The following is a 57259-nucleotide window of genomic DNA, read 5'->3' on the forward strand; positions in this document are numbered from 1 at the left end:
TTTCATTAAAGCTGATGTGCTGGATGCCATGGTCGTTGCTCTTGTGATTACCATCTTGTTTTCCTTTATTTTCTACCGGCTTCAAGGCATGAAAACGGGCCCGATGCTGGAAGGCTTTATCGCCGGAGGCAATGACTTAATGTCTGTCATCGTGCTGCTCACTGTAGTATGGGGACTGTCATCCGTTACGGACAAGCTCGGGTTTTCGGCTTTCATTACGAGCCATGCCGGATGGATTCCGGCCGCATTTGTCACCCCGGTACTGTTTATTTTCGGTGGTGCTGTTTCTTATTTTATTGGGTCTGCATGGGGGACCTGGGGTATTTTAATGCCGCTAGGCGTATCCATGTCCGAGGCTGCCGGCATTTCTCTTCCGCTCGTCATCGGTGCTGTTTTTGCAAGCGGAACGTTCGGAGCCTTTGCCTCCCCGCTCAGCGACGACACGAACACTATTGCCCGCATCCTTAATCTCCCGGTGATTGAATATGCCAAATACAAATTAAAACCCGCTCTGATCGCAGCGGGCATAACGGCGGTATTATACGGAGTCACGATGTTCCTATTTTAATTCTCCTGCTGTCAGTGACTCCACTGCCTGTTTCACTCCCTCAATTTGCATCTGGTATCGCTCTTTTGTCCAGGAATTATATGACGGATGGGGAACATTTTCAATGAGGCGCCATCTCTCGCCGGACACACCGGTTAGCCTGAATTGTTTTTGTGCGAAACGGCCGCATGGAACGAGCACCAGCGGACGGCTGCTCAGCTTTGACAGCCTCCCTTTAAAATCTTCAAGCATAATCTCCTGAAAAGTATTCCAATCGTCCTGCCTGAAAGTATCTTTATCATTGGTTGTTCGTACTTTTTCTACCACATTCACGAAATCATCATGTTCCTTCACCCATTCACCGGATGGGATAGCCGCACTTTGCATTGGAAACGGACAGACATTCATAATGCCCAGACCGTTGTATGGCGGCTGCTCGCTGTTCTTTTTCAGTAGCCGGCCAAACGGCAAGTTCTCTTGTTCTCCAAACAGCACTTTGCTTACAGAACGGCCAGAAGATCCCGCCAGAGGCGCTCCATGTTTGATTTCTTCACGATGGGGGGATTCGAGTATAAATAAAATATGCAGCTCTGAAGAAAAAAGGTCTGAAACAGTAAATTGCTCTTTTGCCTGCTCAAAGACCTTTCGCATGTCGTATAGCATGCCAAAACATCCTTTCTGTCTTGTAATTAGGGATCCACTTATGGACTATACCCCTTTTGCAGATTGAAGAAAAGTCAGCTCCAGCACAAAATTCTTTTCTTAAAAATTGATCTCGGCTATAGTAGCAGGAGAGTGAAAAGGTGTAATTAAAGACTCTTGCCGAAAAAGAGAGAGGATGAATGGATATGAAAATAACGATTACACAGCCTGCAGCAGACTGGTACCGGAATGAACTCGAATTAAGCGAGGGCGATCATTTGCGATTCTATGTGCGCCTTGGCGGCTGCAGTACGGTGCAGAGTGGATTCTCCCTCGGAGTATCTCAGGAAGCCCCTAAAGAAGCGGGAGCGTCCGTTCAGCAAGACGGTATAACATTTTACGTCGAACAGGAGGACCTGTGGTACTTTGACGGTCACGATTTGACGATTGATTTTAACAAGGAAGATGAAGATGTAGATTTTTCTTATGAATAATAAGGAAGAAAAGGAACCGCAGTTTAGCGGTTCCTTCCTTTTTTCATCAGCTTCTCAAGCTGCTCGATCTTATTTTCCCTGTTCAGGATTTCTTGCTGTCTGGTTCCCATTAAATCAAAATGAGGATAGCCGTTATGGTGGTCAATCCAATCTTTCTTCAGCCCATACCCTCTTCCCCATTTTTCAAGTTTATCAAGATCACTGCATCCGACTTTGGTAACTGTTTTAGCATCAGGAAAACGGGGGTCATACCAAAAGTGGGTCAGAAACGCGATTTCTCCATTCTCCACTGCAGATTTCCAGCGCTGAAGCTCTTCTCTTTGCAATCCGAATGCCATTACAGTTCCTGCTTCTGTTTCTTCTCTTTTTCATACGCAAGATGCCACTCAGGAAAATACTTTTTCATTGAAACAGGCCGGAAGCTGTCTTTTTTTACGCAGACATGTGTGGAACTGCCCGTGATGCACAATTCCCCTTTGCTGTTTCTGATTTCGTACCCGTATTCCACCTTAACCCCGGTGTATTCCTCCACCCATGTTTCCACAATCGCTTCCTGTCCATAAGTCAGCGGCTTTTTGTAGTACGCATGAATTTCGGTTACGGGTGAGAGAATCCCATCCTCTTCCATCTGGGCATAACTGAAGCCCAGGTCTTTAATAAAAGCTGTCCTTCCCAACTCAAACCAGACCAGATAATTGGCATGATAAACAACTCCCATCTGATCAGTTTCAGCATACCTTACTTCTACTTTCGTCTTTGAACGCAACATCGTTTGCTTTCACCTCGAATTTGAGTGTACCACAGGAGAGGCGGACCATAAAATAAAATGCAGTGAGGCTCCTGATTGTGTTACTTTCTGTTCCGGGATGCTCTCTTCGCACCTCCACTCCAAGTAACATATCAATGAAGATGATTATCCACTCCATGATGCCAAATAAAAAGGAGCTGCCGGAAGTCAATTTTTCTGACTTTCTGGACAGCCCCTTGTTTTTTCATTTATTGATTCCTGCGAAAATTCTGCTCATCCTTTATTTCATTTTGGAACGATTGGATGCTTTCTTCTCTTCGCTGGTTTTTTTCTCGGATCTGCTGTTTTTGCTCATCCGTCATATCCGTATTTTGCAGGGAGTCGTTTGCTTCCTGAATGTTTTCTTGTGTATTTTCAACCATTTGCTGCAATCTTTCCGCATTGTTGCTTCTGTCATCTGGTTTAGCCATATTATCTGTCCTCCCAATATTTGATCCATTATAGTTTGTATCAAAAGGGAGAATCTATACGCTATCCTAGCTTATTTAAGATAATGGGCGAGTGATGTTCAATGCTGAGCTCGCATAATTGCTTTAAGGCGCTCCAGCACTCCACAACTTCCTGCTGATCGTGATTTAGCATCGTGATTTCAAGCCAGTTCAATTCTTCAGCCAGGCGGACGGACGAACCAATCCAGATTTTTTTATTTTTTACGGTAATAAAAAAAGGCTCTTCAAAACGAAACGGCAGGTAAAACCCTTCGATGTTCGGATGCATGATAATATGCTGATATACTGTTCCTTTTGTCAGCTTTGCATACAGCAAAAGGACGCCGTCACTTTTTGCGGCAGCTTTCTTTAATCTTGTAATAATGGTTTCTGAACCTATCTCAACCGTTCCGATCTCATTTTCCCAATTGAGTTCTTCACGAAAAGGAACAAGATGGCCAAGGCGTTGCATCTGCAGCTCTAGCTCGCGATATAGCAAATCCTGGTCTTCTTTTTTGGTTGAAACAGGCAGCGGCTTTACTTCAGCAGTAATCAACCCTACCCCTCCTATTTCTCATCTATATACAATTATTCGCTTTTTGTCGATTTATATGGTGGTAGTACACATAACAAGCAGAAAATGGGACAAAAAAGCCACTTTGCTCTATGAGCAAAATGGCATGGTGAGAGTTATCCTTTTGGAGGTACATAATCAGGGTGCTCGTTGCCTTTATTGGCCATTTGCTTCCCTTTGTTTCCTTTTCCTTCACGCGGCTGTGTGCCAAGATGACTTGGAACAAACGCCTGAGGATGTCGCTTTGGGTTGCTCATTGCTTCAACCTCCTTAAAGGGCTTAAGGCTTGCCGGATGGATACAGCCCGCAAGCTCCTTTCTAGCTTTTCCCTCAACTTAAAAAAGAAACAGGAACTTCCTGTCTCTTTTAGGCTCTTTTTGTATGTCTTTCTTCGAGCTTCTTTTCAATTCTTTCGATTTCATCCTGATTGCTCAGCAACTCGCGTTTATTTTCCGTTACTAAATCTTTAAACGATGCATGTCTGCTTTTTCTCATCCTTCATTCCTTCTTCCTGGTTGGTTTGTTATTACTTTTGACAGAATGAAGAATTTTTATTCAAATGTTCAGAAAAATAAGCATACAAAAAAGCCCTCCACGAATGGAGAGCTTCTTTTATTAGTTTTGCGGCTGTTTATTTGCAATTTTGTTGCGGAGTACCATTGGAAGAATTCCTCCATGGCGATAGTAATCGATCTCCACTTCGCTGTCAAAACGGGCAACCACATCAAATTCAGTTTTAGTGCCATCCTCGGATACTGCTGTCACTTTAACAACGTCACGAGGTTTAACATTTTCGTCCACTTGTACAGTGAAGGATTCTTTTCCAGTTAGGCCAAACGTTTCAGCGCTTTCGCCTTCTTTAAACTGCAATGGAAGAACACCCATCAGTACAAGGTTGCTGCGGTGAATACGTTCGAAGCTTTCTGCAAGAACAGTTTGGATTCCAAGAAGGTTTGTACCTTTTGCTGCCCAGTCACGGGAGCTTCCCATTCCATAGTCCTTACCTGCAATGACCATAAGGCCGGTGTTGCTCTCTTTGTATTTCATCGCTGCATCATAAATGCTCATAACTTCTTCTTTCGGCCAGAATGTTGTCCAACCGCCCTCAGTTCCAGGAGCGATCTGGTTACGGATACGGATGTTAGCAAACGTACCGCGCATCATGACTTCATGATTTCCTCGGCGGGAACCGTATGAATTGAACTCACGTGGTTCAACACCATTTTTGATCAAGTATTTTCCTGCAGGAGAATCTTTGGCAATTGCTCCAGCCGGAGAAATATGGTCAGTTGTTACAGAATCACCGAATTTCGCAATCATGCGAAGGTCTTTAAGCGGCTGAATTTCTTTAAGCTCAGCTGTAAGATTTTCGAAGAACGGCGGATTCTGGATGTAAGTGGAATTGTCATCCCAGCCGTAAAGCTTATCGCCAGTTGTTTTTAATGCATTCCAGCGTGCATTCTCATCGAAAACATCTTCGTACTCCTTCTTGAACACTTCAGGAGTTACAGCCAGACGCATTGCTTCTTTAATTTCTGCTGAAGAAGGCCAGATGTCTTTGAAGTATACATCATTGCCTTCGCTGTCTTTTCCAAAGGAATCCGTTTGGAGGTCAATATTAACCGTTCCTGCAAGTGCGTATGCAACAACAAGCGGAGGAGAAGCAAGGTAGTTTGCTTTTACCAACGGGTGGATACGTCCTTCAAAGTTACGGTTACCGGAAAGTACAGAAGTGACAGTCAGGTCATTCTTGGCAATTGCCTTTTCTACTTCAAGGGACAAAGGACCGGAGTTACCGATACAAGTTGTACAGCCGTAACCGACAAGGTTGAAGCCAAGTTGATCAAGGTACGACATTAGTCCTGCATTTTCAAGATATCCTGTAACAACCTTGGATCCAGGAGCAAGTGAAGTTTTCACATATCCCGGTACCTTTAATCCTTTTTCAACTGCTTTCTTCGCCAGGAGACCAGCACCAATCATTACGTAAGGGTTCGATGTATTGGTACAGCTTGTGATCGCCGCAATCGCAACAGCACCGGTTTTCATCACGGATTTTTCGCCGTTTGGATGCTTAATGGCTGCTTCTTTATTGATTTCTTTTTCAGTCAGTCCAAAGCCTGCATTTCCTTGTGGAGATACAAGTGCTTTATTGAAGGCTTCTTTCATTTTGGAAAGCGGAATCAAATCTTGCGGACGTTTTGGTCCGGAAAGGTTGGATTCAATTTCTCCGAGGTTGATTTCCACCATGTCAGTGAAAATAGGGTCTTCAGAAGAACCGGCAGTATAGAACAAGCCGTTCGCTTTGCAATATTCTTCAACAAGCTTGATTTGATCTTCAGTTCTTCCAGTCAGGCGAAGGTAGTTGAGCGCCTCTTCATCAACCGGGAAGAATCCGCATGTTGCGCCATATTCAGGAGCCATGTTGGAGATCGTCGCACGGTCAGCCAATGGCATTTCCGCAAGTCCAGGACCAAAGAATTCAACAAACTTGCCGACAACTTTTTTCTCGCGAAGTACTTGTGTAACTTTAAGAGCAAGGTCGGTTGCGGTAGCTCCGTCAGGAAGTTCACCGACAAGCTTTACACCAATAACTTCAGGTACCGGGAAATAAGACGGCTGTCCGAGCATTCCGGCTTCCGCTTCAATTCCTCCAACACCCCATCCAAGTACACCAAGACCGTTGATCATAGTGGTATGAGAATCCGTTCCAACCAATGAATCAGGGAAGGCTTCCAGCTCTCCGTCGATTTCATGGCTTTGAACCACGGATGCAAGATACTCCAGGTTTACCTGGTGAACGATACCAGTAGCAGGCGGAACCGCACGGTAGTTGTCAAATGCGGATTGAGCCCAGCTAAGCAGCTTGTAACGCTCTTCGTTTCGTTCAAATTCAAGGTTCATGTTTACATTTAATGAGTCATCTGTACCAAATTTATCAACTTGTACAGAGTGGTCAACAACCAGGTCAACCGGAATATCAGGATTGATTTGTGCAGGGTCTCCACCCATATCCTTCATGGCTTTTCTAAGAGAAGCCAAGTCAACCACTGCCGGAACACCTGTAAAGTCCTGCAGGATAACGCGGGACGGCTTGAAAGGAACATCGATATTTTTTACATCTGCTGTTCCCCATTTAGAGAGATTCTCAATATGTTCTTTCAAAATTACTCGGCCGTCATATTGACGCAGGACAGACTCAAGCAAGATTTTAATGGAATATGGCAAGTTGGAAACATTGCCCACACCCGCTTCTTCGAGTGCCTTAAGACGATAATAGTTGTAGGTTTTTCCATTGACGCTGAATGATGAACGCGCCTTGAAAACATCATTTTGTTGTTTACTCATTACTCCACTCTCCTCCTTCAAAAAAACCATCATACCCATCATACACTAATTCAGAGAAAAATTGTCGAAAAATTGCTAAATCCCCTGCAAATTTCGTTGTATCTATACTTCAATCTTTTCCCTTTCTTATCATACGAAAGTGCTTTCAATAAGTAAATTACATAAAAGTTATTAAACAATATAAGTAAATCTTATAATCGGAAGCTATCACCAAACCGCTGTGTCTTCGTATGATAAAGAGACTTCAATTAATATGAAGAGGAAAGGAGTGTCGGCGGCATGGCGATCTTAAAACATTTGGCCACATTGCTTGCGATTATCGGGGCATTGAACTGGGGATTAATCGGATTATTTGATACTAACGTAGTCAGCGCTATTTTTGGAAGCGGTTCCACAGCCGGGGATGTCATTTATGTCCTTGTTGGTTTAAGCGGAATCTGGCTCCTGATCGACTGGTTTAGAAGTAAGTAGCTGCATTTCCACTATTTAAAAAAGCACCCCAGAAATAGGGAGTGCTTTTTTTCGTGGTACTGCGCAGACTAATGTTCAAGGGGGTGGAATAAAAATGTCCAAGCCTAAACGTAAAGCCAATCATGTCCGTCCGGGCATGAACGCAGCTAAAGCACAAGGCGGCGGTGCAGGTTATGAAACGGAGTTCGGAAATGAACAACTGCAAACTCAGAACGAACCGTTGACCGAAGCCCAAAAGCAAAACAATAAAAAGACGAAAAAGCGTCACTAATCAATATTCATTATACTCGTTCATATATCCCTGAAGCTGTGAACGGTATTGCTCCAGCTGCTCTCTTTGGTGCTCGGAAGACACTTCAAGAGCGTTATCAATTTGCTGCAGAGCCTCTTCCGCCTCTTTTCTCAGTTCTTTTACCCTTGTGCCATAATCCGCGGCATCCGACTGAATCAGCTGATGGGCTTCAATGGCCTGCGAGTACCCTTTTTCTGCATCCTGAAACGCTTGTTGCTTGTCTTTATGATACGGCATGGTCGTTCTCCTTTTTAATTGAGATGCCTTTACTATGCCAAAACAAGCGCCAAATTATTCAATTTCGGAGGTCAGCCATGACAGAGCACAACCGGTTTAAAGATATTCGTAAAAATGCCCCTAAAGGTGAAAACCCAGGGCAGCCCGAACCGTTAAGTGGATCAAAAAAAGTTAAAAACAGAAATCATACCCGCCAAAACCATGGCGGAAAAATGTAAGCCAGCCATCAAGCTGGCTTTTTTTAAAGAGAAAGAAAAGCGGAAAGGAGAGCAGCCTCATCCGCTTCGTCCACGGTCCTCGGATCAATATGGCACCGGTCATGTTTAACAGTCACAATGACCGGAACGGGCTGCTCTCTAAGCTTCCTTGAAAGCTCGGCTGCGCCAAAATCAGGATGAGTTGCTTCTATAATATAGGTCGGCAGTGAAACTTCAGGCATCGTACCCCCACCTACCATGGAATGTCCCTCTGTGATATGGCATTCATACATCGGTGAAAGCTTCTCTTTGATCCGTTCCGCCTGATCCCTGATTTCCTCTTTCCGCCTCACGATATCGCGAATAACAGGAATTTCTCTGGCTGCATCCTCCTGATGATACGAAAGAAGCGTAGCCTCTAAGGCCGCCAGGGTTAGTTTGTCGACACGCAGCACCCTTGCCAATTGATGTTTTTTCAGCTGGTTGATCCATTTACTCTTTCCTGCGATGATTCCGGCCTGTGGTCCTCCAATCAATTTGTCCCCCGAGAACGATACCAGGTCAAGCCCAGCCGCCACACTTCTCTGTATTTCTGGCTCGTCTCCAATTCCGTACCGTGTAAAAGGAAACAAAGAACCGCTTCCCAGGTCTTCATATACAATCAGCTCCGGGTTCTGTTCCTTTAAAGTGAGGAGTTCCTGTGAAGAAACCGCTTTTGTAAATCCAGTGATTTTGAAGTTGCTTGTATGAACTTTCATCAGCATTGCCGTTCCCTCATTGATCGTCGCAGTGTAATCATGGAGGTGTGTACGATTGGTTGTCCCCACTTCTTTCAAATAGGCACCGCTCTCTTCCATAATGGAAGAAATGCGAAAGGAACCGCCGATTTCCACCAGTTCTCCTCTTGAAACGATGACTTCTTTTTGTTTGGCCAATGCCGATAAAACCATATAGACGGCAGCGGCATTATTGTTGACCACCATTGCCGCCTCGCAGCCCGTAATGTCGCAAATCTGCTTCTCGATAATGTCATGTCGCGACCCCCGCGTTCCTTGTTCAAGGCTGTATTCCAGGTTGGTATAGGAAGAAGCGGCCTCAAGTACATGCGCTGTTGCTTTTGCACTTAAGCGTGCCCTTCCAAGGTTGGTATGAAGGACAACCCCGGTTGCATTAACGACTTTGCTCAAAGCATAAGCCCCATTGATCTCCAGCTTTTTGCGGACACTGGTGCTGACAGCTTCTAAAAATTGATCCCTTCCCCGCTCTTTTTTATAGCTGTCATTTATTAAGGAAAGACGCAGGGCATCAATTTCTTCTTGCACCCATTTCTTGATTACAGAGACGGGAATACCTTTCTCCCCGCGGTCCCACTCGTTCTGTTGCAAAACAGCATGAACCGAAGGCAGCAATCGTAACTCATCCATAGCGCAATACTTCCTTTCATTAATACATCTCGTAAATTTTCCTGTGTCAAGTTGCCTTTTTCGCACTTTCGCCCAAAAAGAATTATACTAATTCTAAAAGGGGGTGCAGTACATGACAAGCCAGGATAAAATTCGTTTAACCCAGCTTTCCACAAAAGGCGGCTGAGGCTGCAAAATTGGTCCAGAGGACCTGGCACAAGTTTTGTGCCATTTACCAGAAAGAGAACCGGATCCCAACCTGATCGTCGGATTGGAAACATCTGATGATGCCGGGGTTTATAAAGTGAGCGATGAACTCGCACTGATTCAGACGGTGGATTTCTTTACACCAATCGTCGATGATCCTTATATGTTCGGCCAAATTGCGGCCGCCAATTCGTTGAGTGATGTCTATGCGATGGGCGGCACGCCAAAAACCGTATTGAATATTGTCGGGTTTCCTTTAAAAAAACTGGGACATGATGTTTTGGCCAATATATTGAAAGGAGCGGCTGACAAGGTAAAAGAATCAGGAGCCGCCCTCGTCGGCGGGCATTCCATCGACGACCAGGAGCCGAAATTCGGATTGTCGGTTACCGGTTTTGTCCACCCTGACCGCATTTATAAAAATGTCGGCGCCAAGCCCGGTGACATGCTTATTTTAACCAAGCCAATCGGCATCGGTATCCAAACAACGGCCATTAAACAGAACCGCCTGAACGATGAGCAAATACGTGAGGTGTCAGAGATCATGGCCGCACTTAATAAAAAAGCGGCTGAAACCTTGAGTTCTTATCATCCCAATGCCGTAACGGATGTAACAGGATTCGGGCTGCTCGGACATGCAAGTGAAATGGCCAAAGGCAGCGGGAACATTTCAATGAACATCACCTATTCTGACGTTCCGGTCGTAGAGGGAACCAAAGAGCTCGCTCTTGACGGCGTGGTTCCCGGAGGCACTAAAGCAAACCATCGCTGGATACAGGATTTGATTTTCTACCACAGTGATTTGCAGGAAAGTGATCAATGGATATTATGTGATGCTGTGACATCGGGCGGACTTCTGATCAGCCTTCCTGCGGAGGAAGCGGACAAGTGTCTCGCTGATCTCCACAGCGCCGGCGTGCTTCAAGCCGCTATAATTGGATACGTATCCGAACGCAAGGAAAAATTAATAAACGTATATTATTAAAAAAACTCCGTTATTTCGGAGTTTTTTTGTTTTTCCAGCGGCGTCTTCCTTCTTCACGGAGAGTGTAACCGATCCTGTCGAGCAGCTCCAGATACGGTATTAAATACTTTCTTGAAACTTCTAATACCGCTTTGGCTTCCTGAACAGAAAACGATTCAGGGAACGTCTTCTTCAATGCTCCCATTTGCCGGTTCACCACTAAGGCATGAATCAGCCTGTCATCCTCAAGCTGATAGGCTGCACCCGAGGAAATCAAAAACCCTGCATAATCCCTATAAAGATTCTCGGGCAGCTGTCCCTCCCCGTAAAGCTCCGAAAACGGTTGTGCCTCCACACCCTGACGCAGCAAAAGGTTCTCCAGCTGATCAAAGCGTTTCTCCCATTCTTTCGGCACATGCGGGGCGAAAGAATGATTGCGGATAAATTGATTCTCCTGCCCAAGAACCCCTTCAGATAAAAGTGAGTTCAGGCTGTACTGAATCAGATTTCCCTTCTCTTCGCGAAAGCTGTGAAGCAGCTCGGCTTTATCCATTCCCTGGCGCAGAGGATGGTGCCGGTGGTAGCTTTGAATACGGTAAATCAATTCTCCTTTCATTTCATCAACTTTTTCGGTGAGGGCATAAACACCCTTTTGGATCTCAGTGATGAAAGAGGTGGAAAGAAGCTCATGTACTCTATCGGAGGAGTCCTCTTTTCTGCCAAGAACGGTATAAAGTTCTGCTTCAGATAAAGCACCATTGCGCTCCAGCTCCCTCTTTGCCCATTCAAGCGGTGTTCCTTCCCTTTTTTTCTTTAGCTGATCTACCGTAGCCATGCCAAACCGATACGATTCTCCCATTGGATCGATCACTTCACCACCGCCTATTGTTTCTTCGGGAGAAGGCCGCCGGAGAATGAACCGGTCCCCTTTTCTTGCAACTACCGGGTTTGACAATCTCACCTGGCAATAGATGTCCCCCTCTTTTTCCCTGGCTTCATTCCGGTCAAAGAAAACGATCTTCCCCATAACTTCTGACGTTCCTATGTAAAATTTAATATGCTGGCGCTGCTTCAGATTCTTCGCATTATTTCCGAGTATAAGCAAGACATCCAAACAATCGCTTACCGGATACTGCCCCGGCGACACGAGGACATGTCCCCGTGTGACCTCTTCCCTGCTTAAGCCTGCCAGGTTCATGGCGGCACGCTGGCCGGCACCGGCGGTCTCTGCCGCTTCATTATGCACCTGCAGCTGTCTGACCCGCACGTGTTTTTCCCCCGGCATTAAAGCGACCAGATCACCAGTTGAAACACGGCCTTCAACGATCGTTCCGCGAACTACTGTTCCCTGCCCTTTTACGGTAAAAGCCTGATCAACAGGCAGCCGGAAAGGTCCTGAAAGACTTTTTGGCGGAACAGATTGCGCCATCTGCACGAGCTCATTCTTTAAGGATTCGATCCCAGCTCCGCTCAGGCTGTCCACAAAGTGAATAGGAAACTCCTCAAGAGCGGTCCCTTTTATCAGCCCTTGAATCTCATCACTCAGCAACTCCTTCCATTCGGAATCCACGTTATCACTCTTCGTTACGGCACAAACCGTATTTGTGATCCCAAGGAACTGCAGGATTTCAAAGTGCTCAACGGTTTGCGGCATGATACCCTCGTCGGCCGCAATGACAAGGATCACCAAATCGATCCCGGCGACACCGGCAATCATCTGTCGGATAAATTTTTCATGCCCCGGAACATCTATGATGGCGGCTGAGATATTTTCATTTAAGGAGAAAGGAGCGATTCCGGGCTCAATAGTAATACCCCGTTCTTTTTCCTCCTTCAGCGTATCTGTATCCACCTGGCTGAGCGCTTTCGTCAAGGCGGTTTTTCCATGATCAATATGACCGGCAATGCCGATTGTCACATGTTTTGCTGCCAAGATTCCCGCCTCCCTTTTGTTTTCATATAAATTCATTTTATCACGCCAGACAGCCATCATGTTATCAAAGCTATCTATCCTGCACGCATTGTGCTATACTAAATAAAAGTGAGGTGGCGTTTTGAGCAATTATAAGCCGAAGAAAAGCAACCTGAAAACATTGATCGCGAAGAAAAAAATGAAGATTGAAGCTCTTTCCAAAAGCACGAATATTTCAGTGGATCAGCTAAACGATTATCAATCTAAAAAAGTCATGAGCTTGAGCAATGCGATGGCCATCGCTAAAGAACTTGACTGCCAGGTTGAAGACTTATATGACTGGAAAGTAGTAAAAGAGTGAATTCTTCACTCTTTTTTCACGTCAAGAAAAATCATTCTTTATAATGAACAAGGGAGAGAGTGAACCTGAAAACAAACCAGTTTATTGCGGGGGAATCCGTTAAAATTAAAGCTACCGATGAGATGGTTACTGTATTGCGCTGCAAATTCATCAAAAACATGAAACGCTATTCATATGTCGTAAAAGAAAATCCATCCACTTTTTATTTTGAAGAAGAACTGATCAAAAAATAGCGCTGCTGCCACGGGGCCAGAAGCGTAGCTGGTGCTTGCCTGAGTCTTCAAAACTTTTCGGGAGGCGCGTGCCGTCTCCGGTGGGTTCGATTCCCACATGGTCCCGCCAATTTTAGATGATTCGATCTTAATAAAAAGATAAAAAAAGAAGACGGCAGCGCCGCCTTCTTTTTTTATTGTCTCTCATAATCCCCTGCAATCACATCGGCAAAAGCCTTCACATAAGGAGGCAGATCCGGAGGCCGGCGGCTTGAAACGAGATGGCCGTCAACGACCACAGCTTCATCGAGCCACTCGGCACCCGCATTCTCCATGTCATCCTTGATACCAGGAGTGCTTGTTACCTTTTTGCCTTCAAGAATTTTGGCGGAAATCAGCACCCAGCCTGCATGGCAAATTTGTCCGATCGGTTTATGATGTTCCTCCATATGTTTCACAATTTCGATCACCTTCGGAAAACGCCTCAGCTTGTCCGGTGCCCAGCCCCCCGGAACGAGCAGCGCATCATAACCTGACGGATCGACTTCTTCAAACGAAAGATCAGCGGCAGCTGGCACTCCGTATTTTCCTTTATACACTTCTCCTGCTTTTTCCCCGGCAAGATCCACTGATGCTCCTTCTTCCTGTAATCGCAAAATCGGATACCATAATTCCAGGTCTTCAAAATCATGGTGTACAAAACTTAAAATTCGTTTGTTGTTCAACCTCACTTTAGATAGCACCTCCATAAAATGATTGCTTGTACGGACAGCTTACCCTTGCTCCGGAACAGAAGTCAAGCCAAGGACCCGCTATTTCCCGAAGCTCATACACACTAGGGGGGTATCGTTCCCTCTCAACTTTAAACAAACCTACTTTTATGCATGGATGTATATTTCTTTTATGCATAGGTGTATATTTATGCACGCTGAGTTTTCCCCATGTTTATCCACAGCTCGCGTTATTCACACTTATCCACAAGTCTCCCTGTATCATTGTTTATAACCTTCTGTACCAATGCGGAAACTGTTATAGTCCGAAATTCCAAACTGTTATAGTCCGAAAATGGTGTCGTTTACTGTCGTTTAGATTTTTTCCCGAAACTACCCCTCCCCTTTCGCCATTCCAAAACAGATGGATATTGATTTAAAGCGCTTTCCAACTATATAATAAAGGAAGGGTACATAATGTGGTTTCAGACAACCATATTGATCGGGGTGACATATATGACTACAGGTTTTTTTCTGTTCATCGCACTTTGGACGGTTTTTTTAATTTCCATGTTTGCGATCGGCGGATATTTTATGTTTCGAAAGTTTTTAAAACGCCTTCCGAAAGAAGACGGCAAATCCATACTTGATTGGCAGGAGTACTATATCTCCCAAACCAAACATTTATGGACGCCAAAGCAAAAAGAATTTCTGGAAGAACTCGTCTCGCCGGTTCCTGAATTGTTCCGGGATGTAGCCCGCGAAAAGATTGCGGGGAAAATCGGGGAACTCGCTATTTCCGAGAAGGCTTCGATCATGACCCAGGATTTGATTGTTCGCGGGTATATCATCGCAACCCCAAAACGCGACCACAAATGGCTGGTCAAGAAATTGAACGAAAAGCAAATTGACCTCTCCCCTTACCAACGCTTACTGGGATAAAAAAAACTCGATCACCAATGGTGATCGAGTTTTTTATGATTGCAGCACTTTTTTATAGCCATAATACATGGCGACCCTCCAGGGAAGGATCATGCCAAACGCTACGATAAAAAACAGCCCGCTCGTTTCCGGATAAGAGATCTGATGGCCGAGGTACGTTTTCATCGCCATCCTGATCAAAAACAGAATGATCAAAATCGCCGCAAACGCTTTGGACCGGATCAGGTAGACCTCCCCTCCCCTCTTCTCAAACTTGCTCGTTTTGATGAGAAATATGGAAAAAAGACATCCTACCAGAAAAGCCTCCCATGCTTCCATCCATGTAACACGAAACATGGGAACCACGAACATGAGAAAGCCGGTGGACATGAAAAATGGAGGCAGGATGATTTTTTTTAGGGAAGCCGGTTTTTTCGTAGCTTTTAAACGGACAAAAATAACGGTTACAGCCATGACAGCTGCCACAATACTGCTCGCAATGAAGAACAACATTCTTTCCTTCTTTCTTAATCGGATGTATCCCCATCATCCTCTGCGATCGATAAGATAATTGTCATGGTTACGCCAAGCACTGTCAAATAGACACCCAGATCAAACAGCATCGCTGTAGCAAGCTCGGTATCACCAAGGAGCGGCAGGTGAAAGTGTCCAAATGAATGGCTTAAGAATGGAACGCCCAAAACAAACGAGCCCATGCCTGTCAAAAAAGCAATTAAAAGACCCGCTGCCAGCACAATCCGGTAATTGACTGGGATTACGCGGTTGATTGGGCCGATCCCATAAGCCAGATATAATAAAACAATAGCTCCTGCACCCATCAATCCACCAATAAATCCCCCGCCGGGCGCGTTATGTCCGGAAAAGAAAGAATTGACCGAGAATGCAAGGATGATAAACACAATAATATTTGTGGTAGTTTTTAAAATAAGGTCGTTGCTGCTTCGTTCCAATCTGTACCTCCTTATAATCCTTGTAAACCGCCAGACATCCTGGTTACAAGAAGTGAAGTAAATTTCGATATCCATTTAAAAGTATACCATGACAACCATGGCAATCATAAGAAAACCTTCTGATTTCTTGATCTGCACAGTGTACTGTTTACTACTGGATAGTTTACCCCAAAAAAACCTTAAAAAGAAAAACGGAACTGTAAAATCAAGCATCCATCCCCTATATGCAATACCTTAAGTTTATTGGAACCATTCTTCAACAAAAAGAAGCTTAGCTAGCTCACCTCTTCAGTTGGTTTGTCTTTTTGCTGAAGGGTGTACATTTTAAAATAAAGACCTCCAAACTGAATCAATTCCTGATGGGTTCCCCGTTCTACAATTTCGCCTTTGTGGAGAACCAGAATCTGATCTGCATCCTGGATGGTTGACAGTCTGTGAGCAATCGCAATGGTGGTTCTGCCCGATCTCATTTTATGCAGAGCATGCTGAATCGCATCTTCCGTTTGGGTATCGATATTGGCAGTCGCTTCATCGAGAATAAGAATTTTCGGCTCAAAAGCCATCGTACGGGCAAACGAAATGAGCTGGCGCTGACCGGTAGAAAAGGTGGATCCCCTTTCTCCAATCTCCTGATCATAACCGTCTGGCAATTTTTCAATAAACTCTGAGGCCTGGACGAAATCAGAGGCTTCCTTCACCCGTTCCCTCGTTATATCTGTATTGAACAAAGAGATGTTATGGGCGATATTCCCGGCAAAAAGAAACGAATCCTGCAGCACCAGTCCCATTTTGCTTCTAAGTTCATCGTTTCTGTAATGAGACAGCGGTACCGAATCAATCGTGATCTCTCCCTGCTGAAGCTCATAAAATCTCATTAATAAATTGGTGATCGAGCTTTTGCCGCTCCCGGTATGCCCCACAAGTGCGACTGTTTCACCAGGACGGGCATGAAATGAAATGTTTTTTAAGACCGGGTGCTTGCCGTCATACGAAAACGTGACATTTTTAAATTCAATGGCTCCCTCGGTGATGACAGGATCACTGGAGCCCTTTGTTCCGGGTGCTTGATCATCTTCATCCAAGAGTTCAAACACCCTGCTCCCGGCAATAATTGCCTGCTGGAACATGGACAGCCTCATCATCAGCATGTTGACAGGTTCAAAAAAGCGGTCCATATAATTGACAAACGCATAAATGACCCCAATTTCAACAGGGCTCGAAAATGACTTAATGCCAAAAAACGAGAGAACAATCATGATGGCTAGGACATAGACGAGATCTACCGCCGGGCGAAGCAAGAGGCCATTGTATTTAATATTCTTCATCCACGCTTCATTATGTTCTTTGTTTACATCCGCAAACTCTTTTTTCAGACGTCTCTGCTGGTTAAAAACCTGAACAATGCTCATCCCCTGCAGCGACTCATTGAGTTTAGCATTCAGTTCACTGAGCTTTTCACGCATGTGCAAAAAGGACTGGGAGCTGTATTTGCGGTACAAGACCATAATGAAGCCGATTACCGGAAGAAGCACCAGACAGAATAATCCCAATTTCACGTTCAGGTAAAACATCGCGATAAAGATGCCTGCTAAATAGACGATGTTCTGTACAAACGCGGATAGAACACTCACATAAAAGTCCTTGATCGCTTCCGTATCATTTGTAATTTTTGACACGAGGCTGCCAACAGGCGTACGGTCAAAAAAACGAAGCCCCAGGTCATGCACATTCGAAAACACATCAATTCTCATGCTTTGAATAATGTTCATGGCAGCCGTTTGAAACAAAACGAGCTGAACGTAATTCAGGAGGCAGGACAACACAATGATACCGATGTATCCTCCTGCCATAAGGACCATTACAGACGGTTCAAAGCTTCGCGGTGTCAGGTGATCATCGATGAATATCTTAATAATAATTGGACCGAGAAGATCGGTTCCGGTCGCAATGATCAACAACGCAAATGCAGCGATAAGACGTTTTTGATCGCGTTTCAGATAGGAAAGAAGCCGGCTGAACACAGTCCGCTGCTTGATTACTTTCGTATTTGCCTGGTCCATGCTCATCCTCCTTTTGCGATTAATGATTCCAGCGCCTGGCGCTCGTACGTATCCCTGTACCAGCCGGGCACAGCAATCAACTCTTCATGTGTTCCTTTTTGGACCATCCTGCCCTCATCCAGCACCAGGATAAGATCGGCATGGCCCACACTCGACAGCCTGTGAGCGGTAATGATCGTCGTTTTATCTTTTCGTTTCCGTTTCAGGTTTTTCAGGATGTCTTCTTCTGTCCTGGCATCCACTGCCGACAGAGAATCATCGAGAATGAGCAGCTCCGGTTCTGTAAGCAGAGCCCGCGCGATGGAAATCCGCTGCTTTTGCCCGCCGGAGAGGGTTACCCCGCGCTCGCCCACAACGGTTTCAAATCCGTTTTTAAACTGAACGATATCCTCATAAACGGCGGCATCCTTTGCTGCCTGTTTAATGTCTTGAAAAGAAGCGCGATATTTTCCAAAGGCAATATTCTCCGCAACGGTTGCAGAAAAGAGAAAATGATCCTGCGGCACATAGCCAATCGCTTCCCTCACCGCATGAAGGCGATAATCGTTTATATCATGTCCTGCCAGAAAGATCTGATTGTCTTCCACTTCAAACTCCCTTAGTAAAAGCCGGCAAAGTGTCGTTTTTCCGCTGCCTGTTTTACCGACAATCCCCATGGTTTTCCCTTCATTCAGTTCAAAATGGATATCCTGTAAAGCTTTTTGGCCATTTTCCTCAAACGAAAAGGATGTAAGATTTACAACGACCGACCCGGCGGGCGTTTTCTGTATTCCATCCTCTTTTTCAGAAATCACATCATTGACCTTCAACAGTGCCGTCACACGGTCATAGGAAGCTCTTCCTCTTTCTACGATATTAAACAGCCAGCCGAATGCCAGCATTGGCCAGATCAGCAGACCGAGGTAGCTTGTAAAGGACACAAGCTGCCCGATTGTGAGCTCACCGTTTAAAACAAGGAACGAACCGTAAGAAACGGCGAGAAAAAATGAAGCACCAACCACGAGTGAGATCGTCGGATCAAACAATGCATCCACCTTCGCCACCGCAATGTTTTTTTGGACCACGTCCTTCGATAATGCCTTGAAGGCATCCACATCCTCCTCTTCCTGGCCAAATGCTTTAATGACACGTGCTCCAGAAATGCTTTCCTGCACTTTATCGTTCATCTCTGAGAAAGCTTCCTGCGCTTTATGGAAACGCTCGTGCAGCATGGTACCGTACCGGCTGGTTGACCAGGCCATGAACGGAAGCGGCAGAAGACTGATAAGCGTCAGCTTCCAGCTGATTGTTGATGCCATCGTAATCAGGGTAAAACCTCCCATCATGGAAGAATCAACGAGCGTCAGAACCCCGTCCCCTGCGGTTTGCTGAATCGCCTGCAAATCATTGGTGGAGTGGGCCATCAAATCTCCTACTCTTCTTTTTTGATAAAAGCGGGGAGACATATTTGTAAAATGGGTATAGAGCCGGTTCCTAAGCAGCAAAGCCAGCTGAATGGAAGCTCCGTAAATCAGAACTCTCCAGAAAAAACGCAATATGTATACCGTGACCGCGACCGCCGCCAGAATCAGCATGTAACTGCCAAGCTGCCTTTCGGTCAATGAATTATTTTTAATATGGTCCACCGTATAGCCGATGATTTTCGGCGGAACAAGAAGGCAAAGCGACACAAGAGAAAGCAACGCAATTCCGGTCAGGTACCTTCTTTTTTCCTGCTTAAAATACCACATCAAGTCCCAAAACACATTCAAATCCTGCATCCCCTTCCCGCAAAAAACATCCTCTTTATTTTACCAAATAATGAAAATTTTAAAAATCCTTTCTTGCATAAAAAAACCGCCCTACAGTCCAAATGGACCATAAGGCGGCTGATTACAAGATCTAAGAAGAACAAATCCGGTATCAAGGATAAAGATGAATTTAACCAGTGACGTAAGAAATGATCAACTCTTTATCGTTGTTGAAGAAAAAATCAGCTTGAAACTGATTTATTACTTCATTTGTTTGTTCATTGCCTGCATCATTTGGTTAATTTTCTTCTGGGATGGTTTCTGGCCCATTTGCATCATCATGACCCGAAGCATGTTTTCATTAATTGGCGGATTTTTTTGAAGATAACTCATCATGTATTTGCGGGCAATGAAAAAGCCGATAGCGACGCCTGCAAGAAGCGCTAGAATACCCACAAGGATATAATAAAACATAGTAAAACTTCCTCCTTCATGTTGTCTAGCACTAGTTTACTATAAAGTGATAAACATATACAAGATGGATGCCAAAATATTTATGAGCCGTATCCTGTTCTGGCTTTCAACGGATTCAGCCAGCCATATCGATAATATTTAAAATCCATGGCAAAAAAGCAGCGTTCATATTTGCGCATCGTTTCAAAAATGATAGTTTCCGCTTCAAAACCACCTACGCTTTGAAGGATGAGGTAGCGTTCCGAAAAACTGAGCCGGGCAGAACTGCGGTCGCTTTCCAGCAAAAAGGAATGAACTTCGGTGTGAAAACCCTTTTTGGAAAGCAGCATCTGCTTTAAAAAGGCTTGTATGGGATCGATATGGAGCGGAGACGTGATGTATTCGATTTGCTTTTGCAAGACATCCTTCTGTGCGGTAAAGGTTTTGTATTCCTCTAAAAAGAGCTGAAAAAGCTTGGTCTCTTTTCCAAAGTATTGCTCAGCTACCTCATCTTTCAGCTTATAAATGAAATACTCTCTCAAGCCCCCGCCACCTACTCTCGCTTTGCTTTTCCCACAGTATAAAGCATGTCCTTTAAAATAGTTGTCTGATGCTGAAGATTGAAATCACTACTTTTGTCGAATACAAAAAGACCCGGAGGAAATTCCTCCGGGTCTTTGCATTTATTATTTCAACAATGCTTTAACTTTGTTTGAAACATTTTCAACCGTAAAGCCGTACTCTTCGATGATTTTGTTTCCTGGTGCAGAAGCACCGAACTTATCAATCGCTAATACGTCTCCATCAAGACCCACATATTTATGAAGGCCCTGAGAAGCAGCCATTTCAATGCCAAGGCGGGCACGTACGGAAGATGGGAATACACTTTCTTTATATTCTGCGGATTGTTTTTCAAAACGGTCCCAGGCAGGCATGGAAACAACAGAAACGCTGATTCCTTCTTCTTTAAGGGATTTTTGAGCTTCAACCGCAAGGCTTACCTCAGATCCTGAGGCAAGGAGGATCGCCTGTGGAGTTCCTTCTGCTTCGGAAATCACATAAGCACCTTTTTTAACGTTCTCATAGGCGTTCTCTTTTGTTCCAGGCAGGATTGGAAGAGCTTGTCTTGTAAGCACAAGAGCCGTTGGTGTATCTGTGCTTTCAAGTGCCAGTTTCCATGCTGCCACTGATTCATACGCATCCGCAGGGCGGATAACGGACAAGCCAGGCATTGCACGAAGAGACGCAAGCTGTTCAACCGGCTCATGGGTAGGTCCGTCTTCACCGACAGCCACACTGTCATGTGTGAATACAAACGTTACAGGAAGACCCATGATGGACGCAAGGCGAATGGCCGGACGCAAGTAATCGGAGAATACGAAGAATGTTGCTCCAAAGACTTTTAATCCGCCGTGTAGTGCCATACCGTTTACCGCTGCACCCATTGCGAATTCACGAACACCAAACCAGATGTTGCGTCCGCTGTAATCTTCGCGGCTGAAGTTGGTTTCTCCTTTTAGCATTGTGTTATTGGATCCTGCAAGGTCAGCAGAACCGCCAAACAGCCAAGGAATGTTTTGTGCAAAAGCATTTAATGCATTTCCTGATGAAGCCCGTGTAGCGATCGCTTTATCAAATTCAGGAAGGTTAGCATCAAAGTTTTCAGGAAGTTTATTGTCCATTGCCAGCTTTAGTTGAGCAGCTGCTTCGCTGTGCTCTTTTTCGTAGCGGGCGAACAAGTCATTCCATTCTGCTTCTTTCTTTTGGTTTTCTTCTTTCACTGTAGCAAAGTGGTCTCTTACTTCATCAGGAACATAGAAATCTTCTTCAAATACCCAGTCATAAGCTTCTTTAGTCAGTTTAACTTCATCAGTTCCAAGCGGCGCTCCGTGGGAAGCTGATTTACCTGATTTGTTCGGAGAACCGAAGCCAATCACTGTTTTAACTTCAATAAGTGTTGGGTGGTTCGTATCTTTTTTCGCTTCAGCGATCGCATTTTCGATCTCTTTCAGATCAGTGCCGTCTTCCACACGAATCACTTGCCAGCCATAGGCTTTAAAACGATCCTCTACACTTTCAGAGAAGGAAAGATCCAAATCACCATCAAGTGAAATGTCGTTTGAATCATACATTACAACAAGTTTTCCCAGTCCAAGATGACCGGCGAGGGAAGCAGCCTCAGCTGAAACACCTTCCATTAGGTCTCCGTCACCACAAATGGAATACGTATAGTGGTCAACCAGGTCAAAACCGTCCTTGTTGTAGGTTGCAGCCAAGTGGCGTTCAGCCATTGCCATACCAACAGCCATCGCAATACCTTGTCCAAGAGGACCAGTTGTCGCATCTACACCCGCAGTATGACGGTATTCCGGATGTCCAGGCGTCTTGCTTCCCCATTGACGGAACTCTTTAAGGTCGTCCATGGAAAGATCATAGCCGGATAAGTGAAGAAGGCTGTATAAAAGCATGGAACCGTGTCCGGCAGACAGTACAAAACGGTCACGGTTGAACCATTGCGGGTTCTCTGGATTGTGGTTCATGAACTTTGTCCAAAGACTGTACGCCATAGGCGCTGCCCCCATAGGCATCCCCGGGTGACCGGAATTGGCTTTTTCGATGCTATCTATAGCCAAAGTACGAATAGTGTTAATAGATAATTGATCAATTGAAGCAGTAGACATTAATTTCATCATCCCTTCATCTACATATGAATCACGTATGCACATATGTAAAAGATTTGTCGATTCAATCATAAACATTTTGGCCCGTTTATACAAGCACAATGCCCTCCATTAGTTTCCCTTAAACTATTCCCATCATGCAAACAAAAAAGCCTGTATTATAACTTTTGTTATAATACAGACAGTAGTCTCTTATGCAAGTGCAGGAAGGTCACAGAAAAAGACGTCCTCTGTTTCATTATAGTCCAGCTTCATTTCCTTGATAATCCACTCATCGTCCGGTTTAACGAAAAATGTCAGTCCGCTCACTTCATGGATTTGGTCACCATCACCTGGCATTGCCGGAATTACACCTAATGAATATCCGCCATTGCTTGTGCTTCCTGCATACCGTGCGAAAAGGCGAATGGCTTCCCCCTCGTTCAAATTAATTTCACTATACAGTTTTACAACAGAATCGGTTATTGAAAAGGCCACTATGTTCTCCCCTTCCGAAGTTGTTATAGTACAGTATATAGGAAATTCAGAATTTTGCAACAAGAAAAAAGCCTGATTTCAGTGAAATCAGGCATCTGTTAATGCTTAATATTTTTTTGGCTTTTTTTGCTTTCTTTCAGCTTCTCAGGTGTTACATCATTGCCTTCAGGATCAATGATGGTCAATGAATGCAGTCTGTTTTGAAAAGAAGTTCTGACATTCTTCAAATACTCTTCCCGCAGCTTCTTTTGCTCTGCGGCTTCCTCTGTGGATAAGCCCTCTTGTTTCGACTTCTTGGCAAGAACGTTGATCCGTTCCAATTTGTCTGGTGTAAGCATAAACACACCTCTCCTTTATATTCGATAGGCTTATCATAAACGAATATCAGGTAGGGTTTCCAGTCTCAGCACTTTCTATATACTCTTTGTACCGGCGGTGAACCGTTGCTTTTGAAGCTTCATACCCAAACCCCCGGAGTGTGCCCGCAATCTCAGCGAACGTAAGATCCATCCGGCGAAGACGGATAATTTCTTCAATCGGCAATTCCTTCCGCTCCCGTCCGCCCTGATGGATGTTCTTTAGATTTTTCTGCGGTTTATACCCTTTTTGAATCGCTTTTTTCATTCCGCGCTTTATTTTTAAATTGTGGAGCTTCCTCTGGTACTCTTCCACGACAGCCACAATCTCGAGCACCATCGATTCGGCTTCGGAAAGGTGATACTCTCCCTGGCTGCTGAAGGTATACACTTTTATTTCACGTTTCAGCAGTTCATGGAGGAGTACAATTTTGGCGTTCCCCCTGCCCAGACGTGTATCATCCGAAACCAAAAGAACCTCAAACTCACCGTTCTGAGCCATTTCAATGATCCGGAGCAACCCGTCACGATCGAGGCTGTAGCCGCTTTCCCGTTCCTTAATGACAGAAACGATCGTAAAACCATGCTCCCTTGCCAATTTTGTTAATTCTTCTTCCTGCCGAAAAAGAGAAGCCGCCTGCTCCTCCTTCTCTGTGCTCACCCTGCAATAAATAATAGCGTTCAAGTAACATCACCTGTCTTTTTCTGCTTTGATAGGAATGATGAGCTTCTGGCCCGGTGTAATGGCACCTGCCTGAATTCCGTTATTCTTCTCCACCCAGTCAACAAATTCCCAGTTGTTTTTGTGGTCCTTTGTATATTGCTCTGCAATTTCCCAGAGTGAATCTCCTTTATTGACTGTAATCTCCATATATTCCTTTGAGCCTTCAACATGTGTCTGATGGGCGAACATCAAAAACCCTGCTGCCACAATTGATACTAGCATAACTACCGGTGAAAATCCCTTCATTTCCAATCACCCCTACGAATGTTTGTTCCTATTTGTTCTCATTATAAGGGGAACAATTGTTCTTTTCAAGTGTTTTTTTCGAACTTATGTTTGTATATCGAGCTTTTAAATGCTATACTTTTTTCAAGAGTATTCAGTGAATGAGGTGCAAATAATGACAAAGTTATCCAGAAGACAAGTTGATATACTGGAATTTATTAAAGAGGAAGTAAACGCAAAGGGGTACCCTCCTTCCGTCCGGGAGATTGGGGAAGCGGTCGGGCTGGCGTCCAGCTCTACCGTTCACGGCCATCTTTCGCGTTTGGAGAAAAAAGGGCTGATACGCCGGGATCCCACCAAGCCAAGGGCTATTGAAGTGTTGGGGCTCGAGTCCGACCAGCTCATCACAAAATCACGATCCGTTAATGTGCCGATCATCGGTAAGGTCACCGCCGGATCACCGATTACAGCCATTGAAAACGTGGATGATTACTTCTCCCTTCCAGAGCATGTTGTAGGTGACGATAATGTTTTTATGTTAACTGTAGAAGGAGACAGTATGATTGAAGCAGGCATTTACGACCGGGACCTGGTTGTCGTAAAGCAGCAGCCCACAGCGGAAAACGGCGATATCATCGTAGCGATGACAGAGGAGAATGAAGCAACCGTCAAACGGTTTTTTAAGGAGAAAGATCATATTCGCCTGCAGCCTGAAAATTCCTCTTTATCACCCATCCTTCTTCCCAATGTGTCCATCCTGGGAAAAGTAATCGGTGTTTACCGCACCCTTCAATAATAAACAAGAGGCCCGGCATTACGCCGGAGCCTCTTGTTTTTTATTATTGATGAAAATTGGTGCCGTCTGTTGTAGCTTCAATGATACCGCTTCGAACGACAAAATCTCCAAAGTGTTCGCCTTCCAGGCGCTCTTTCGCGTATTTTGGGAAAAGAACGCTCAATTCTTTCAGTATTTCTTCTTCCCCTATATTCTCACGGTACATCTTGCTCAAACGGCTGCCATCAAATGCCGAACCCAAATACATGTTGTATTTGCCCGGCGCCTTGCCGATAAAGCCGATCTCCCCAAGTGCATGGCGTGCACACCCGTTGGGGCATCCTGTCATACGGACCGTGATTTCCTTGTTTCGCAATCCGTTTTCATCTGCAATCAGGTCAATTTTATCCATCAGCTCGGGCAAATAGCGTTCTGCTTCAGCCATGGCAAGACCGCACGTCGGAAGTGCTACACAAGCCATGGAGTTCCGGCGGATGGCAGAAACGTTCTGGCTGTCGAGCATTCCATACTGTTCCAGAAGATTGATGATCTCCTGCTTCTTTTCCTCCGCCACATTGGCGATAATCAGATTCTGGTTGGCAGTTAAACGAAACTCCCCGGTATGAACCTTGGCAATCTCGCGCAGCCCCGTCATCAGCTTGTAATTTTCAAAGTCCGTCACACGGCCGCCTTCAATAAACAGCGTGAAATGTGATAGCCCCTGAAGCCCTTCCACCCAGCCGTATCGGTCTCCGTTATCTTCAAAAGAAAAATCTCTCGCCTCAGAAAGGTTCCAGCCAAGCCGGTTTTCCAATTCTTCCTTCACAGTTTCAACACCCAGGCGGTCAACCGTATATTTAAAACGGGCGTTCTTTCGCTTGGAACGGTTTCCATAGTCCCTTTGGATGGTAATGATTTTCTCAGCAACCTCCAGAATCTGGTCCGGCGTGCAAAAACCAATTACTTTAGCCAGCTGCGGATACGTTTCCTTGTCTCCGTGGCTCATGCCCATACCGCCGCCAATGGCAATATTAAAACCAGTCAAGTTACCATCTTCTACAACCGCTATTAATCCAAGGTCCTGTGAAAAGACATCAATATCATTGGACGGAGGAAGAGCAATGCCGATTTTGAATTTACGAGGCAGGTAAAGCGGCCCGTACATCGGTTCCACTTCCTCTGTCTCCGGTGTGCCAGCCACCTTTTCTTCATCCAGCCAAATCTCATGATATGCTCTTGTTTTCGGCAAAAGGTATTCGCTCAGTTTTTTGGACCACTCATACACTTCTGAATGAATTTCAGATTGATATGGGTTTGAAACGCACAGTACATTCCGGTTCACATCTCCGCAAGCGGCAATTGTATCCATAAGTGAAGCATGGATCGCCTGGATTGTACTTTTCATATTCCACTTCAGGATACCGTGCATCTGGAACGTCTGCCGGGTCGTCAATTTCAGTGTTCCGTTGCCATACTGATTTCCGAGCTGATCCATGGTAAGCCACTGTGATGGCGTGGCGACACCGCCTGGCAATCTAACGCGAAGCATGAATTGATAAGCAGGTTCAAGCTTTTGCTTCTGGCGCTCAGTGCGCAGATCACGGTTATCCTGAAGATAGCTGCCGTGATGCTTCATGAGCCGGTTGTCATCGTCAGGTATACCTGCACTGATCCGGTCGAGCATCACTTCCTTCAGTGTGCCCCGCAAATAATTACTCTCATCTTTTATACGTTCAACATCACTCGGTTTGCCTTCCGGTGCTTTTAATTTAGGATTTGACATCTGTTAAACTCCTTTCTGTTCCCGCTTAATACACATCACGCTGGTATCGTTTTTCCTGCTGCATACGGGCCACATAGTCTTCCGCTTGTTCGCGTGTCATGCTTCCTTCTTTTTCAATGATGCCGATCAATGTTTCATGCACATCATGGGCCATGTTTTTCTCATCACCGCAAATATAGAGAATTGCCCCTTCTTCAAGCCATTGGAAAAATTCCTTGCTTTGTTCAAGCATACGGTGCTGAACATACACCTTTTCCTCGCTATCACGAGAGAAGGCCACATCCATCTTTGTCAGGACACCTCTTCCAAGCCACTTTTGCCATTCTGTCTGATAAAGAAAATCGGTGACGAAGTGCTGATCGCCAAAGAACATCCAGGATTTCCCCTCAGCTCCCCGCTCCTCACGCTCTTGCATAAAGGCTCTGAATGGTGCCACCCCGGTTCCAGGACCAACCATAATGATCGGTGTTTCGCCGTTTTCAGGCAGCTTGAAATTCTGGTTATGCTGGATGTATACCGGAAGCGTGTGCCCCGGCTCGAGCCGTTCCGCACAAAGAATGGAACATACACCGTTTCGGTTCCGCCCAAAAGATTCATACCGTAAAGCACCAATGGTGAGGTGAACTTCGTCCGGATTGGCTTCAAGACTTGAAGCGATGGAATACAACCGGGCAGGCATCTTTCTCAGCATGCTGACAAAATCCTGCGGTGAAACGGCCCATGGACCAAAGTCTTGAACCAGATCCAGCAGATCGCGGCCGGAAAGGTAGTTTTTCAGTTCTTCTTCATGTCCTGCTGACAACAACTCATGCAGTTTTTCATTTTCGGTAAATTGTGCCGCATGCTGCAGAAGCGGCTTCGTGAGAACCGTAATTTCAAAATTGGTAATCAGCGCCTGTTTCAGCGGAGCCACATCGCCCTTTTTGTTTACGGTAACGATTTCTTCAGCATTCCATTTTAGCTCATCGAGCAGCATGTCGACCAAAACAGAGTCGTTTTCCGGATATATTCCCAGGCTGTCTCCCGGTTCATAACTTAAATTGGAGCCTTCCAGAGAAATTTCGATATGCCGCGTTTCTTTATTTGATCCGCGTCCATTCAGGTTAATGTTTTCAAGCACTTCAGCTTGAAATGGGTTTGTTCGTGAAAATTGGGATTCTCCTGAAGCTGCCGGAACACCCGCCGGTGAGACTCCGCCGGTTTCTTCTTCCTGTTTACCATTTAATGCTTCCACCACGTTTGAAAGCCACTCGGCTGCGGGTTCATCGTAATCAAGGTCACAATCGACACGAGGTGTCAGGCGGGTTCCCCCAAGATCTTCAAGCACATTATCGAACTCTTTTCCTGTCTGGCAGAAAAACTCGTAAGAGCTGTCTCCCAGAGACAATACGGAAAAACGAAGCCCTTCAAGCTTCGGAGCACGCTTGCCATGGACAAATTCATGAAAGGATATGGCGTTGTCCGGAGGATCTCCTTCTCCATGCGTACTGACAACGATTAAAAGATTTTTGAGTTTCTTCAATTGATTAGGCTTGAAATCACTCATGGAAGAAACGGTCACTTCATACCCATTTTCCTTAAGGGTTTTGCTGCTGCTGTCTGCAATACCCTGGGCATTCCCGGTTTGGGATCCGTAGAGGATGGTGATTTCTTTTGAAACCGGTTGAGCTGCAGGTGCGGCGGCAGGAACCGCCTGCGGCGTTTCGCCGCTTGCTGAAGGCGCTGCCTGTGATGCAGCAAGAAAGCCGGAAAGCCATACTTTTTGAGATTCTGTCAGGGTCGGCAAAAGCTGGTTAAGCAGCTCTGCCTGCTCCTGGGTAAATGGACTGTTTGTTGCCTGAAGTTGCAATGATAACACCTCACATTTAAATTTCCCGTCATTTTATAAATTAAGGTCACCCATTAAGACTAAATTAAATCGATCTATTAAGTCGGTTTTAATCTTAAAAATAGTCAGAACCCTTAAAAAATTTTATAGTATCTACTTTACCGCAGTCCATAACATTAGTAAAATACATATTAATTATTACTACTATTAAAAAAACTAATTGATAAGGACGTTTTGCATTATGTATTATGATGCCTTAAAAACCTTCGTAACGCTGGCAGAAGTAAAGAACTTTACAAAGACCGCCGAGCAGCTCCGGATGTCACAGCCGAGCGTCAGCCTGCACATAAAAAACCTGGAAAAAGAGTTTCAAACCCAGCTGTTCATCCGGTCGCCGAAGTTTCTCCAAATCACGCCAACCGGTGAAATTTTATACGACCGCGCAAAGCAGATTCTGACCATTTATGAACAAGCGAGGCAGCAAATCCTTGAACACCATACAACAATAAAAGGAGAGCTGAAGATCGGGGCGAGCTTTACCATCGGTGAATATATTCTTCCTGCCCTATTATATCAGCTGCAAAAAAACCACGCTGAACTGCAGCTTCAGGTACTGATTGGCAACACGGAGGAAATTGTGTCTTCTGTGCGCAATTATAAGGTGGATATCGGATTGATTGAAGGACAAACGAATGAAAAAGAAGTTTCCGTCCATCCCTTCATGAAGGACGAATTGTTTATCGTTTCTTCTCCAAGCCATCCGCTGGCCTCAAAGGATAAAGTTACAATAGATGATCTGCAAAACCAGGAATGGGTGTCAAGGGAAGCTGGTTCCGGGACCCGCGATTATTTAAATCATGTTATCCGCTCCAACGGCTTGAAGACAAAATCGCTTCTTACCATCAGTTCTAATCAAGGCATCAAAGAGTCGGTGATCCATGGTCTCGGGCTTTCCCTTCTATCAAAAAGTGTGATTGAGCGGGATGTGCAATATGAGAATCTATCAATCATTAAAGTTGACCATCACTCCTTTCACAGGAAGCTTTCCTATATTTATTCACCTCTGGCACAGGAAAACAGAAACGTCTCTGCCTTTTTAGAGGTCATTCATCAAGCTTACCCATCATCTACTATATAATAGAAGACACATGAAAAGACACAGCGAAAACTGTGTCTTTTTTAACGGGTGATTCGAATGGTATTTTTGGATACAGTTTTTACTTCTTCGTTGCTTCCTGTCATAAAAGCGGCGCATGATATACCCTCGCCTTCAGCTAAAGGGGAAAAAGAGAGCTGAAAATCAAAAATAAGCTGCTGCCCCGGATTCAGGGTCGTCGACACAACAGGTCTCAGCCAATAATCCCCCGTTTCCCTGGCTTTCACCTGGCCGTCAGCTTCGACATATCGCCAGGCATCCTGAAGCAAATTCATCTGGTTAGGTGTGATCTCCTGCAGCCGTTCTGCTGTAAAAAGCTTTCCGTTCAGTTTCATTTTCCCTGGCGGTGAGAACCGCAGGCAAAGCATCGGCTGAGCGATCGGCAGACTTCCAGTGTTGGTCATGATGGCTTTGGCTGTAACAGAAAGGGCATCTTCTCCAGAGAGCGGCTCTTCATGGAAAACCGTATAATCCAGTACCAGGTCCGCACTGTACGTTTTTTCATCTGAGGAAGAAGACTCCTTCCCCTCTGCAGGTTTTTCTTCATGTCTGACTGTGCCAGCCGGGAACAAAACATTCCAATCGACTTCCTCTCCTCCACCCTGCTTATAATGCTCAGCGATTCCCAGGCCAAAGTGAAATCCAATCAGTTGAAGGTGCTTGAGTGCTAATGCTTCATCCTGCTTGCTGTTCAACCCTATTTGAAGCTTAATCACATCAAGAGGCAAAAGGAACCACTTATTCTTAAACCGAAAAAGATCACCAGATATCGCCCTGTCTTTTTTCAGCCTCCGCATCAGCGCTTCTGCTCCTCCTCCGTGTTCAATCATGATCCCATAAGAGTTGGTATTCTTTGTGGATAAGTAAACGTTCAGAATGCTTCCCAGCTCGTCTTCATCCCAGGTTGTAAGGATCCCCATTGCACTCAGTATGTCTGACAGGCCAGCCGCAAGCCTTTTCTCCCGCTCATCTGCCTTGCCGTCCACATGAATGGTAATTTGACGGCTTCTGCCTGATAAAACAGTCAATCTTTTTTTTAGGGGATTAAAGGACAGCTTGAATCCTTTTTGTTCAAAATACGTGACATAGAAATACAAATCAGCGGCATTAATGCTTCCTTTTTTCTGACCGTCAAAATACAGATCAATGACCAAATTCCTTTCCCTCCGTTAATCTTCATAGTTTATGTCTATGAAAAAGTTGTACGAAGGTTCCATTTTCCGTAATGTCTCCGCAAATCTATCATTTTTTCAAAGATAGGGAACTTGTCCAGTCCCTCTTTCACAAGAATTCATAGAATAATAGTGTAGTTAACGTAATAGTTAGCTACAAGAATAATAAGGAGATGATTGAATGTCTGAAATCAATCTGCAAAACTACCACCACGAGTGCATCATCGCTCAAAAATTGTTTGACTGGGTTCTTGTCACCACCGAGCGTGACTTCACTGTCAATGTAGATTCCGCATGTCTGGATGCGATCAATGCTGCTGTAGCTGCTGGAGATACTGTTGTTGGCGAAGCTACTTTCTTGTCCGCTTCTTGTGAGGTTATCAGCGTAAACCGAATAAATGGAGACCCTCGAATTGGCCGTGTCACTCTTTCCAAAACAGCCAACATTCAGGTTCAGTTTATTAACACCTCCCAGGATGAGGTATTGTGCAGCTTTGAAACTGGCCCTCTTCAAACCACTGAGCGGGTTTGTGTTTGCTTCCCTGAGAGCTTCTCTGTAGACAACGTAACATGCAACATTTTCCAGACAGCAACAGAAGTTCTTGGCTTGCCTAACGCTAATGGCGTCATCACCGTACAAACCGACTACTGCCAGGAAATCACAGTAGAAGACTTCGTGAAATTGGAAGTACAAGCCCGTTACTGTGAGCCTCGTCCAAACGACATCGATTGCGGAAGTATCGACTGTGTGTTCCCTGACCAGCCTCTGCAGTGTCCGGATATTTTCCCAAGACGGTAATTTAGTAAAAGACAGCAGTGAATCGTTGATTTACTGCTGTCTTTTTATACACATCCGCTAAACTACCAATTTTTGGAGGTTAGTGAACTTGTCCAGTCCATCTTTTATGTAAATACATAGGATAGGATTGTAGATAACGCAATCGTTAACTGCAAAAATATTTTTAGGAGATGATTGAATGTCTGAAATCAATCAGCAACAAGAGCTTCAACACGAATGTATCATTGCTCAAAAATTATTTGACTGGGTCCTGGTTACCACTGAGCGTGACTTCATTGTCAATGTTGATGCAGCTTGTGTGTCCGCTATCAATGCCGCTTTGGCGCTTGGACAAACTGTTGTATCCCAAACTTCATTTATTTCGGCATCTTGTGAAGTTGTCAGCGTAAACCGGCTTAACAATGGAGATCCACGTATCGGACGCGTGACCCTTTCCAAAACAGCAAACATATTGGTTCAGTTTATCAACACGTCTGTAACTCCGAACGAAATCCTGTGCAGCTTTGAAACCGGTCCTCTGCAAACCACCGAGCGTGTCTGTGTATGCTTTCCTGAAGGCTTCTCCACAGATAATGTAACGTGTAACATTTTCCAAACGTCATCAGAAGTTCTTGGCTTGCCTAACGCAGACGGTACCATCACCGTACAAACCGACTATTGCCAGGAAATCACTGTTGAAGACTTTGTAAAACTTGAAGTACAAGCCCGTTACTGCCAGCCTCGTCCAAACGACATCGAGTGCGGAAGCATCGAATGCGTATTCCCGAACCAGCCTCTGCAATGTCCAGATATTTTTCCAAGAGCATAATTTTAGAAAAAAACAGCAATGGATCAAGTAATCCATTGCTGTTTTTCTATCCTTTCACCCCCCTTTTCTCCCACATATAAATATTTATCTACGGTTAAACAGGGTAAGTTGTATCTATTGCAAATCCACTCAGAATGTCAGAAAATATAAATATACTTTACATACTGAAATGTTTATCTGAAACGGGAGAGAATACTCTATGAAAAAAACGTCTCCATGGTTGAATGCTTTTTTTATTGCTGTACTGGTGATGACCTGGGGGGTCACATGGCCAATTTCAAAGGTGGCATTGAGTGACTGTCCTCCCATCCTTTTATCCGGCTTCCGCTCACTTGGAGCAGGTGTTCTGCTGTTTGTTTTTTCTATGAACCGTCTGGACAAGCTGCACTTCAGGGAAAACTGGAAAATGTACTTTCTTTCTGCATTATTTAATTCTGTGCTTTTTTACGGTCTGCAGACGATCGGCCTTCTTTTTGTTCCTGCGGGACTGTTCAGTGTCATCGTCTATCTGCAGCCTGTACTGATTGGCATTATTGCCTGGCTGTGGATCGGAGAATCAATGACTGCGCTTAAATTAACCGGACTGCTGCTCGGCTTTGCCGGTGTGGCGACCATCAGTCTGGGAGGATTATCGGCACATATTTCCTCTATCGGGATTGCGCTCGGAATACTTACTGCCTTAAGCTGGGCAGTTGGAACCGTTTATATGAAAAGAATCAGCGTGAAGGTCGATGGTGTTTGGCTGATTGCCATCCAAAGCATTATGGGCGGGTTGATTATGACGGGGATTGGAAGCGGGGTTGAAGGCTTATCTGCGATCGCCTGGAGCACACCATTGCTCATTACGCTATTGTTTTTGGCACTATTTTCGGTTGCTATCGCATGGATCATTTATTTCCACTTGATTTCGACCGGAAATGCCAGCAAAATTGCCTCCTTTAATTTTCTTGTGCCCTTAATTTCCATTTTGATCGGCATTTTGTTTTTGGACGAGCCGTTTACCTACTCCCTGCTGGCCGGCCTGTTCCTCATCATTGCCAGCATCTATCTGGTTAACCGTAAGTCCGTCGTCCTTACAAAAAGAACAAGAGCGAATCTTCAAGCTCACAAATAGGAATAAGAAATCCCCTTTTTTCTATTCAACTACCCAATTTTTTGGTATATGAGCAACTTGTCCCTTTCAAAATCCCTTCTACCTGCATTTACTAGAGTAGGAGGTGGTTTTCAATGGGTAAAAAGAAGAAAAAAGAAAAAGTGATTTATTGCGATCCTAAAGTGATCATTCATGACACCTATAAAGAAAGAGAAGTCACTTTTGTTCACCCCATCATTAAAGTAAATCGCGAACACATCGTAAACGTGCCAAAGCACGTTTATGAAAAGAAAGAAGTTCATGAAGTCATCGACCCTGGGTATCCAACCAAGTGCGATTGCAAGAAAAAGAAAAAAGAAATGAAGAAAAAGAAACGATCATCCTCTTCCTCTTCCTCTTCCTCTCATTAAAACAAAGCAGGCCTTGAGCCTGCTTTGTTTTTTATATATTAAATTTTTTTCCTCTAAAATCGGACGTTAACTTTGACGAGGTTAATGATGCTTCCATCCTTTGCACTTAAACTGTACACCCACAAAACGCCAGTGTTTGCAGTCGGTACCCTGTCAAAAGGAAGGGTTGCACTGAAGAATCCAAAAGCCGGTGCTCCTTCATTGGACATAACTGAACGCTCACGGGTAACGATCACGCCATTGGCATCTCTCAGCTGATAGTTGACAACCGCTTCAAATACCCTGGCGTATCCTTCGACCTTTTGTCCGCTCTTAATCGTGCTGCCAGGTAAAGGATTAGTCACAAAGATATTGCTTGAAGTTAGGATCGGAATGATTAAATGATAATCCGGCCAGATCACATCTTTCTGAAATCCCGGACGGCCGGCATTTGCTATTTCAATCTCGGATACCGTTACACCAAAATTTTTTGCAATCTTTGTCAGCGTATCTCCACTTACAATTTTATAAATAAAGCCAGGAACTGTCAGGTTTTGTCCAACTGTAATCCGGTCAGGATCGGAAATCTTATTAATTCCGGCAAGCAGGTCGGATGAAGTTTGAAATCTGCCGGCAATCGCAGTCAATGTATCACCTGCGGCCACGACATAGGTAAGAATAGGAGAATTTGTTGTTGAAGTGGGCACAACCAGCACATTTCCAGGGAAGATTAAACCAGTATCTGTTACTGGAGGAAACAAATGATTGGCTGTTTCGATCTCCTGGACAGTGCTTCCATATTTAGCTGCGATGGCTGAAATCGTATCGCCTTGTTTAACGGTATAAATAAATCCCTTTTTCGTAATAACAGGCATGTTCACACCTCCCTTCCATCTACCATATGGCAGTGAAAGTGAAGGGGGAACGGCAAAGTTAACGTAATCCGTTAAAGATGAGGGTAATCATGCAAAATGTTCGTTTAACCATAACGTTGATGCTGCAATAAATTTTTCAGCAGACGGTGGAAGCCGTTTGAAGGAAATGGAACCAATTCCAATGGAGGAAATGGAAGCCTCATCTGACAATGGTACTTTCTTTACCCCTTCCGGAAGATGGTGTAAAGCAATCTCCGGGAGAATCGCAATTCCAAGTGAACTTTTCACCATGGCAATAACAGCCTGTTCATCTTCTAATTGGAATGAAATTTCTGGAGAGACCTTCCTTAATTTTAACAGGCTGCGGATGGTTGTAAGAGTAGAATTTTGCAGGATCAGCTTCTCTTCTGTCAGCGCATTTGGTTTAATGGAAGTTTCAGCACTAAGATGGTGTGCTTCTGGTATCACACAATAAAGCGGATCTTTTTTCAAATGGAAGATTTCCAAATCTGCAGCAGGAAGCATCAAAAAACCAAAATCTACGATTCCCTGTGAAATCCACTGTGAAATTTCCTCCTGTCTTCCTTCCTTAATGTCTACTTTAATATGAGGATATTGTTCGGTAAACTTTTTTACAATCCCAGGAAGCCATACAGCAGAAACAGAAGAGAATGTACCGACTCTTACCGTTCCGATTTCGAGTCCTTTTATTTCACCGGCCTCCTGAAGCATTTTTTTATTTAAATTTAAAATCTCCCTGATATACAGAAGCATCCGTTCGCCGTTTTCGGTCAGCCGGATCCCTGCTTTATTTCGGATCAACAACGAGAATCCCAAGTCTTTTTCCAAACTCGAAATGGCATGACTTACACCGGATTGGGAAATATTTAACGATTCACTTGCTTTGGTCAGGCTTCCAAGGTCTACTACGGTTTGAAATATTTCGTACTTGCCAATCGACAAACTCATCCCTCTTTACATTAGTTTTACTCATAATATAACATAATAAATGAATTATTTTCATCATCATTCGACAAAAAGGACTGCAAATGCAGGCTTCCTTTAAGATTGCTAATGCCGTCCCCTCTAAGACTGCTCAAGCATTCTCTTGTTATCTCAACAATTCTTCAATCGTTTCTTTCCATCTTGCAACAACTGCCGATGGATCCTTCAAGGCTATCTGGATTCCCGAAGTAATGTCTGCATATTTCGCCTGATCTTCTTTATAAAACTCCACCTTTGCCGCAAAACGCTCCAGTGGATGTTTGGCATCCTCTAGTACACCTAATGGAGATAATGCCAGACGAATATAATGAACCGTGCCCTTATAGACAGCCACTAATGTTGCCTTTTTCGCTCTGGTGCAGTTGTTGGTTGTAGTGGTTCCCGGCCATAATGCCAACCGTAAATTTTCTTTGTCCACGGCGACAACCTCCCCTGCACTGACCATTGCATTATGCGGCCAGCCGTCCTCCGTCACTGTCATCAAAAGCATCGCTTCATGCTGCTTGTTCTCAAGATTATTTCCATTTAGCAGCTCTAATAATTCATCGGATATTTTCAAAAGTTTGCACATCCTTTTAAAGACAGAGCTAGTCTGTTTTTTAGCCTGCGGTTGTTAATCTATTATATTATTTAATATATTTTGCCGGAAGAGCAGGCACATTTTCTGCATTTGGAATGTCTGCCGGGTTCACCTTAAACGCACGATTGTATTTTTCAGGATTCGTGATGGTTTCAGGTTCAATGGAACGCCATGTAAAAATACATACCGGGCACATATAAACCTCCCATGCACCTTCCACCGGTGACTTTGAGACAACTTCAGCTTTTTTTGATTCGCATCGCGGACAAGTATGCATATCCAACACTCCTTTTATCGTAATAATTCCCGTAAACGCTGTTCCCACTTCTCAACATTAACCGGAGAATCCAGCGGCTGTGAATAGTGGCCTCTTGTTTCAGGCGCCACAGGTGTAGTGGCATCGAGGACCATCTTGTGGGTGATTCCTGAAGGTGAAGAACCTGGATCGAGTGTAAGTACGGAAAGATCCGGAATAATGACCGCATCGTGCTTCGGATGCATTTTTGTTGAAAGGGCCCACATGACCTGAGGAAGGTTGAATGGATCCACATCCTCATCAACTACAATTACCAGTTTACAATAGCCCAGGCCATGCGGCGTTGTTAAAGCGCGCATACCCACTGCCTTCGCAAATCCGCCGTAGCGGCGCTTCGTGGAAATAATGGCGACGAGCCCATGCGTATACATGGCATTTACCGCTTCAATTTCATTAGGAAACGCTTCTTTTAATTGGTGGTATAGAGGTACGCTTGTATTAATGCCAATCATATAGTCTGTTTCTGTCCAAGGCATTCCTATATATAGATGTTCAAAAATGGGATTTTGACGGTGATATACACGATTGATTTTAATAACCGGCATGCTTCTTCCGCCTGAATAGTGCCCGGTGAACTCTCCAAATGGCCCTTCAAATTCACGGACTCCAGCCAAAAGCTCACCTTCAAGAACAACTTCAGCTCCCCATGGAATATCAAGGTCTGAATCCTTTGCTTTTACAATTCGGTAAGGCTCTCCCTGGATGGCACCGGCCATCTCGTATTCGGATTGATCGTAAAGCAACGGCGTAGCTGCTGCTGTTGTAATGGCAGGTTCGTTTCCTAGCGCAATGACTACAGGAAGGTTTTCACCACGTTCCTCAGCCTGGCGCAGGTGAATAGCAATATCATGCTGAGGAACCGGCTGGATCCCCAAGCGGTCTTTCCCTTTAACCTGCATGCGGTAAATACCGACGTTTTGTTTCCCAAAGTGCTCTGGATCATCAAGGTCACGTGAAATTACACACGCTTTATCAATATAAAACCCTCCGTCTCCCTGGTTCAAACGGAATAACGGGAGAATATCGAAAAGGTTGATGTTTTCTGTGATTTCCACTTCATGAAATGGTGCTGTTTCCTCCCGCTGAACAGGCATTGGAAACTGATCATACCGACGGGCAAATTCAAAGAACTGATCTTTTAACGGTGTGTTTTTTGGCAAACTCATCATCAGTGCATGGTTTGGCCATGAGCCCATTACGTTCATGGCTACTTTTGCATCGGTATATCCATAAATGTTATCAAACAGCATAGCCGGAGTCTCTGCGCCAAGCTTGCTCATCGCTTTGGTCGCTGCCGCAATGTCAGGTTCAGGCTTTACTTCATCATTTATAGTAAGAAGCTGCCCTTCTTTTTCTAATGTCGCAAGAAAATCACGAAAATCTTTATAAGCCATTTTTAGTCCTCCTGTTTCTTAGGTTTCATACCTTCCCAGCGTTTGGCTTCAGATAAATGAATATCGAATTGGTCCAGCGCCCGAAAAGCAATATGATCTACCATATCTCCAATATTTTCAGGATGATTGTAGAATGCAGGCATGGGCGGAAGAATGATGGTGCCCATGCGGGAAAGCTCGAGCATATTTTCAAGATGAATGTTATTCAATGGCGTCTCCCGGGTCATTAAGAGAAGCTTTTTTCTTTCTTTCAGCATGACATCGGCGGCACGTGTCAGCAGGTTATCGGCAAGTCCCATTCGGATGGAAGCCAGTGACTTCATACTGCATGGCGCCACAATCATGCCATCAACCCGGAAGGAGCCGCTGAAAATCCTTGCTGCCTGGTCTTTGTAGGAATAGCTGAAATCAGCCATCGCTTCTACTTCCTTCACGTTATAGGACGTTTCGAACGGAATATTAGCTGTTGCCCACGGGGACATCACCAGGTGGGTTTCGACATTCGCCTGCTTCAATAGCTCTAAAATGCGGATGCCAAAAATAACGCCAGTTGCACCAGTAATACCAACTATAATCCTCATTTGTTCCCACCTTTCTCGCTCGTAACATATGGCGTGTTCTACAAAAATAAGTATACTCTTCGCTTTTTAATAAATAAAATATATATAAATTATGCAATGCATATGTTTTACTTATGTAAAGGGTAAATTATATAAAGAGATTAGTGATAGAAAAAAGGAGAACTCATGGATATTCGTCAGCTTCGCTATTTTCAAACAATCATTGAAGAAAAACAAATAACAAAGGCGGCAAGAACTCTGCATATTGCCCAGCCGGCGCTAAGCCTGCAGCTGAAGCAAATGGAAGAAGAACTCGGTGTTCCACTAATTATCCGCGAGGGAAAACAGTGGCAGGTAACGGAAGCGGGCCAAACCCTGTATGAACGTTCCAAACAGCTGCTTCAATCGATTGATTCCATTAAGGGAGAACTTTCGGAAATCAAAGAAGGCATCACAGGAACGATCACCATTGGCACGTCCACTATCTGTGTATCCCATCTTGCCCCACACTTAACTAAATTTCATAATGAATTTCCGAAAGTGTACATAAAAATTTTCAATGGAGATACGTATTATCTGGAAGAACTTCTGCAGCAGAACATGATCGACATTGCTCTCCTTCTACTTCCCGTGGAAGGACGCAACTATGAAATCGTCCCACTGGAGGAAGATCCGTTTGTCGCGGTGATACCGAGACAATGGGAGAACCGATTTCCCAAAGATTCTATCAGCCTGAAGGAAGTCGCCCGGCAGGATCTCCTCTTGGGAAAAAGAAGGTCCGGTATAGGGATATATGAAAATATCCTTTCCCATTTCCATCATTATGACCTTCATCCCCATGTGGTTTTGGACGGGCCTGATATTTCTACGATTCTAACACTAGTGGCAACCGGTATGGGCATGACCATCATTCCCCGCTCAGAAATCCATCAGGCATACGATGGTAAATTCAAGGTAATGACAATCGAGGAGGCCTTTCTGCAGGCCAAACCGGCTATTGTCTGGATGAAGGACAAATATATGTCAAAGGCCAGCAGAAAGCTGATTGAGTATCTCGTAACCGAAAATTCAGCAGCTCCCCAAGACAGAAAAAACCCCTGATACCGAAGATACCTAGGGTTTTGGGTTTTAATACATGCTCATGTATTGTTCGCGTTCCCAAGGGTGAACTTGTATCCCCTTTTTAAGAACGTTTCAAATAACATTTACTCTCATTTTTATTACTCAGCATATTTGAATTAAAATATTGCAATAAAATTAATGAAAAACAAATGGTGCTTTCCTCCTTGAAGGAGGAAGGCATCTTTTTATTGAAATAAAGAGCAGGTTCTGAAAAATTTTTTTTAAAAGGATGTCGAGATAACCAATCTTCATTCGTTGTCTTCGTAGAGGGGGAAGAACATATGAAGGATTTTTCCATCCACCAAAGGATCGAAGCCGTTTGGAAAAAGGAGTCCGCTAAAATTATTGCTGTTTTAGCACGAATAGTCAGGGATATCGGTGTGGCGGAAGATCTTGCGCAAGACTCGCTGGTCATAGCGCTTGAAGTCTGGCCAGTTTCTGGTATCCCGAATAATCCTGGTGCATGGCTGATGACTGTGGCTAAAAGAAAAGCCATTGATTTACTTCGTCGAAAGAAACTTCTGGATCAAAAATATGAACATATGACTTATGAAATGAACACACTGCATGAACCTGACTGGATGGATGCTATTGAGGAGGATATCGGGGATAATCTGCTTCGGCTGATTTTCATGACATGTGATCCAGTATTGTCTAAAAATGCTCGTGTGGCCCTTACACTGAGATTGCTGGGTGGACTGACAACAGAAGAAATCGCGAATGCATTTCTTGTAAATGAAACGACGATTGCCCAGCGGATTGTTCGGGCAAAACGAACACTTGCAGCGGCCAACGTCTCTTTCGAAGTTCCTCGGAAAGCAGCATTTACTGAACGTCTTTCTTCCGTCCTGGAAGTGATCTATCTCATGTTCAACGAAGGATACTCGGCATCATCAGGTGATAAGCTGATACGAACAAATCTATGTGAAGAAGCATTAAGAATTGGAAGACTGTTAGCAGAACTAATTCCCAAAGAACCGGAAGTTCACGGTCTTGTTGCTCTAATGGAAATACAAGCATCTCGCTTTAAAGCAAGAACGAACAATAAAGGTGAGATAGTTTTACTTATGGATCAAAACCGGTCACTGTGGAATCAGGAACAAATAAACCGAGGTTTTTCTTCACTAAAAAAAGCGGAAGATTTAGGAGTCACTCTCGGAATGTATGGCTTGCAAGCTTCTATTGCAGCGTGCCATGCCAATGCGAGCTCACCAAAAGAAACCGATTGGGAGCGTATTTCAGCACTTTATGATGCACTTGTAGAAGTTGCTCCATCTCCAGTCGTGGAACTTAATCGTGCGGTTGCTATATCGAAGGTATATGGACCAGAGGCAGGGTTGGAGATTGTTGATTCTCTACTTTTGGATTCGGCGTTAAAGAATTATCATTTCCTCCAAAGCGTAAAGGGGAATTTTCTCCTGCAGCTAGGGAGAAAGAAGGAAGCATTTGATGAATTTCAACGTGCTGCATCGTTAACACATAATGTACAGGAAAAGAAACTCCTTTTGAAACAGGCTGAAGATTGTATGGAATAAAAAAATATATTTAAGCTTTGTCGATTTCTCAATTTGATGATCGTCGTATTTATAGATACAAAAAAATCGAGTAATTTAGGAGAGATGATTATGATATTTCTATGTATGGGTTATTTTATCCCTGAAAAAATGGATGCTCGCCCAAATGCAGAGATTGAGACAATTATGAGTGAATGCCAGCCACACCTTGAGAAGTTTTATGAAACTGGTAAGGTGATGATCGATGCGGGCTTGGAATTGGAGACAAAAAGCTTGCGCCGGGTGAACGGTAAGGTAACAGTAACAGATGGTCCTTTTACAGAAACGAAAGAACTGATCGGCAGTATTTTCCTTATCGAAGCAGAAGAAATGGATGAGGCGATTCAGCTGGCATCTCTTCACCCGACCACGCAAGTCAGCATAGGAGAGGAATTTGGCTGGCGCATCGAAATTCGTCCAGTTCATTATTTTAAGAACGATAAATAAGTTACCATAAGAAAGGCATCTCCTTGATGAGCTTCACCCCGTCAAATAGACAGTGGAAATATTAAAAAAACCGCTAAGCGGCTTCAGCTCTAAATTCTAGAGGGCTGTGGCGTATAATGTAGATATCCCTCATGAAAAAAGGAGAACTGAAAATGAGAAAACTCGTTCTATTTCTGCACGCATCGCTTGACGGTTTTGTAGAAGGGCCGAACGGTGAAATGGACATTGGCTGGATTTCCTACGATGCTGATTTGGAGAAACATGCGAAAGAAATTCTGAGTACTGCCGACACTGTCATTTGGGGGCGTGGGACTTATCAGATGATGCACAGTTACTGGCCATCTGTGCCTTCGAACCCATCAGCTTCGCAGCATGAACGGACTCATGCCGAGTGGATCGAAAAGACAGCCAAAATCGTATTTTCAACGACGCTGGAGAAAGTCGAATGGAACAATTCCAGACTGGTAAAAGAAAATGTCGAGGAAGAGATCAAGAACCTCAAACAGCAGCCAGGCAATGATATGGTCATCCTCGGCAGTCCCAGGTTCGCACACTACCTTATGCAGCTTGATTTAATAGATGAGTATAAAATTACGGTTTCTCCCGTCCTGATTGGCAGCGGGCTGCCGTTATTCCAAGGTCTCAAGGAGAAGATCAATCTTAAACTTATCGAAAACAAGACTTTTGATTCTGGAGCCATAGGTCTCGTTTACCAGACGATTAGATGACCTTGTCTCCTAAAGTAGATTACCCTTACTGATTACGTTAGCACAAAAGTCTAGGTCTCTCGAGTTCTTAGGCCGTCAATGCTTTTTTACGTGTCAGACTAATTCAGCTTGTCGGGTGATTGTTCCGTTTGAGCTTAGAGTAAGGAGAAGTGCCAAGTCGGACGCAATTTCAGGGCTTACCGTATATTTTCGTTAAAATGTTGCCAGTAACTCTTAAAGAAGAAGCAGGTGATATCAGCCTGCTTCTATTTGAATTCGCAGCCTTGTGCAGTTTCTGTTGAGGTTTCCTGCTGAATATCAGTCATTCGCATTCTCCACCACCAAACCCGATGTTCTAGTAGCCTTACAAAAGGATGAACGGTTCTAATTTTACAATATCAATTAGCCGTCAGTTCCATAAGAAAAAGCTGCCTTAAAGACAGCTTCGATTTCCAGCTTATGCGCCCGATTATTTAACAATTTGCTTTACTTACTTTCATTAATATTGGAGATGTTAATTGAAAACTCTTCAAAACTCAATTGTCCTAAGGCAAACTTCGTACTTTGAACAAATATACGTTCATTTTTAGTTAGTTCACGTTTTGCAACCTTTTCAATCCATTCGTGCTCTATGGGTAAAACATCTAAAACATCCTTTTGTTTTGAAAAAGCTTCATAGTATCTTAATCCAAATTTCCTTTGAGAAATACCATCAATATGTATGCCATCTGGATTTGCTGTTAAGCCTTTTGATGTGACAAAATAGCAATTTTTTTCGGTAAGTGCAACTTTAGATAATATCTGGTTTATTTCTTTATATTCTACAGCGCTTTTTCCAAATCCAACCTCTCCAAGATAATGTCCCAGCTCACCTATAATAATCGGGATATTTGGTGCATTCAATTCTTCTCTTAAGTGTTTAAATAACGAAAGTAATTTATCTTCATACGTCTTATATCGTTCTCCATAACTGTCGCTTTCTCCTTGATGCCACAGAATTCCCACTATTTCACTTGTTTCCATAGCGAATTTTGCTTCTGAAATCGCATGCCTTGTTAATGATCCATCAATTGCCCAATCATCAATAGAGCTTCCTCCCTCGGCACAGGGTATAACCCCAATGGAATGGCCTGGATGATCCTCTGACCAAGCCTGAGCAAAAGAGGCTGCCGGCCCAACACCAGATACGTGACGATCAAAATTTAACGGTTCCGCCGCCATTTGCCATCTGCCGTTTCGCAGCATTTTTATGTGCTCATTATAAATCGGAGACACATCCCCAATAAATCCTCTGCCTGCCATATTTGATTGTCCAATTAATAATATGGATTTCATACAAAACCTCTTCCTTTTTTAAAGATCTCAATTTAAGTCCTGCATTGGTGAATAACAATCATTTACTTAGTTTTTCATTATAGAGACTGATAGGATATACCTCTTCTTTTAATAAGTTATCTATTATTTGCTTTAATAACTGCGGCTCCCTCAAATCTTCTTTCTGAAATTTTGCAAAGTCATCCACCTTGATCCACATACTGTCAGTAATCCCCTCTTCTTCAAGCTTTAACCGACCAGCAGTAATCTCACCAATAAAATGAAAAAGGATGACTTGATTGTTTGTACTACTAATAAAATTATATACGCCAGTAGTACCAATCAGTTTTATGTCCAATCCTGTTTCTTCTTTTACTTCCCTCTGTGCAGCATTAAGAATGTCCTCACCATAGTCAATATGCCCACCCGGAAAGGTCCATTTATTCACTGCGGCAGGTTTATTCTCTCTTATGATCAAAACTTCATCGTCATTCATGATTGATGCAGTTGCAACTAAAACAATACCCTCTTTATACATCCATTTCCCCTCAATTCTTTATAAATATCACTTTTATTGAATCATTACCCTATTCAAAGGGACCATTCCGAACGTAATAGCGAATATTGATATTCATCAACCCACTTTCCTTTTGACATATAGTTCTGTAGCAAATGTCCTTCGCGTCTAAAACCTACACTTTCAAGTAAACGAATAGATTTGTCGTTTCTAACATCTGTAAATGCTATCACCTTGTGTTTTCCTAAAGTCTTAAATACATAATTTATTAAAGCTCTTACTGCTTCGCTAGCATAGCTTTTTCCCTGGTGTTCCCTAGCGAGAGTAAAACCAATTTCCACAATTCTAGGCTCATCTAAAAGACTGTGAAGAGCACAGTCTCCAATCAATTGGTTCGTCTCATTTAATGCTACCGCAAACTGAAACCAAGTGCCTGGTTGGTTTGGCATACCGCGCGATTGTTTTTCAACGAATAATTCAGCCTCATCATATTGATAATTCTCCCACGATTGAAATTTAGCCACTTCAGGAGTAGAACGATACAAATAAAAAGACTCAATATCTCGTTTTGAAAATTGCCTTAAAATTAACCGGTTTGTTCGTATATAAATACGTTCGCTATTATCCATTATTTTTGCACACCTTACCACATCAATTTTTTCTCGCTAGATTTGTCTTTAATTAGTTTTTGAAATGAAAATTTTATCGGTATCTATTCATTGTTATACGTGCAACTTAGTTTAAGTACCATTTTGTTCACACACTTCTTAAATTAACTAAAAAGATGCTTCACTACTAAATCTTGAGCAAAATAGAAGATTAGCCAACCACCGATTCCAAGACCTAATGAAGCAAATAAGTGAATGGAATATCTTAATGATAGTCCTATGATTAACAGCATAACTACTGTTCCGGGAAGCCCCCAAACCACTCCCATTGCAAACTTACTTATCTTGTCTATCTGTTCGCCTTGAGTATATAGCCATAGGATACTTAAAAGGCTAACAATTGGTAAAGCGGCAATGATTCCACCTTGTTCGGGGTACCTCCGTGAAAATTCTGTAATAACGCCAATTATTATGGCTGAGATAAGGATCTTAACTATTGCGAACATCTTTTGCTCTCTCCCATAGTAATGTAAAAGCCTCTAAGATAAGTTTCCTTTCTTCATCGCTCATTTGTTCAAATAGGATTTCTTTTAGTTTTTCTTCATCTAAATTTGAATGGCGATGAAGTACATCGCTTCCTATTTCGGAAAGCCTTAGAATAACCTTTCGCTCATCCTTGCTACTGCGAGTTTTAAATACATATTTTTTTCCCAGTAAACGTTTAATGTGCTCTGAAGCTGTGTTATGGGATACCTGAATCACATTAGCAATTTCTTTTATTCCTACTTCATCCTCTTTTTCAATAACTTGTAAGATTCGAATACCTTGGTGAGTAATTTTTTCTTGGTGGTTATAGCGTAACTGATAGTAAATATCCGTCCAAAGATGATTTAATACTTCGACTTCCTTATCCATAGTACCAACCCTTGCATCGTATTTTAAGATTATATCTTATACTACGATACAAATTGATAAATAGCAACTCTTTCATTAATCTGTCCCCTTAGTTCCATAAGAAAAAGCTGCCGTAAAGACAGCTTCGATCTTCAGCTAACGCAATTCATTACTTGTAAGGAAAATAATCTTTGATACATATGATTATTAAGTGCATTTTTAACCATTGAACGAGAGTAGATACGTCCTGAAGCACTTACTTCCCAATATAAAGTGTGATGAAATTTAGACCTTTTGATTATTAAATAAATAGCCATTCTATAACTTTACAAGAATGGCTTAAATTTCTTTGTATTCTTTTTAATCGTTATGACAATTGTTTTTTGTGAATGGTTCAAATAAGAAGAAATTCTTGCCTAACCTACAGTGACACCTAATGAATCAATGTTTTAGCTTTTGGTCGTGAGGAATCAAAAACAAGTTTGACATCAAAAAAATGTTTTAATACCTCGTTTTCTCCGACCAATGCTTCACGCATTCGTAAGCCATCCACATTAATACGGGCTTGTCTGAAGTAATGTGTGCCTAATTGAGACCAGGTAATTTTTGATGCGTCAACATTGGCATAGTAATCAAAGCCCTGGCTTTTCAAATAATGATATTTATTATTGGAATATTGCCTCCAATCTCCAATATCACTGCCAAAAGCGAAAATAATGATGTCTGTGCGTCCGACAATCGGTTCCACCTCTTGTTTCCATTTGGAGGTATCTTCTTTAAAGAGATTTAGGGATACTTTTTCTGCATTTAGGTGTCCCCAAGTATGAGAGGCAAATTTCCATCCTTCTTGTTTCATGGCATCGGCAACTTTTTTCGCTTGCAGCCGATCCTTTTTGATATTTAGATTTGGTTTATTACTATTTGGGCCATAGTCACTCTCTGACGTTCGATATCCCAAAACTCCGTTATACCCCGTTAACGCAATAATTCCTTTTGCTCCTTTATAAGAAAAATCCGGATGTTTGTCCACAAAATGATCTACGATAGGAACTAGATCGTAAGCACCTTGAACGACTTCCCCTTTTCTATTTATGTAGGTATTGGTAACATTTCCGTTGGTATCAAGGGTTAAGTTTTTGGCAAATCCGTCATTTTTCATGTATTCATAATAGCTAACATCATCTTGCGACAAAACCAATGGTTTTTTATTTGATGGCAATTTAATAGTTTGATAAACCATTTCCCCATTTTTGTTGAGTTTCGCAATATCCTGGATACTCACAAGGACGTATCCTTTCTCGTATAATTGATTTAAAATATTTTTAAATTCATTGATGGTCACCATGTAGTCTTGGTAACCTTGGGTCATGTCATCCCCGTCAAATGCTTTGGATGGGTCAACGATTAATGAGTGAAAAAATAAATGAGGGATCTTGCTTTTGTCTGTCCATGTCACAAGGTTTTTCTTTTGTTTTTCGTATGTACCTATGGCATTCTGAATGTCTTCATCTTTTAAAATACTTGATTTTTTTAATAGTGTTATAGCTTTTTGATAATCATATTGTTGGGCTGAGACTTTAGCTTTTGCTAATAAGCTTTCTTTTCTTTCTTTTCGTTCTATTTGTTCTATTTGTTTTATTTGTTCTTTCTTTTTTGATGAAGAAGTGGCCGATGATTGCTGGGTGGCGTTAGCGTCACATCCGGTTATAAAGATGAGTGTAAGAAATAAAAGGATTTTACCTTTTGTTAAAAAAGAATGCTTCATAATAAGTTAATCCCCTCCTATCTTATCCAAGTTTAGGTGTAAATAATTTCACAGTATGGAAATGTTTGACGTATATTATTGTCTTAATTTTACATTAAAGGGCTTAATTCCTGCATTATTGTAAAAAAAACAAATAAAATCGGTAGATTTACAATAATCATTTAATGTTCTATTAAGGGTTCCTTTTATTGAATAGCAAATACAGCCTTTTCAACAATTGGAATGGCTGTTTTTTTACACTTCACGCAAAGATTTTACAGAGTTGCGATTTGAATTTTGGCAGGCGTTGAACAAAATTGATAGTAGGTGACAAATACCTTACTCAAACCGCCCTGATTGAAAATAAAGTAGTAAAAAAAAGAGACCAAAAATTTGATCTCTTGTATGACTTATTTCTTAACACATTTGTTAGCATTCCAAAAATATTTGGTGGTTAAAATGTGATCAATTAGCATTTTGACTAATCAAAATGACCACCAACCAACAAACAAAAACCCCTGACACCATTGGTATCAAGAGTTTTGTATTTTGGTACATGCTCATGTATTGTTCGCGTTCCAAAGGGTGAACTGGTGTACGGAATAATAATTACAGTAATAATCAATGTTTGTCCTATATAAATCTCCATATAAAAAGCCTTGGCATATTCCTACACCAAGGCTTTTCGTTATTTAACCGATTGAAACTTCCATCTCGAACTTGATTAATATTAGGTTTTCAGGTGTTTTTGTATCGTTTCAAATCATTGGTATAATGGAATTTTTGATATTTCTTGTTTTATAATATTTCAAATAAAATATTGTGGGTATTCACAAAAAAAGATCTTAAAAGTTTAACAACTATGCGATAAAGTCGAGAACCCGCTTGATCACAAGTTTCGTCGCGTCAGCATCGTAAGATGGTAAACTGCTGAGAAATGCTCCCGATTGCGGAAGATTAAACTCTTCCAGTTTCCTCTCCAGAGACAACAAAATATCCTCAATTTACACACCGATCACTTAACAAGCCTTTGTTCTAACTCCTCTTTTTGGCGCAAGTGATGATGAAAATGCAATTCAACTAAATCATACCATTCTCTTGCATTCAGCCAGCCGAACGACATATGCTCGACTTTATAATTTGGGTTTATATCATCCACTTTAAATTCCCATTGGTTCAACCTTAGAATTACTTGATCAATTCTGCTGGTAAGCTTGTCATTGCTATCTGAATTATTTGGTGGGGTATTTAGTTCATCTGGTAATTTAAATTTAACCGGTGGAAACCCAAACTTAAATAATTTCTCAGCAAACTCCGTTTTCCCAAGATGTTGTACCTCATTCAAGGCGGAACATGTTTCCATATTATCTAGATAAGAATGGGATACAAGGATTAAATGGTCATACATTTGCCCAAGAGACCAAACCGCTTCTTCAGATTTATATCTTAGCTGTTCTAAAGAGTAATTTTGAAGCTCATTTTTATAAGTATTGATTAGTCTAAGTTCTCTCAATTAAATTCCTCCTTTGTATGAATTAACTCGAATCTAAATACTTTTTCTTCAGTCTACAATTTCTCCGCAGGTCACATTGGCCACAGCGCCTGTAATTGCACTGGCACGATCGGAAGCCATAAGGACTGCAGCATTCGCTACTTCTGCAAGTCTTGGCAACCGTTTTAGCAGTGTTTTTTCAGCGATTCCGGCCTCAAAATCTTCACGGGTAATTCGAGCATTGTCTGCATGTCGACGGAACACTTCATCAACACCGGGTGCGTCCGGAGAGCCAGCTGAACGTAGACAGACGACACGGATACCCAGCGGTCCAACCTCAATTGCCAGTTGACGACAAAAACCCTCGATCGCTGCTCCCGCAACTCCGAAACCACCTACATCTCGATAAGGTTTACGTGCGGCTTGGGCAGTTAGAGCCAGGATAACTCCTGCCTTTTGCTTAGCCATGTGTCGTGCTGCTGCAGTGGCAGTAATGAAATGAGTTTGCATAGCTGTAGCAATTGGGCTCACAAATTGCTCCTGTTCCATTTCCACGAGTGGAGCCCCCTGGGTTTCGCCAAGTCCAATGAGGTTAAATGCGACATCTACACTCCCGACTGTTTTTACCACTTGAGAGAGGTGATTTTCTACCGCCTGCTCGTCCAGAGCATTGACTTGAGCGGTCTCAACTACTCCTCCACGGTCAGTAATCTCCTTTGCTACCACATTAAGTCTTGTAAGAGTCCGACCCGCAATAAAGACCTTTGCCCCTTCTTCTGCGAATGCACGGGCAACGGAACCTCCGATTGCGCCTCCTGCACCATAAATCACGGTGTTTTTGTTCTTAAGTAACATTTTTGATTACTCCTTTTTATTTGACTCATCTATTAATGCTTACACTATATAGACGAACAGGCGATTAGAAAATCATCGGCATCCTGTATTTTTTCGACATGTACCATTACAATCAGATAGTTAAGTCTAGATTCGTAGGCAGTTCAAGGAGAGTATATAGTGCGGGATCGATGAAGGTATATACATGGATTATCCTATTATCCCGAATCTCGATCACATGGATATCCCACGGTACTAATTGTTCTTCGACTGAACTCCTCGCTGATTGAATGGCTCTTACGTTATGCCCTCAAATCAGTAACAGGAGGTATATGTCCGAGGTGTCGACCTATTGCTACAATCTGGCCTTTGTGGTGAAATTCATGTGTGATGGTGTGCGTAAACATGTAGAGTGGAGTTCTCGGTTCACGCTCATCTTGGAACGGAATTTTTACGATTAATGGAACCTTGTATCTGTTTTGGTATTTGTTAATGAACCGTTCGACTAATCTATCAATCTCAAGAAAAACTAATCGAATCTCGTTTTCATTATGAATTGCTGATTTAAACTCAGTTATTTGTAAGCCTTGGACACCAATCCAATACCTATAGCAATAAGCTACATGGGTTAGTAAATAGTGCATAGAGGCCCCTGAAAACTCGTCAAGTCCATGCACATAATCTTCGTATGGTATCGACTCACAGTAAGTAAACAACGCTTCTCTTGTACGCTTAACAAGGGCATATTGGTCTGTGAATGTGTTCATTCCTAATCTCCTTTTCTAATCTTCATTCATTTTGGATTCGTATGCGCGAACCTGTCGCAATGGAATATTCCGCAGTATCGTAACAACACTTCCCTCGGTCACCTAATCCATTCGTACTGCATCATGCAATTTTTCATTAAATTCTCTCCTCGTCGATTTTTTGACCAAATACTGCATCGATTGATGCTTATACTTATATAGACGAACGGACGACTGGAAAATCATCGGTCCAATAGATGTATTTTTTTATTTGATTTACCACAATTAAATAGTTATGTCTAGCTTAGTTGGCAGCCCTAGTCGGGAGTATATTGCGGGATGGATGAAGGTATGTACATGGTTTATCCTATTATCACGAATCTCGGGCACATGGATACCCCACGGTGCTAGTTGTTCATTCGATTGACCTCGAGCATACTGAGCAAGGGCAACTATACCATTGACTCTGGTTGGCAGCAATCGTGAGCCTGCACAGTGAGACCGAGTTAGTTCATAAAATGCGGCAAGATTCGCACGACCACTGATCCACATGACGAAAGGCGGCATCGATATGCTTCCGTCCTCATGAAAAAGCTCTATAAGCGCATCAATATCAGAGCGTTCAAAAGCATCGACATACCGGTCAATCAACCCCTGATTCACTTCCGCATCAACATCATTCAGTGCTTCCGATTTCAAGTTAGCACGATTAAGTGTCCGCCTTGCTCGCTGTAGCGCGCTATTGACTGAGGCAATTGACGTTTCTAATACTCTCGCGGTGTGACTGGCTGACCATCGGTACACATCTTGTAAAATAAGTACTGCACGCTGGCGTGGCGGCAGTGTTTGTAAAGCAGCTATAAATGCTAGACGAATGGTATCTTTCCGAATTGTCACATCAACTGGATCAATCATGTTGTCGGGTACTGGCCAGATCCAATCCGTCAAAGGCAATGTTTCCGTGGGCACCCGTACGGTCGACACCGGTTCTGAGAAGTCTATTGGTATTACTCGGCGTTTCGATCCTCTTACCTTATCCAAACATACGTTGGTAGCGATTCGATAGATCCAGGTCTTGGGAGAAGATTCATTGCGAAAACTGTCCCAACCCTTCCAAGCTCGAAGCATTGTATCTTGCACAGCATCCTCAGCGTCAAATACACATCCCAACATTCTGTAGCAGTAGGCGGTTAGCTCCGGTTGCAATTCTTCAACCCATGCCATATCAGGTGGCTTTTTGCTCATTTCATTTCACCGAACCTCTCATTGTGTTTCACTTCGGCCGATAAATCAACGTTAGGCATTGTTGATATATCGTAATATTCAGATAATAACCATTAGATAGTTTCCTATTACTGTAATAATGTTAGCCCACGATGATTAGAGGCGGTTACGGGCAATTAACAACGTTTCATCATTTGAATAATTACGAACTTTCTTCTGCTGCTGATAATCAATTATCCTTCAATCATTAGAGGAAACGACAAGTAATAAATCCAATCATACACAACCTTATATAGTCCGAATTTTCGGACTATATAAGGTTGATTTTTTATGGTCTTATTTCTACATTTTTCGTTAAAAAACCTGCTCTGGTTTTAAATTACGCATCAAATTTCCACATCAATTTCTCAAGCCTTTTTCTAGACAGCAAATTAGGAAACAATAGAAGATTTCACCAATTTACTTTCACTCTTTGTCACTAACGTGAGTATCTGCCTTAACTAATCTTCTTAAATTCACTTTAAGGAACATCAAAAGGCAACTTTCCCAAAGGGTCAGTTGCCTCCACCAAAACAACAAGCAAAAACCCCTTGACACCAATGGTGTCAAGGGGTTTTTGGTTTTAATACATGCTCATGTATTGTTCGCGTTCCCAAGGGTGAACCTGCGTACGGAACATATTTCAATCTATTTTTCCCTTTTAAAATATGTCCAAAAAGCTGTTATATCAGCTTTTTTAATTTATTGCTTTTCAAAATATTTATTATCTTTTTAAATTATTTTGGTCCGATTTTGGTCGAGATTTTGGTCCGTCAATAATCATATGTACGGATTTGACGAATGAAGTAGAGGATATCTTACCCACGTTAAGATTAATAAAAAAGGTGCAATAACAATTCCCAAAGCACTTGATGAGGAACTTGAACCTAAACTACATGTTCCTGACCACACTATACTCCAATTTTGAACTATATAATTCTAATCAATACAAATTAAGCAATGTTAATAACATAAGAATTTCATTTAACACTCAACCTGCGACATGGCAGTTTCAATTCAAAATTCACCCTTACCTTCTTCTTTTCAATGTTCCGAGTTATGCCCGTAATCCTCTGGAGCATTAAGTGCGAACTGGCAACAATTTAGCACGCCTTAATCTATCTTTATTTATCTATGACAAAATTTTATTGTCGTTGTTATTAAAGTAAAGCCCCCATTTGTTTAAATACAATATTTCAATTTCTTGCTACATACTGTGTATACACAGATTTTCAAGTGTCATCTTGATAATGCCTGTTTTAAGTTCCCGTATAGCTTAAGATTGGAAAAATCCAAACTAAGTTCTGTTATAGTTTTAGCCATATTTGGTGCTATTCCGGTGATAACAACTTCTATGCCTTGCATTTTTAACCCATGAAATAAGTCAAACAACAAAATACCGAGTTCTTTATCAAAATTTAAAACTCCAGAAAAGTCTATTATCAATTTTTGAACATGTTGTAGAGATGCTTGTCGTATTGTATTGTGCAGTAGATTATTCATGCGTGATGGCGAAAATTTTCCCACCAGTGGCATAACTGCATGAGTATTATTAATACAAACTATAGGGGCGGTGACATCATCCAGTTCTTGGTCCATCAAAAATTGAGCGATTTCCGCTTGGTCGTTGAACTTCTGTGTTGTCATTCGAATCGCTTCATCAAAAGCAAAGATAATATCTTCATAAATCTCCAGCCCTTGTTCCATTTCGCTTTTGTCAATGATTTCCGACTGTCGCAAAAATTTGAGCAATGACAACCGAAACGAGCTAAGTACAGCAACAGTCTGTTTTAATAGAACCCCTTTGTCGAAGAAGTAGTTTAGAGAATCATACCCCGTCTCATTTTCTGTGGTTTCTTCTTTGCTTATCAACATGCTTTTGGATACTCTGTCCAATAGCAAATGTAACATTTCAAAATGAATATCCAGGTCCCGGTTTGTAAATGTAATTTTCATGTCTTCTAATGTTTTTGGAAGCAATGTGTTGATAAGTTCTCTTTGATGACCATTTAAGTAATGTGCAACCTTATTTTGAAAACTCCCCAAAAAAATCACTCCTTGGTTGTTAACTCCATGCTATGTATGAATTCTATGTAACAAAAAAGATACCTGCTTTTTCAACTAACCTGCCCCTTTAGTTCCATAAAAAAAAGCCGCCTTATAGACAGCTCCAATCTTCAGCTAACGCACGTATTGCTTCAGGAAAGATGGGAGTAATATTGCCAAAATGACTTAAATAGCAAAGAAGATGGCCACAGCGAGCCAAGCTCTCTGAATAGATAAGTGTAAGGAGCACCAGAATCCCCCCCTAAAAACAAGAAAAACCCTTTTGCAAATAAAAGGGGTTGTCTACGGTTTTTAGTGGAATATTGAAACTTATTAACAGGGTGTAACCGATATAGGGGTTCCAATCCCAGGTGAGAAAGGAGCGGTTTGGAAAACGACCGTACCCCCCAAATCTCTTATCGTAATGGTAAGGGAGCCGTTTGGTGGAGGGTTCTCTGACATTTGCAGTTCATAGGTGAATGTGCCGCTAATACTTCCAGTTGCTGTTCCGATTCCAGTTACAACCAATCGAGAATTTTCATCCAGGCAACTTATTGATTGAATGGAGGTAGAAGTAAAGGAAAATGGAAAAGCTACGGAGGAAACCTGTACGTTAAAAGTACTACTGTCCTGTGAACAATTGTTACATATGAATGCAGTACCTCCCAAAGCTTGATTAGTCAAAGGAGGTACGATTGTTGTTACACCGCTATTGGCAAATGAACTTCCTTGGGCGTTAAGGATGGCGGACGAACAAGGACAGGCGGAGCCGGTTTGGATTGCAACCACCTGAATAGTATTGCAATTATATAATTGCAAACCGCCTGTTACCGTTAAAAAGGTGGCGTTACATGTGGAAGCGTCATAATTTACAAATCTAAGGTTTAGGATTCGATTTCCCGCTTGATCAATGATGGTTATTAGATCATTGTTTGGAACCAGTTTACTGATGATAGAGCAAGTACATTTTTTGCAAGGTTTATCCTTTTTAACCATAGTTGTGCGTCTCTCCTATTTATAGCGATTCAAGTATATTTAGTTTATTCAAAATCTTCATAATTTGTGTTCAACAATTGCACCCGTTTGTTTAAATACAATATTTCAATTTCTTGCTACATACTATGTATACTCAAGTGTTATCTTGATAATGCCTGTTTTAAGTTCCCGTATAGCTTAAGATTGGAAAAATCCAAACTAAGTTCTGTTATAGTTTTAGCCATATTTGGTGCTATTCCGGTGATAACAACTTCTATGCCTTGCATTTTTAACCCATGAATTAAGTCAAACAACAATATACCGAGTTCTTTATCAAAATAAAATTCCACATAAGTAAAAAAGTGATTAATTAAGAAAACGACATATTCCGGCAGCTTTGACGGTTTATGTGCAAGAATACAACTGCGACCTAAGCCAACTGATTTCATCACAATTTTACATCAGCCATAAAATAGGTTGATAAAAAAATAAATTTAGCCCTCTATTACCTCTGGTAGCTGAAGGGAGATTGTTAACCAGTCCTCTTCCAATTCAGCCCGTATTTGTCCTTGATGGAGTTCAATAATTGTTTTGGCGATTGCTAATCCAAGACCTGAACTTGTTTCTTCATAACGCGACTTATCGGTTCGGTAAAAACGGTCAAATAACCTTTCCATATCGGAAGGTTTAAGGTTAGCTGCATTGTTTGTAATAGAGAAGAAAGCTGCAGTGTCCACCACTTGAAGAGAAACGGTGATTGTTGAAAACTTAGTACTATATTTTTTTGCATTATCCAGCAGATTATCAAATACACGCGCCATTTTCTCTACATCCAATTTCATGATTACAGGTTCCTCAATGTTTACCTGAAGAATTAATTCTTCTTTTTCTAAGATAGGCACGTATTCCCCACACATTTGCCTAATCATAGCTCCAATGTCTACCTCTGATTTGTTCAACTCTATATGTGGGCTTGAAAGCCTGTTATACTCAAACAATTCATTTATCAGGCTCATAAGGTTCATCGACTTGGAGTAAATGATCTCTGTATATTCGGATGCTTGTTGAGCGTTCTTATACTTTCCTTTTCTGAGCAAATCAACATAACCAGTGATGGACGTCAATGGTGTTCTTAAATCATGTGAAACATTGGTAATCAGCTCGCTTTTCGCTTGCTCCAGCTGACGCTCGTTCTGAAGCTTTTCCTTCAGTCGATTAGACATTCCATTAATATTTCTACTTAGTTGAGTCAGTTCATCATTTCCCCTGATTTCGATTACCGTATCAAGATTTTCATCCGCCATAATTTGAACCTTTTGAGTAATATGCGTGATATAGCGGAGTTTCTTCCTTATTAAAAGTAAAAAGGAAATTATAAAACAGAAAACAGAAAAACCAATCATTGAGAAAGGTATCACACTATAACGCCATTGGTTTATACCAGGAACATAAAAGTCACTTAATAGCCTGCCAGTAACCGCAAGGATTACTAAGGAAATGAAATAGCTCAAAGAAATAGCTAGAAGAAGTTTAACGCTGAGTTTGTTCATTCGGCTAGATCTCATATTTTATACCCTACTCCCCATACGGTTTTGATATATATCGGATGCTTAGGATCCGCTTCAATTTTTTCTCTTATTTTTGTAATATGGACCATCACCGTATTGTCCGATTTGAACGAGTCTTCGTTCCATACCGCTTCATAAATTTTACTGACACTCATCACAATCCCTTTGTTCCGGGCGAGCAATTCCAGGATATCAAATTCTTTTGGCGTCAGCCTGACTTCCTTTTCTCCCACCTTCACTTGGCGAGATTCTGTGTTGATTAACAAATTGCCGATTTCTATTTCTGAGGTTGTAATGCCCCCTGTATTGTATTTCGTATATCTTCTCAGCTGGGATTTTACTCTTGCCATTAATTCTAGAGGATTAAATGGTTTGGTTAAGTAATCATCTGCTCCGGATGCAAGGCCTTGGATCTTATCCATATCCTCGGATTTTGCAGAGATCATGATAATAGGCATGTTCCTTTCTTCTCTTATTTTCATGCACGCTTG

At 42.7% G+C, this 57259-nt stretch carries 65 protein-coding genes and 1 tRNA gene (2 of these 66 only partly in view); 20 read left to right on the forward strand and 46 right to left on the reverse strand.

Going from position 1 to position 57259, the window contains the following annotated elements; genetic code table 11:
• On the forward strand, positions 1 to 568 hold the 3' end of the coding sequence (locus QYB97_RS02170) for a Na+/H+ antiporter NhaC family protein (RefSeq protein WP_301164310.1). Its footprint begins 839 nt before the window's first position; 568 of the gene's 1407 nt are visible here — the last part of the coding sequence; its start codon lies beyond the left edge, outside the window; it ends in the stop codon at positions 566 to 568.
• Here the strand turns inward: QYB97_RS02170 and QYB97_RS02175 are convergent.
• On the reverse strand, positions 560 to 1210 hold the full coding sequence (locus tag QYB97_RS02175) for a uracil-DNA glycosylase family protein (protein WP_301164311.1): 651 nt from the start codon (positions 1208 to 1210) through the stop codon (positions 560 to 562). The genes QYB97_RS02170 and QYB97_RS02175 overlap by 9 nt on opposite strands.
• A 185-nt stretch (positions 1211 to 1395) precedes the next feature.
• Between QYB97_RS02175 and QYB97_RS02180 the strand changes: the two genes are divergently transcribed.
• Positions 1396 to 1683, forward strand: coding sequence for a HesB/YadR/YfhF family protein (locus QYB97_RS02180; protein WP_301164312.1), 288 nt, complete (start codon positions 1396 to 1398; stop codon positions 1681 to 1683).
• Between the two features lie 23 nt (positions 1684 to 1706).
• Here QYB97_RS02180 and QYB97_RS02185 read toward each other — a convergent pair whose 3' ends face one another.
• From QYB97_RS02185 to acnA, 7 genes are all read right to left on the reverse strand, one after another.
• Positions 1707 to 2021, reverse strand: a complete 315-nt coding sequence (locus tag QYB97_RS02185; protein WP_301164313.1) for a hypothetical protein — start codon at positions 2019 to 2021, stop codon at positions 1707 to 1709.
• On the reverse strand, positions 2021 to 2452 hold the full coding sequence (locus QYB97_RS02190) for an acyl-CoA thioesterase (protein WP_301164314.1): 432 nt from the start codon (positions 2450 to 2452) through the stop codon (positions 2021 to 2023). The genes QYB97_RS02185 and QYB97_RS02190 overlap by 1 nt, the downstream gene beginning before the upstream one ends.
• Positions 2453 to 2679: 227 nt before the next feature.
• On the reverse strand, positions 2680 to 2901 hold the full coding sequence (gene tlp, locus QYB97_RS02195; protein WP_301164315.1) for a small acid-soluble spore protein Tlp: 222 nt from the start codon (positions 2899 to 2901) through the stop codon (positions 2680 to 2682).
• Between the two features lie 61 nt (positions 2902 to 2962).
• Positions 2963 to 3475, reverse strand: a complete 513-nt coding sequence (locus QYB97_RS02200) for a hypothetical protein (protein ID WP_301164316.1) — start codon at positions 3473 to 3475, stop codon at positions 2963 to 2965.
• A gap of 134 nt (positions 3476 to 3609) precedes the next feature.
• A complete protein-coding gene (locus tag QYB97_RS02205) occupies positions 3610 to 3750 on the reverse strand; it encodes an acid-soluble spore protein N (RefSeq protein WP_283894963.1) in 141 nt (46 codons plus the stop codon).
• Positions 3751 to 3859: 109 nt separating this feature from the next.
• Entirely contained in the window at positions 3860 to 3988 is a 129-nt protein-coding gene (locus tag QYB97_RS02210; protein ID WP_301164317.1) for an FbpB family small basic protein, read from the reverse strand.
• A 120-nt stretch (positions 3989 to 4108) separates the two neighbouring features.
• On the reverse strand, positions 4109 to 6841 hold the full coding sequence (gene acnA / locus QYB97_RS02215; protein WP_301164318.1) for an aconitate hydratase AcnA: 2733 nt from the start codon (positions 6839 to 6841) through the stop codon (positions 4109 to 4111).
• Between the two features lie 279 nt (positions 6842 to 7120).
• On the opposite strand from acnA, the gene QYB97_RS02220 reads away from it, so the two are divergent.
• Both QYB97_RS02220 and sspO read left to right on the forward strand, forming a co-directional pair.
• Positions 7121 to 7312: a DUF378 domain-containing protein gene (locus QYB97_RS02220; RefSeq protein WP_301164319.1), complete on the forward strand. Its 192-nt coding sequence runs from the start codon at positions 7121 to 7123 to the stop codon at positions 7310 to 7312.
• 94 nt (positions 7313 to 7406) lie between these two features.
• Positions 7407 to 7583, forward strand: a complete 177-nt coding sequence (gene sspO / locus QYB97_RS02225; RefSeq protein WP_301164320.1) for a small acid-soluble spore protein SspO — start codon at positions 7407 to 7409, stop codon at positions 7581 to 7583.
• Here sspO and QYB97_RS02230 read toward each other — a convergent pair whose 3' ends face one another.
• A complete protein-coding gene (locus tag QYB97_RS02230; RefSeq protein ID WP_301164321.1) occupies positions 7584 to 7841 on the reverse strand; it encodes a hypothetical protein in 258 nt (85 codons plus the stop codon). It abuts the gene before it with no gap.
• 77 nt (positions 7842 to 7918) lie between these two features.
• On the opposite strand from QYB97_RS02230, the gene QYB97_RS02235 reads away from it, so the two are divergent.
• Positions 7919 to 8059: a small acid-soluble spore protein P gene (locus QYB97_RS02235; protein WP_061969788.1), complete on the forward strand. Its 141-nt coding sequence runs from the start codon at positions 7919 to 7921 to the stop codon at positions 8057 to 8059.
• A gap of 23 nt (positions 8060 to 8082) precedes the next feature.
• On the opposite strand, the gene selA is transcribed toward QYB97_RS02235, so the two are convergent.
• Positions 8083 to 9462 carry an L-seryl-tRNA(Sec) selenium transferase gene (selA, locus tag QYB97_RS02240; protein WP_301164322.1) on the reverse strand — a complete coding sequence of 460 codons (1380 nt, stop codon included), beginning with the start codon at positions 9460 to 9462 and terminating at the stop codon, positions 8083 to 8085.
• 112 nt (positions 9463 to 9574) lie between these two features.
• On the opposite strand from selA, the gene selD reads away from it, so the two are divergent.
• On the forward strand, positions 9575 to 10633 hold the full coding sequence (selD, locus tag QYB97_RS02245) for a selenide, water dikinase SelD (protein WP_301164323.1): 1059 nt from the start codon (positions 9575 to 9577) through the stop codon (positions 10631 to 10633).
• A 10-nt stretch (positions 10634 to 10643) separates the two neighbouring features.
• On the opposite strand, the gene selB is transcribed toward selD, so the two are convergent.
• Entirely contained in the window at positions 10644 to 12545 is a 1902-nt protein-coding gene (gene selB / locus QYB97_RS02250) for a selenocysteine-specific translation elongation factor (protein WP_301164324.1), read from the reverse strand.
• Between the two features lie 121 nt (positions 12546 to 12666).
• Between selB and QYB97_RS02255 the strand changes: the two genes are divergently transcribed.
• From QYB97_RS02255 to QYB97_RS02265, 3 genes are all read left to right on the forward strand, one after another.
• Positions 12667 to 12885, forward strand: a complete 219-nt coding sequence (locus tag QYB97_RS02255; protein ID WP_301164325.1) for a helix-turn-helix domain-containing protein — start codon at positions 12667 to 12669, stop codon at positions 12883 to 12885.
• A 59-nt stretch (positions 12886 to 12944) separates the two neighbouring features.
• Positions 12945 to 13118: a hypothetical protein gene (locus QYB97_RS02260; protein ID WP_301164932.1), complete on the forward strand. Its 174-nt coding sequence runs from the start codon at positions 12945 to 12947 to the stop codon at positions 13116 to 13118.
• Positions 13119 to 13130: 12 nt separating this feature from the next.
• Positions 13131 to 13227 (forward strand) — tRNA-Sec (locus QYB97_RS02265).
• Positions 13228 to 13291: 64 nt separating this feature from the next.
• Here QYB97_RS02265 and QYB97_RS02270 read toward each other — a convergent pair.
• Positions 13292 to 13828, reverse strand: a complete 537-nt coding sequence (locus QYB97_RS02270; protein ID WP_301164326.1) for a type 1 glutamine amidotransferase domain-containing protein — start codon at positions 13826 to 13828, stop codon at positions 13292 to 13294.
• A gap of 495 nt (positions 13829 to 14323) precedes the next feature.
• On the opposite strand from QYB97_RS02270, the gene QYB97_RS02275 reads away from it, so the two are divergent.
• Positions 14324 to 14749 (forward strand): DUF2621 domain-containing protein, encoded by a 426-nt coding sequence (locus QYB97_RS02275; RefSeq protein WP_301164901.1) that lies wholly within the window; start codon positions 14324 to 14326, stop codon positions 14747 to 14749.
• 33 nt (positions 14750 to 14782) lie between these two features.
• Here QYB97_RS02275 and QYB97_RS02280 read toward each other — a convergent pair whose 3' ends face one another.
• The 11 genes from QYB97_RS02280 to yneA all read right to left on the reverse strand — a co-directional run bounded on the left by QYB97_RS02280 (position 14783) and on the right by yneA (position 24426).
• Positions 14783 to 15241, reverse strand: coding sequence for a CcdC family protein (locus QYB97_RS02280; protein ID WP_301164327.1), 459 nt, complete (start codon positions 15239 to 15241; stop codon positions 14783 to 14785).
• 14 nt (positions 15242 to 15255) lie between these two features.
• Positions 15256 to 15699, reverse strand: coding sequence for a Na(+)/H(+) antiporter subunit B (locus tag QYB97_RS02285; RefSeq protein ID WP_301164328.1), 444 nt, complete (start codon positions 15697 to 15699; stop codon positions 15256 to 15258).
• Between the two features lie 275 nt (positions 15700 to 15974).
• On the reverse strand, positions 15975 to 17765 hold the full coding sequence (locus QYB97_RS02290; protein ID WP_301164329.1) for an ABC transporter ATP-binding protein: 1791 nt from the start codon (positions 17763 to 17765) through the stop codon (positions 15975 to 15977).
• Complete coding sequence (locus QYB97_RS02295) at positions 17762 to 19510, reverse strand: ABC transporter transmembrane domain-containing protein (RefSeq protein ID WP_301164330.1); 1749 nt, start codon at positions 19508 to 19510, stop codon at positions 17762 to 17764. Before QYB97_RS02295 ends, QYB97_RS02290 begins: the two co-directional genes overlap by 4 nt.
• A gap of 240 nt (positions 19511 to 19750) precedes the next feature.
• Entirely contained in the window at positions 19751 to 19963 is a 213-nt protein-coding gene (locus QYB97_RS02300) for a YneF family protein (protein ID WP_061969769.1), read from the reverse strand.
• Positions 19964 to 20043: 80 nt separating this feature from the next.
• Positions 20044 to 20484 carry a sporulation inhibitor of replication protein SirA gene (sirA, locus tag QYB97_RS02305; protein WP_301164331.1) on the reverse strand — a complete coding sequence of 147 codons (441 nt, stop codon included), beginning with the start codon at positions 20482 to 20484 and terminating at the stop codon, positions 20044 to 20046.
• A gap of 144 nt (positions 20485 to 20628) precedes the next feature.
• Complete coding sequence (gene tkt / locus QYB97_RS02310) at positions 20629 to 22623, reverse strand: transketolase (protein ID WP_301164332.1); 1995 nt, start codon at positions 22621 to 22623, stop codon at positions 20629 to 20631.
• A 192-nt stretch (positions 22624 to 22815) separates the two neighbouring features.
• Positions 22816 to 23100, reverse strand: a complete 285-nt coding sequence (locus QYB97_RS02315; protein ID WP_301164333.1) for an iron-sulfur cluster biosynthesis family protein — start codon at positions 23098 to 23100, stop codon at positions 22816 to 22818.
• 98 nt (positions 23101 to 23198) lie between these two features.
• On the reverse strand, positions 23199 to 23438 hold the full coding sequence (locus QYB97_RS02320) for a DUF896 domain-containing protein (protein ID WP_301164334.1): 240 nt from the start codon (positions 23436 to 23438) through the stop codon (positions 23199 to 23201).
• Between the two features lie 46 nt (positions 23439 to 23484).
• Positions 23485 to 24141: a YneB family resolvase-like protein gene (locus QYB97_RS02325; RefSeq protein WP_301164335.1), complete on the reverse strand. Its 657-nt coding sequence runs from the start codon at positions 24139 to 24141 to the stop codon at positions 23485 to 23487.
• Positions 24142 to 24147: 6 nt separating this feature from the next.
• Positions 24148 to 24426: a cell division suppressor protein YneA gene (gene yneA, locus QYB97_RS02330; RefSeq protein ID WP_301164336.1), complete on the reverse strand. Its 279-nt coding sequence runs from the start codon at positions 24424 to 24426 to the stop codon at positions 24148 to 24150.
• 154 nt (positions 24427 to 24580) lie between these two features.
• Between yneA and lexA the strand changes: the two genes are divergently transcribed.
• Positions 24581 to 25201, forward strand: coding sequence for a transcriptional repressor LexA (lexA, locus tag QYB97_RS02335; protein ID WP_301164337.1), 621 nt, complete (start codon positions 24581 to 24583; stop codon positions 25199 to 25201).
• Positions 25202 to 25244: 43 nt separating this feature from the next.
• On the opposite strand, the gene cysI is transcribed toward lexA, so the two are convergent.
• Complete coding sequence (gene cysI / locus QYB97_RS02340; protein ID WP_301164338.1) at positions 25245 to 26963, reverse strand: assimilatory sulfite reductase (NADPH) hemoprotein subunit; 1719 nt, start codon at positions 26961 to 26963, stop codon at positions 25245 to 25247.
• A gap of 25 nt (positions 26964 to 26988) precedes the next feature.
• Positions 26989 to 28812 (reverse strand): assimilatory sulfite reductase (NADPH) flavoprotein subunit, encoded by a 1824-nt coding sequence (locus QYB97_RS02345; protein WP_301164339.1) that lies wholly within the window; start codon positions 28810 to 28812, stop codon positions 26989 to 26991.
• 220 nt (positions 28813 to 29032) lie between these two features.
• On the opposite strand from QYB97_RS02345, the gene QYB97_RS02350 reads away from it, so the two are divergent.
• Positions 29033 to 29929, forward strand: coding sequence for a LysR family transcriptional regulator (locus QYB97_RS02350; protein WP_301164340.1), 897 nt, complete (start codon positions 29033 to 29035; stop codon positions 29927 to 29929).
• Positions 29930 to 29970: 41 nt separating this feature from the next.
• On the opposite strand, the gene QYB97_RS02355 is transcribed toward QYB97_RS02350, so the two are convergent.
• Positions 29971 to 31101 (reverse strand): hypothetical protein, encoded by a 1131-nt coding sequence (locus tag QYB97_RS02355; RefSeq protein ID WP_301164341.1) that lies wholly within the window; start codon positions 31099 to 31101, stop codon positions 29971 to 29973.
• 199 nt (positions 31102 to 31300) lie between these two features.
• Here QYB97_RS02355 and QYB97_RS02360 point away from each other — a divergent pair, with 199 nt between their 5' ends.
• The 4 genes from QYB97_RS02360 to QYB97_RS02375 all read left to right on the forward strand — a co-directional run bounded on the left by QYB97_RS02360 (position 31301) and on the right by QYB97_RS02375 (position 34229).
• Positions 31301 to 31918 carry a BMQ_0737 family morphogenetic spore coat protein gene (locus QYB97_RS02360; protein WP_301164342.1) on the forward strand — a complete coding sequence of 206 codons (618 nt, stop codon included), beginning with the start codon at positions 31301 to 31303 and terminating at the stop codon, positions 31916 to 31918.
• 178 nt (positions 31919 to 32096) lie between these two features.
• Positions 32097 to 32726, forward strand: a complete 630-nt coding sequence (locus tag QYB97_RS02365) for a BMQ_0737 family morphogenetic spore coat protein (RefSeq protein WP_301164343.1) — start codon at positions 32097 to 32099, stop codon at positions 32724 to 32726.
• A gap of 199 nt (positions 32727 to 32925) precedes the next feature.
• Positions 32926 to 33840: a DMT family transporter gene (locus QYB97_RS02370; protein ID WP_301164344.1), complete on the forward strand. Its 915-nt coding sequence runs from the start codon at positions 32926 to 32928 to the stop codon at positions 33838 to 33840.
• A 113-nt stretch (positions 33841 to 33953) separates the two neighbouring features.
• A complete protein-coding gene (locus QYB97_RS02375; protein WP_301164345.1) occupies positions 33954 to 34229 on the forward strand; it encodes a hypothetical protein in 276 nt (91 codons plus the stop codon).
• A 53-nt stretch (positions 34230 to 34282) separates the two neighbouring features.
• On the opposite strand, the gene QYB97_RS02380 is transcribed toward QYB97_RS02375, so the two are convergent.
• The 6 genes from QYB97_RS02380 to QYB97_RS02405 all read right to left on the reverse strand — a co-directional run bounded on the left by QYB97_RS02380 (position 34283) and on the right by QYB97_RS02405 (position 38959).
• On the reverse strand, positions 34283 to 35083 hold the full coding sequence (locus QYB97_RS02380) for a LysM peptidoglycan-binding domain-containing protein (protein ID WP_301164346.1): 801 nt from the start codon (positions 35081 to 35083) through the stop codon (positions 34283 to 34285).
• An 87-nt stretch (positions 35084 to 35170) separates the two neighbouring features.
• Complete coding sequence (locus QYB97_RS02385) at positions 35171 to 36046, reverse strand: LysR family transcriptional regulator (RefSeq protein ID WP_301164347.1); 876 nt, start codon at positions 36044 to 36046, stop codon at positions 35171 to 35173.
• A 148-nt stretch (positions 36047 to 36194) separates the two neighbouring features.
• Positions 36195 to 36659: a pyridoxamine 5'-phosphate oxidase family protein gene (locus QYB97_RS02390; RefSeq protein WP_301164348.1), complete on the reverse strand. Its 465-nt coding sequence runs from the start codon at positions 36657 to 36659 to the stop codon at positions 36195 to 36197.
• Positions 36660 to 36714: 55 nt separating this feature from the next.
• On the reverse strand, positions 36715 to 36945 hold the full coding sequence (locus QYB97_RS02395; protein WP_301164349.1) for a non-oxidative hydroxyarylic acid decarboxylases subunit D: 231 nt from the start codon (positions 36943 to 36945) through the stop codon (positions 36715 to 36717).
• Between the two features lie 14 nt (positions 36946 to 36959).
• Complete coding sequence (locus QYB97_RS02400) at positions 36960 to 38378, reverse strand: non-oxidative hydroxyarylic acid decarboxylases subunit C (RefSeq protein WP_301164350.1); 1419 nt, start codon at positions 38376 to 38378, stop codon at positions 36960 to 36962.
• Positions 38379 to 38380: 2 nt separating this feature from the next.
• Entirely contained in the window at positions 38381 to 38959 is a 579-nt protein-coding gene (locus QYB97_RS02405; protein WP_301164351.1) for a UbiX family flavin prenyltransferase, read from the reverse strand.
• A gap of 165 nt (positions 38960 to 39124) precedes the next feature.
• Here QYB97_RS02405 and QYB97_RS02410 point away from each other — a divergent pair, with 165 nt between their 5' ends.
• The 4 genes from QYB97_RS02410 (at position 39125) to QYB97_RS02425 (ending at position 42788) form a co-directional block, all read left to right on the forward strand.
• Positions 39125 to 40039: a LysR family transcriptional regulator gene (locus tag QYB97_RS02410; RefSeq protein WP_301164352.1), complete on the forward strand. Its 915-nt coding sequence runs from the start codon at positions 39125 to 39127 to the stop codon at positions 40037 to 40039.
• A 302-nt stretch (positions 40040 to 40341) separates the two neighbouring features.
• Complete coding sequence (locus QYB97_RS02415; RefSeq protein ID WP_301164353.1) at positions 40342 to 41595, forward strand: RNA polymerase sigma factor; 1254 nt, start codon at positions 40342 to 40344, stop codon at positions 41593 to 41595.
• Positions 41596 to 41685: 90 nt separating this feature from the next.
• Positions 41686 to 42060: a YciI family protein gene (locus tag QYB97_RS02420; RefSeq protein ID WP_301164354.1), complete on the forward strand. Its 375-nt coding sequence runs from the start codon at positions 41686 to 41688 to the stop codon at positions 42058 to 42060.
• Between the two features lie 152 nt (positions 42061 to 42212).
• Complete coding sequence (locus QYB97_RS02425) at positions 42213 to 42788, forward strand: dihydrofolate reductase family protein (protein WP_301164355.1); 576 nt, start codon at positions 42213 to 42215, stop codon at positions 42786 to 42788.
• 465 nt (positions 42789 to 43253) lie between these two features.
• Here the strand turns inward: QYB97_RS02425 and QYB97_RS02430 are convergent, their stop codons facing one another.
• The 14 genes from QYB97_RS02430 to QYB97_RS02500 form a co-directional block, all read right to left on the reverse strand.
• Positions 43254 to 44102 (reverse strand): sialate O-acetylesterase, encoded by an 849-nt coding sequence (locus QYB97_RS02430; RefSeq protein WP_301164356.1) that lies wholly within the window; start codon positions 44100 to 44102, stop codon positions 43254 to 43256.
• Positions 44103 to 44160: 58 nt separating this feature from the next.
• Complete coding sequence (locus tag QYB97_RS02435; RefSeq protein ID WP_301164357.1) at positions 44161 to 44619, reverse strand: NUDIX hydrolase; 459 nt, start codon at positions 44617 to 44619, stop codon at positions 44161 to 44163.
• 53 nt (positions 44620 to 44672) lie between these two features.
• Entirely contained in the window at positions 44673 to 45227 is a 555-nt protein-coding gene (locus QYB97_RS02440) for a GNAT family N-acetyltransferase (RefSeq protein WP_301164358.1), read from the reverse strand.
• A gap of 143 nt (positions 45228 to 45370) precedes the next feature.
• Positions 45371 to 45712, reverse strand: a complete 342-nt coding sequence (locus tag QYB97_RS02445; protein ID WP_301164359.1) for a DUF3147 family protein — start codon at positions 45710 to 45712, stop codon at positions 45371 to 45373.
• Positions 45696 to 46121 (reverse strand): MarR family winged helix-turn-helix transcriptional regulator, encoded by a 426-nt coding sequence (locus tag QYB97_RS02450; RefSeq protein WP_301164360.1) that lies wholly within the window; start codon positions 46119 to 46121, stop codon positions 45696 to 45698. Before QYB97_RS02450 ends, QYB97_RS02445 begins: the two co-directional genes overlap by 17 nt.
• Before the next feature lie 412 nt (positions 46122 to 46533).
• The gene (locus tag QYB97_RS02455) at positions 46534 to 47865 is read right to left on the reverse strand and encodes a hypothetical protein (protein WP_301164361.1); all 1332 of its coding nucleotides are present in this window, start codon (positions 47863 to 47865) and stop codon (positions 46534 to 46536) included.
• Between the two features lie 994 nt (positions 47866 to 48859).
• Positions 48860 to 49357 carry a DinB family protein gene (locus QYB97_RS02460; protein WP_301164362.1) on the reverse strand — a complete coding sequence of 166 codons (498 nt, stop codon included), beginning with the start codon at positions 49355 to 49357 and terminating at the stop codon, positions 48860 to 48862.
• Positions 49358 to 49405: 48 nt separating this feature from the next.
• Positions 49406 to 50191 carry an SDR family NAD(P)-dependent oxidoreductase gene (locus tag QYB97_RS02465; RefSeq protein WP_301164363.1) on the reverse strand — a complete coding sequence of 262 codons (786 nt, stop codon included), beginning with the start codon at positions 50189 to 50191 and terminating at the stop codon, positions 49406 to 49408.
• 281 nt (positions 50192 to 50472) lie between these two features.
• Positions 50473 to 50937, reverse strand: coding sequence for a DinB family protein (locus QYB97_RS02470; RefSeq protein ID WP_301164364.1), 465 nt, complete (start codon positions 50935 to 50937; stop codon positions 50473 to 50475).
• A gap of 264 nt (positions 50938 to 51201) precedes the next feature.
• Positions 51202 to 52161, reverse strand: coding sequence for a sigma-70 family RNA polymerase sigma factor (locus QYB97_RS02475; RefSeq protein ID WP_301164365.1), 960 nt, complete (start codon positions 52159 to 52161; stop codon positions 51202 to 51204).
• Positions 52162 to 53418: 1257 nt separating this feature from the next.
• On the reverse strand, positions 53419 to 54225 hold the full coding sequence (locus tag QYB97_RS02485) for an STAS domain-containing protein (protein WP_301164366.1): 807 nt from the start codon (positions 54223 to 54225) through the stop codon (positions 53419 to 53421).
• A 1136-nt stretch (positions 54226 to 55361) separates the two neighbouring features.
• A complete protein-coding gene (locus QYB97_RS02490) occupies positions 55362 to 55652 on the reverse strand; it encodes an STAS domain-containing protein (protein ID WP_301164367.1) in 291 nt (96 codons plus the stop codon).
• 42 nt (positions 55653 to 55694) lie between these two features.
• Positions 55695 to 56750 carry a sensor histidine kinase gene (locus QYB97_RS02495; RefSeq protein ID WP_301164368.1) on the reverse strand — a complete coding sequence of 352 codons (1056 nt, stop codon included), beginning with the start codon at positions 56748 to 56750 and terminating at the stop codon, positions 55695 to 55697.
• A gap of 11 nt (positions 56751 to 56761) precedes the next feature.
• A protein-coding gene (locus tag QYB97_RS02500; protein ID WP_301164369.1) for a response regulator transcription factor crosses the window boundary here: on the reverse strand, positions 56762 to 57259 show its 3' portion. It continues 186 nt past the right edge of the window; the window shows 498 of its 684 coding nt (coding positions 187–684); its start codon lies off the right edge, out of view; the stop codon is at positions 56762 to 56764.

It is taken from the genome of Fictibacillus fluitans (assembly GCF_030418125.1).
GTDB lineage: Bacteria > Bacillota > Bacilli > Bacillales > Fictibacillaceae > Fictibacillus_C > Fictibacillus_C fluitans.

Bases quoted from the DNA above. Each gene is read 5' to 3' on its own strand.
- QYB97_RS02465 (WP_301164363.1), bottom strand. From the start codon at position 50,191: ATGTTACTTAAGAACAAAAACACCGTGATTTATGGTGCAGGAGGCGCA.
- QYB97_RS02425 (WP_301164355.1), top strand. From the start codon at position 42,213: ATGAGAAAACTCGTTCTATTTCTGCACGCATCGCTTGACGGTTTTGTA.
- tlp (WP_301164315.1), bottom strand. From the start codon at position 2,901: ATGGCTAAACCAGATGACAGAAGCAACAATGCGGAAAGATTGCAGCAA.
- QYB97_RS02280 (WP_301164327.1), bottom strand. From the start codon at position 15,241: ATGTTGTTCTTCATTGCGAGCAGTATTGTGGCAGCTGTCATGGCTGTA.
- QYB97_RS02475 (WP_301164365.1), bottom strand. From the start codon at position 52,161: ATGAGCAAAAAGCCACCTGATATGGCATGGGTTGAAGAATTGCAACCG.
- QYB97_RS02235 (WP_061969788.1), top strand. From the start codon at position 7,919: ATGACAGAGCACAACCGGTTTAAAGATATTCGTAAAAATGCCCCTAAA.
- QYB97_RS02440 (WP_301164358.1), bottom strand. From the start codon at position 45,227: ATGGATAATAGCGAACGTATTTATATACGAACAAACCGGTTAATTTTA.
- QYB97_RS02400 (WP_301164350.1), bottom strand. From the start codon at position 38,378: ATGGCTTATAAAGATTTTCGTGATTTTCTTGCGACATTAGAAAAAGAA.
- lexA (WP_301164337.1), top strand. From the start codon at position 24,581: ATGACAAAGTTATCCAGAAGACAAGTTGATATACTGGAATTTATTAAA.
- QYB97_RS02205 (WP_283894963.1), bottom strand. From the start codon at position 3,750: ATGAGCAACCCAAAGCGACATCCTCAGGCGTTTGTTCCAAGTCATCTT.
- QYB97_RS02230 (WP_301164321.1), bottom strand. From the start codon at position 7,841: ATGCCGTATCATAAAGACAAGCAACAAGCGTTTCAGGATGCAGAAAAA.
- QYB97_RS02185 (WP_301164313.1), bottom strand. From the start codon at position 2,021: ATGGCATTCGGATTGCAAAGAGAAGAGCTTCAGCGCTGGAAATCTGCA.
- QYB97_RS02435 (WP_301164357.1), bottom strand. From the start codon at position 44,619: ATGTATAAAGAGGGTATTGTTTTAGTTGCAACTGCATCAATCATGAAT.
- QYB97_RS02190 (WP_301164314.1), bottom strand. From the start codon at position 2,452: ATGTTGCGTTCAAAGACGAAAGTAGAAGTAAGGTATGCTGAAACTGAT.
- QYB97_RS02470 (WP_301164364.1), bottom strand. From the start codon at position 50,937: ATGAACACATTCACAGACCAATATGCCCTTGTTAAGCGTACAAGAGAA.
- QYB97_RS02445 (WP_301164359.1), bottom strand. From the start codon at position 45,712: ATGTTCGCAATAGTTAAGATCCTTATCTCAGCCATAATAATTGGCGTT.
- QYB97_RS02175 (WP_301164311.1), bottom strand. From the start codon at position 1,210: ATGCTATACGACATGCGAAAGGTCTTTGAGCAGGCAAAAGAGCAATTT.
- QYB97_RS02455 (WP_301164361.1), bottom strand. From the start codon at position 47,865: ATGAAGCATTCTTTTTTAACAAAAGGTAAAATCCTTTTATTTCTTACA.
- QYB97_RS02320 (WP_301164334.1), bottom strand. From the start codon at position 23,438: ATGCTTACACCAGACAAATTGGAACGGATCAACGTTCTTGCCAAGAAG.
- QYB97_RS02495 (WP_301164368.1), bottom strand. From the start codon at position 56,750: ATGAACAAACTCAGCGTTAAACTTCTTCTAGCTATTTCTTTGAGCTAT.
- QYB97_RS02365 (WP_301164343.1), top strand. From the start codon at position 32,097: ATGTCTGAAATCAATCAGCAACAAGAGCTTCAACACGAATGTATCATT.
- QYB97_RS02430 (WP_301164356.1), bottom strand. From the start codon at position 44,102: ATGAAATCCATATTATTAATTGGACAATCAAATATGGCAGGCAGAGGA.
- QYB97_RS02395 (WP_301164349.1), bottom strand. From the start codon at position 36,945: ATGCATACTTGTCCGCGATGCGAATCAAAAAAAGCTGAAGTTGTCTCA.
- sspO (WP_301164320.1), top strand. From the start codon at position 7,407: ATGTCCAAGCCTAAACGTAAAGCCAATCATGTCCGTCCGGGCATGAAC.
- acnA (WP_301164318.1), bottom strand. From the start codon at position 6,841: ATGAGTAAACAACAAAATGATGTTTTCAAGGCGCGTTCATCATTCAGC.
- QYB97_RS02410 (WP_301164352.1), top strand. From the start codon at position 39,125: ATGGATATTCGTCAGCTTCGCTATTTTCAAACAATCATTGAAGAAAAA.
- tkt (WP_301164332.1), bottom strand. From the start codon at position 22,623: ATGTCTACTGCTTCAATTGATCAATTATCTATTAACACTATTCGTACT.
- QYB97_RS02360 (WP_301164342.1), top strand. From the start codon at position 31,301: ATGTCTGAAATCAATCTGCAAAACTACCACCACGAGTGCATCATCGCT.
- QYB97_RS02375 (WP_301164345.1), top strand. From the start codon at position 33,954: ATGGGTAAAAAGAAGAAAAAAGAAAAAGTGATTTATTGCGATCCTAAA.
- QYB97_RS02415 (WP_301164353.1), top strand. From the start codon at position 40,342: ATGAAGGATTTTTCCATCCACCAAAGGATCGAAGCCGTTTGGAAAAAG.
- QYB97_RS02390 (WP_301164348.1), bottom strand. From the start codon at position 36,659: ATGTGCAAACTTTTGAAAATATCCGATGAATTATTAGAGCTGCTAAAT.
- QYB97_RS02220 (WP_301164319.1), top strand. From the start codon at position 7,121: ATGGCGATCTTAAAACATTTGGCCACATTGCTTGCGATTATCGGGGCA.
- yneA (WP_301164336.1), bottom strand. From the start codon at position 24,426: ATGAAGGGATTTTCACCGGTAGTTATGCTAGTATCAATTGTGGCAGCA.
- QYB97_RS02380 (WP_301164346.1), bottom strand. From the start codon at position 35,083: ATGCCTGTTATTACGAAAAAGGGATTTATTTATACCGTTAAACAAGGC.
- QYB97_RS02210 (WP_301164317.1), bottom strand. From the start codon at position 3,988: ATGAGAAAAAGCAGACATGCATCGTTTAAAGATTTAGTAACGGAAAAT.
- QYB97_RS02450 (WP_301164360.1), bottom strand. From the start codon at position 46,121: ATGGATAAGGAAGTCGAAGTATTAAATCATCTTTGGACGGATATTTAC.
- QYB97_RS02300 (WP_061969769.1), bottom strand. From the start codon at position 19,963: ATGTTTTATTATATCCTTGTGGGTATTCTAGCGCTTCTTGCAGGCGTC.
- QYB97_RS02420 (WP_301164354.1), top strand. From the start codon at position 41,686: ATGATATTTCTATGTATGGGTTATTTTATCCCTGAAAAAATGGATGCT.
- QYB97_RS02180 (WP_301164312.1), top strand. From the start codon at position 1,396: ATGAAAATAACGATTACACAGCCTGCAGCAGACTGGTACCGGAATGAA.
- selA (WP_301164322.1), bottom strand. From the start codon at position 9,462: ATGGATGAGTTACGATTGCTGCCTTCGGTTCATGCTGTTTTGCAACAG.
- QYB97_RS02405 (WP_301164351.1), bottom strand. From the start codon at position 38,959: ATGAGGATTATAGTTGGTATTACTGGTGCAACTGGCGTTATTTTTGGC.
- QYB97_RS02275 (WP_301164901.1), top strand. From the start codon at position 14,324: ATGACTACAGGTTTTTTTCTGTTCATCGCACTTTGGACGGTTTTTTTA.
- QYB97_RS02350 (WP_301164340.1), top strand. From the start codon at position 29,033: ATGTATTATGATGCCTTAAAAACCTTCGTAACGCTGGCAGAAGTAAAG.
- cysI (WP_301164338.1), bottom strand. From the start codon at position 26,963: ATGTCAAATCCTAAATTAAAAGCACCGGAAGGCAAACCGAGTGATGTT.
- QYB97_RS02370 (WP_301164344.1), top strand. From the start codon at position 32,926: ATGAAAAAAACGTCTCCATGGTTGAATGCTTTTTTTATTGCTGTACTG.
- QYB97_RS02290 (WP_301164329.1), bottom strand. From the start codon at position 17,765: ATGAGCATGGACCAGGCAAATACGAAAGTAATCAAGCAGCGGACTGTG.